Below are 57,671 nucleotides of genomic sequence, written 5' to 3' on the forward strand. Positions count from 1 at the left end.
CGACGTACCCGGAACGCGGGCCCGTGGCCAAAACCGGGCGGATGATTCCGGGCACGATGGGAGACTCCTCGCTACGGGACGTCGCCGCGGACCCGACCGGGGGCCTGCGGGCAGGCGCCCCGGCGCGGAGGCGGACCCGGCCGCCGCATCCGCCCGCCCGCTCCCCCGGAGGTTCCCCCGCCATGCACCCTGCCGCGCCGTCCAGCTGGCTCATCGCCGGGAAGCCGCGCCCCGGCGCCCCCAAGCTCTACTGCTTCGCGCACGCGGGCGGCTCGGCCACCGAGTTCCTGCGCTGGGGCCGCGACATGCCGGACGCGGAGTTCCAGGCCGTGCAACTGCCCGGCCGCGGTTCACGGTACGGACAGCCGATGTTCGCCTCGATGCGGGAGCTGGTCGCGGCGTTCCTCGACGAGGTGCCCCTGAGCCCGGAGCCGTACGCCTTCTTCGGGCACAGCCTGGGCTCCCTCGTCGCCTACGAGGTCACGCGCGCCCTGCGTGACGCGGGCAGGCCGCTGCCCGCGCGGCTGATCGTCTCCGCCCTTCCCGCGCCGCACCACCGTCACGCACGCGCCGCGGACCCGCTGCACCGGCTGTCCGACGACGACCTCATCGAGCGGGTCGCCACGATCCACGGCGGCATACCGCAGGAGGTCCTGGACAGCCCCGAGCTGCGGGAGCTGGTCGTCGACGCGCTGCGGGACGACTACCGCGTCCTGGAGACGTACACGTGGCGCGAGGCCGAGCCGCTGCCCGTGCCCATCACGGTGTTCGGCGGCCGCGCCGACCACGCGCGCGAGCTCCTGGACGACTGGGGAAGCCACACCGCCCGGGAATTGACGGTGCGTCAATTCCCGGGCGGGCACTTCTACTTGCGTGAGCATCCCGGCCCCGTGCTGGCGGCCCTCGCGGAGGCGCTGTCCGGGGTGAGCACCCCGGCGGGCGGCCTGACGCACTGAGACGCCGGGCCGCTCCGTCAGTGCCGGACGTCTCCGGGGAGCCGCTGGGTCATCCGCGGAACCGGCACCCCCTTCGGTGCCACCAGGCTCGGCGCGCCGCCCGGCGCGCCCGTGCCGGCGGTGGCGCGGGCGAACGCTCCGGCGCCGCCGACGAACGGCACCCGGGCACCCGAGCGCGTCAGGTCGAGCGCGAGCGTGGGCCTGCTCGCCGGCGGGTCGATGAGGCCGTTGTCGGTACCGGCGACGATCAGCGCGAGCCGGTGCCCGGCAGGCACCACGTGGTCGGTGGCCGCCAGGTCGAGGGTGATGGTGTACGGCTTGCCGGGGGTCAGCGGCACGCCCTTGCGGTCGGAGGCGTAATTGCCGAGATCGGCCCATCCGCGACTGAAGACGGTGGAGCCGACGTCGGTCTTGTCCGCCGACGTGGTCAGGTAGCAGGGACTGTCCCCGGTGGTGCTCGCACCCCAGCAGGTGCGGTCGGTGCCGGTGAGAATGCCCTCACCCGCCCCCGCGTAGTTGCGGATCGTGTCGGGCCCGAGGTCCACGAGGACCGCGGAGAGATGGGCGCTGCTCGTGGACGGTGTCGCGGTGACGGTGACCTTGGACGAGCCGGACACCCGCAGGTCCTTGGTGAGCGGCTTGGTGGTGAAACCCGCCTTGTCGGGCGTCGACTTGTCGATGTCGGCCGCCCAGCTGGTCTCGTCGAGGGCCGGGTTGTCGGTGAACGTGGCCGTCGACGCCGCGGGCGCCCGGCCCAGCGAGAGCGCTCCGACGCCCGGCACGGCACCGTTCACGGGATGCACGGTGGCGGCCGCGGTGCCGGACGGGGGCCACACCCGGTCGGTGGTCCACTGGTCGGGGTGGCGCTCGATGTCGGCCATGGGCCGGCGCTCGATGCCGTTGTCGTAGCCGAGCAGGTAGTGGTCGAACCACTGGTGGAGGACCGGCACCCAGTCGGCACGCCGGTAGTCGAACGGGTCCACGTGACCGGTCTGCGACAGCCAGATCTTGCGCTCGACGCCGTTCGCGGCGAGCGCGTCCCACCACTGGCCGAAGTTCTTGGTGCGGACGTTGAGGTCCTGCATGCCGTGCACGACGAAGACGCTGGCCTTGACCTTGTCGGCGCGCAGCACGTAGTCCCGGTCGTTCCACAGCTTCGTCCAGTCGCCGCTGCGGGGCGATCCGGCGACGATCTTCTGCTGCTCCGCGGCGCAGTGCGCCTGCGCGTCCGGGCTCTCCACCGCGTCGGCCAGGTCGGCGGGACCGCCGTCGTACAGCGGGGCGCCCTTGGCGAAGTAGTAGTCGTACCAGGAGGAGATGGCACTGATCGGCACGATCGTCCTGAGGCCCTCGACGCCGGTGGCGGCGACGCCGTTGGCTATGGTGCCGTCCCAGCTCTTGCCGATCATGCCGGTGCGGCCGTTGGTCCACCCGGCCGTGGCCCGCGTCCCGCCGGTCCGGGTCGTGTAGGCGCGGGCCCGGCCGTTGAGCCAGTCGACGACCGCCTTGGCGGACAGCACGTCGGAGGGACCGCCGACATCGACACAGCCGTCCGAACGGTTGGTTCCGGCCAGGTCCACGCCCACGAAGGCGTAGCCGCGCGGCACGAAGTAGTTGTCGTAGAACAGCGGCATCTGCACGACATCGCCGTTGGCGTCGTACGTCTTGAGCTGGCTCTCGTTGCCGCGTCCGCAGCACGAGTAGTACGGGCTCGCATCCATGATGACCGGTATCTTCCGGCCCTGTTGCGCGGGTTCGCGCGGGCGGACGATGTCGACCGCGACGCGGTCGCCCCTGCCGTCACCGTCGGTGTCCAGACCGGTGTCGACCCAGACGGCCTCGCGTATCGCGTTCTCGTACGAATAGACGGGCCGGCTCTCCTTCGCCCGAGCGGCCTGCGAGCCCGGCGGGATGGCCTGAGCTCCCGCCGGGGTGGCCTGGGCTCCCGCCGGGGCGAGAAGCACCGCCGCCAGGGCGGCCACGGCCGCGAGGACGAGGGCCCCGAGAGACCTGCCGGACCTGGCGGACCTGGCGAACCCGGCGGGCCCGTGGGACCTGCGCAACCGGAACGGCCTCGGCGATCTGGACCTGGGGCGGATGAACCGCTCATGTATCGGCATGGGCGGAAGGTACTCCCGTCAACTCCCGTGCAAAAGGGGGCAGTAGAGGGGGCGAAGGGGGGCCGGAGCGAACCGGGCCGCTCCGGCCGAGATGTCGGCCGAATGGCGATCGTGTGACAGCAGGGGCCATGGACATGACTAGGGCGGCAGGGGCTGAATAAGGTCCGAAGAGATCGTTCACCATCGTTCACCCCACGACGACACTGACGACTTGGAGCTTTTGTGCACCGCAAAATCATCGCCCCGAGCGTGCTCGCCGCCTCCCTGCTGCTGGTGATCCCGGCGTCGGCCGCGGACTTCACTCCGGGCGCCCCGGGCATCGGCGACCCCTACTACCCGGCCAGCGGCAACGGCGGCTACGACGTCTCGCACTACGACCTGAAACTCAAGTACCAGCCTGCCACGGACCTGTTGGAGGGCACGGCCACCCTGCTCGCCACCACCAAGCAGGACCTCTCCCGCTTCAACCTCGACTTCGGCCTCGCCGTCAGCGAGGTACGGGTGAACGGCACCAAGGCGACGTTCGCCACGTCCGGCAGCCACGAGCTGGAGATCACCCCGGCCACACCGCTGCCCAAGGGCAAGGCCGTCACCGTCGTGGTGAAGTACGCCGGCAAGCCGTCCGAGCTGAAGGTCGACGGCTGGACGGCGTGGCAGCGCACTCCGGACGGCGGTGTCGCGGCCCAGGAGCCCGACTCGGCCGTGTGGTGGTTCCCGTCCAACGACCACCCGCTGGACAAGGCCACGTACGACATCTCCGTGAAGGTGCCCGACGGCACCCAGGCCATCAGCAACGGCGTTCTGCAGAGCCAGAGTTCGAAGATCGGCTGGACGACGTACAACTGGCGCTCCAACAAGCCGCAGGCGTCCTATCTGACCACGCTCGCGGTGGGCAAGTTCGACATCACCACCGACAAGACCGCGAGCGGCCTGCCCGTCCTCAACGCCTACAGCAAGGACCTCGGCGACAACGACGGCGCCGTACGCGCCAGTGTCGAGCGCACCAAGGACGTGACCGAGTGGCTTGAGAGCGTTTTCGGCCCGTATCCCTTCAACGCGGTCGGCGGGTACGTCCCGAACGTGCCGAGCCACTTCGCGCTCGAAACGCAGACCCGCCCGTTCTACAGCCCCGCCCAGTTCGCCAACGGCGCCAACGTCTCCGTGGTCGTGCACGAACTCGCGCACCAGTGGTACGGCGACAGCGTCGCCGTCAACGGCTGGAAGGACATCTGGGACAACGAGGGCTTCGCGTCCTACGCCCAGTGGCTCTGGTCGGAGAAGGAGGGCGACGGCACCGCTCAGGAACTCGCGGACTGGGTCTACTCGCAACACCCGGCCGACGACCCGTTCTGGCAGGTCAAGCCGGGTGACCCGGGCCCGGACAACCAATTCGACGGCGCCGTCTACGACCGGGGCGCCGTCGCCATCCAGGCGCTGCGCAACACGGTCGGCGACACATCCTTCTTCAAGATCCTCAAGGGCTGGCCGGCCCAGCACGCCTACGGCAATGCGGCCGTCGGCGACTTCGTCAAGTACGCCGAGAAGATCTCGGGCAAGCCGCTCGCGGAGCTCTTCGACACCTGGCTCTTCCAGCCGGCCAAGCCCTCCGCCGCGGCTGCCGCCAAGGCCGGGTTCGGTCCTCGGGCGGGCGTCACGAAGGCGCCGTCCGCCAGGTCGGCGCAGCCGGTCACCCCCCGCGGGCCCGTGACACCGGTCGAACCGAAGTCGTGGAAGAAGATCGTGGAGTCGCATTCGGCGCACACCCAGCGCTGAGGCGGGGGCAGCGAGGCGACGGCGGGTCGAGAGAGCGCTCTCGGCGCGGATCCGCACCCGATACGCTGCCGGGCACAGCGGTTCCGCTCTGCGGGTCCGCGGGCATCGGCGGCGCGGTCACGAGCCGCGCCGCCGGGGCCACGCCGGGCGTCGCCGCGGCCTCGCTCACGTCTCGCCGATGAGGAGAACTCGCCTTGACCGAGCAGTACTTCGGTACGCGCCCCACGCTCGAAGCCGTCGCGGCGCTCGCGGGCGTCTCCCGTGCCACCGCATCGCGGGTCGTCAACGGTGGTTCGGGGGTGCGCCCACCCCTGGTCGACAAGGTGCGCCAAGCCGTTGAGGAGCTGGGCTACATCCCGAATCCGGCGGCCCGCTCCCTGGTCACCCGGCGTACCGGCGCGGTGGCCGTGATCGTCGCCGAGCCGGAGACGCGGTTCTTCTCCGATCCCTTCTTCTCCCAGCAGATCCGCGGCATCGGCAAGGAACTCACCGCGCACGACACCCAGTTGGTGCTGCTGCTCGTCGAGGGCGCGGACGACTACGGAAGGGTGTCGCGCTATCTCGCGGGCGGCCATGTCGACGGGGCGCTCGCCTTCTCCCTGCACGAGGACGACCCGCTGCCCGGGATCACCCGCGGGGCCGGCGTCCTGACCGTCTTCGGCGGCCGTCCGGGCTTCCCCACCCGCGTGCCCTATGTGGACGCCGACAACCGGGGCGGTGCGCGGGAGGCCGTGCGCCACCTGCTCTCGATCGGCCGCAAGCACATCGCGCACATCGCGGGCCCGCTGGATCAGACCGCCTCGACGGACCGCCTCGCCGGATACCGCGACATGCTTCCGGAAGCGGATCCGGCCCTGGTGGCGGAAGGCGCGTTCACCTCCGGGAGCGGGGCGGCCGCGATGTCCCAACTCCTGGTGCGGCGGCCGCAGTTGGACGCCGTGTTCGCGGCCAACGACCTGATGGCCTCGGGCGCTCTGCGGGTTCTGCGCGAGAGCGGCAGACGCGTGCCGGACGATGTCGCGCTGGTCGGCTTCGACGACATGGCCTCGGTGGCCGAGGCGACCGATCCGCCGCTGACGACCGTACGTCAGGAGATCGAGGAGATGGGGCGGCTGATGGCACGGCTGCTGCTGCGCGGTCTCGACCAGGGCGGCGCCGAAGTGGCGCCACCCGCCTCGGTGATCACCCCGACGACGCTGGTCCGACGCGCCTCGGCCTGAGCCCGCCTCGCGCTCGCCCCCGCCGCGGACGGGCACCACGCCGGTACGACGCCGGTACGACGCCGGTACGTCACCGACGACGCGCCGACACGGGACCGGCGGCGACCCGGTGAGGCCTACCGAGAGCGCTCTCGGCCTCCCGACGAGCGCCTGAACTCCGCCCGCGCCCGGCGCGCGAGCGGCAGATAGCGCAGCCGCTCCGGCAGTACGGGCCCGACCACGCGGACCACCCGGCCCAGGCGGCGCAGCTTCCGTTCCTGCTCGTCCGTCCATTCAAGGCCGATCGTCTCCCGCGCGTCCGGCGGCATGAAGCCGATCGTGACGAACCGGCGGAAGCGCGCGAAGGGCGGCAGCAACACGGGCCAGAGCGCTCTCAGCACGAGCCGGAGCGGCAGCGGCCCCCGGTCGGGGGCCGGAACGGAGAGGTCCGTGGCCAGGAGTTCCTCCACCACGACGTTGGAACGGATCTCGTCGGCCAGGACCTTGCGGTAGTAGGGCCGGAACTCTTCGATGGTCCCCGGCATGTCCTGGTCGCCGATGCCGAGGATCCGGCCCACTTGGAGCCACTCCGCATACAGCTTGCGGTGCTGGGCGTCGGTGAAGGGCCGGCCGATGTACTGCTGGGCGTGGGCGTAGACGGGGTAGCCGGTGGCATGCACCCACGCGTAGTAGGCGGGGGTCAACGCGTGGTAGCGCCGCCCGGTGGCGTCGGTGCCCCGGATCGTCTTGTGGAGTTCCCGGAGCCGGCGTCCTTCCGCGACAGCCTGGTCGCCCCCGTACACCCAGAGCTGGAGCGAGCGCAGAGAGCGCTCTCCGCGCCCCCACGGGTCGGTGCGGAACACCGAGTGGTCATCCACGCCGGCCCCGACCGCGGGGTGCGCGACCTGCATCGTGAGCGCGGCGGGCAGGGCGAGAAGCATCCTGACGTCTCCGGCGAGGCTCCACAGCACACCTCCGGGAGGCGGCGGCGCGGGCGCGGGGTCTCGGCGGCTCATTCCTGGGCTCCCTGAGGCTGGCGGATCTGTGGTGACTGCCGTGTTCGCAGGGATTCCAGTATGCAAGCGCCGCGATCACGATGGCATCCGGGGGGCATGGGGCCGGCGTCCGGCGCCGTGCCCCGGACGTTCATCGCCCCGCGAGGATCGGTGGGCCCGCCTCCGGCCGAAGGGGCGGCGACCGGGTCGGCCGGCTCACCAGCGGGCCCGGAGCTCACCACGCTCGCGGCCGCCCGATCGTTCGGAGTCTCGCGGCACGACTGGGTGCGGCGTGCGAGCTCGCGACCTGGTCCACCCTGACGCCGGCCTCGTGCGGAGCGGTTCCGGAGCCGCGGCCTCCTCATGGGACTCGCCCGCGAGAGACCGCCGGAGCCGCCGGAGCCGCCGGAGCCGCCGTACGCCTGATCGTACGACGGGGGCAAGTCTGTGGACGCAGAGAGGTTACCTCTAGGTAACCGCAGCTGCTTTGATGTGCGCGCCGGTCCAATCCCCACGCAAGCCACAGGAGTTCACGTGCCGCACTTCTCGCTCCGCCGGGTTCCCGGGGCGGCCCTTGCCGCCGCGCTCGCCGTCGTCACCGCGGCCACCGCCGCGCCCGCCACGGCCACCGCGGCCACGCCTCCCCACCTCAAGGTGCTGACGTACAACACGTTCCTGATGAGCCAGAGCCTGTACCCGAACTGGGGCCAGGACCACCGGGCCCAGGCGATCCCCGCGGCCCCCTTCTTCCAGGGCAATGACGTCGTGGTGCTGCAGGAGGCGTTCGACAACACCGCGTCGGACGCGCTGAAGCGCAACGCCGCGGCCCAGTACCCCTACCAGACACCCGTCGTCGGCCGGAGCAAGGACGGATGGGACGCGACCGGCGGCTCGTACTCCTCGACCACGCCGGAGGACGGTGGCGTCACCCTCCTCAGCAAGTGGCCGATCCTGCACAAGGAGCAGTTCATCTACAAGGACGCGTGCGGCTCCGACTGGTGGTCCAACAAGGGCTTCGTGTATGCGGTGTTGGACGTGAACGGCACCAAGGTGCACGTCGTCGGCACCCACACCCAGTCGACGGACTCGGGGTGCGGTGCGGGAGAGGCGGTCAAGGACCGCGCCCTGCAGTTCAAGGCGATCAAGTCGTTCCTCGACGCCAAGAACGTCCCCGCGAGCGAAGAGGTCATGGTCGCCGGCGACTTCAACGTCGACTCGCACGGCTCCGAGTACGTGTCGATGCTCGCGAACGGCGGCCTGGTCGGCGCGGACTCGCGGACGGGTCACGCGTACTCCTTCGACACCGCCGAGAACTCGATCGCCCGTTTCCGCTATCCCACGGACCCGAGCGAGGACCTGGACTACGTCCTCCACGTCGCGGGTCACGCGCGCCCGTCCGACTGGAACAACAACGTGGTGCAGGAGTCCACCACGCCCTGGACGGTGAGCAGTTGGGGCACCGACTACACGTACTCGAACCTCAGCGACCACTATCCGCTCCAGGCGGGACGGACCGCCTGAGCACGGCGTCGTCACCGATGGCCGGATGAGACCCTCCGCCGGGAAAGCGCGTTCCGGATCTGGTTAGGGTGCGCGGCAGGCCGCCCCGCGTCTCATGTCGCGCGTGGCCGGCCGCTACCCAGCCGTCGTTGTGTACAGGGGGAGGCGTCCAGTGAAGCTCCGCGCCCATCGGATACGGACCGGCGAGGTCCACCACTCGGCTCCCGGAACGCTCGCACGCCCCGGCCGTGACCGCGTCGCGGGGCGCGGGACGCGGGAGCCCGTGCCGGGGTACGGGGTGGGGGCCGGCCGGGCCGGCGGCGGCCCGCGGCGGGGGCTGCCGCGGATCAGGGCCGGGCTCGCCGCCGTCGGCGCCGCCCTTCTCCTGCTCGCCGCACCCGCCGCTCCCTCCGCCCACGCCGACGCTCCCGCGCCCCCGGTCCTGGCCGACGGGTTCGGCCTGACCCAGGTCGGCGCCGCCACCGGGAGCGCGACCAACTTCGTCATCACGGTCAGGACGGCCGAGGTCGCGCGGGAACACCACATCCGGATCCTGCTGCCCGCCGGCTACGCCGACGCGCCCGCCAAGCGCTATCCCGTCTTCTACTTCCTGCACGGTGCCTCCGACGACCCGGCCAATCCCTCGGTGGCCTATCCCGCCCTCACCCGATCCACCTCGATGATCACGGTCATCCCGGACGGCGGCCCCAGGGGCTGGTACACCAACTGGCTCGACCAGAACACCGCCGCCGGGGCGCAGAACTGGGAGAACTTCCACATCGGCCAGGTGATCCCGTTCATCGACGCCAACCTGCGCACCCTGGCGACCAAGCGGGCGCGGGCCGTGGGCGGGCTCTCCATGGGCGGCTTCGGCGCCCTGCACTACGCCCAGCGGCATCCGGACCTGTTCGGCCAGGTCGCCACGTTCTCCGGGGCCGACGACCTGTCGGTGGACCACATGGTGATGCGTGGCGCCGTGGTCGCCACCCTGACCAACGCCGGCGCCCCGCTGTGCGGCAACACCGCGGACGCCACCTGTTCCCTCGACTTCGGCCCCACGGTGTCGAGCGACGCCGTCTTCGGCACGCCGTACCCGGTGCTGGGCGCCGACTGGCGCTGGAACGAGGCGGATCCCTGCGCGCACATGGCGGCGCTGGCCGGGACGGGCATCGCGATCTACACCGGCGACGGCGGGGGCGACCCCTCCGGCATGGAGTTCTGGGTCGAGTCGGCGGCCCGGCACGCCAAGGACCGCCTGGACGCCCTCGCCCTGCCGTACCACTACGTGGACTACGGCAACGGATCCACCTGGGGCGCCGACTGCCACGGCGGACACGAGAGCGGTTGCTGGGCCCAGGACCTCGTGGACTACGTGCCCCGTCTCGAAGCGGCGTTCGCCGGTGCCGCCCACTGACGGGAGGCGCGGCCCGCGGGCGTATTGAGCAGTGATGGTGAGACAGCAATACTGTTGCACCGGAACGGCCGCGCACATGTGGGCCGGAAACATGTGGGCCGGGAACACCGGGGAAACGAGGCACTTCCATGGCGACGGAGACCGAGGAGCCGACACTCACGGTCGACGAGCTGGCCGCGCGGGCCGGTGTCACCGTGCGCACCATCCGCTTCTACGGCACCCGCGGGCTGCTGCCGCCGCCCGTGATCGGGCCGCGCCGGGTCGGGCACTACGGGCCCGCCCATCTGTCCCGGCTCGCGCTGATCGAGGAGTTGCAGCACCACGGGATGACGCTGGCCGCGATCGAGCGCTACCTGCAGCAGTTGCCGGCCGACCTGAGCGCCCACGACCTGGCGATCCACCGGGCGGTGGTCGCCTCCTGGGCTCCCGACACGGCGGACGACGCGAGCCTGGCCGACCTGGAGCGGCGAGCCGGGCGACCGCTGTCCGCCACCGACATCGACCGGCTCACCGCGATGAACGTCCTGGAACGGATCGCGGGGTGCACCGACACCTTCCGCGTCGACCCGGGACTGCTCGCGCTGGGTGTACAGCTCCTGGACGTGCCCATCGCGCACGAGACGATCCTGGCGGCCCGCACGGTGCTGATGGAGCACACCCGCTCGGCCGCCCACGAGCTGACCCGGCTCTTCCGTGACGAGGTGTGGAACCCCTACCGGGAACGGGAGTCGGACCCCGACCACGTCGAGGCCATGAAATCGCTCTCCGCCCACATGCAGCCGATGGTGCTCCAGGCGCTCGTCACCGCCTTCCAGCGCTCCCTGAAGGAGGAGTTGCGGGCGGCGTTCGGCTCGGCCCAGAGCCACCCGGAGGCCTGATCCCCGGGCCCCGGTCGGGGCGCGGGGAACGGCGCGACCGGCTCGGCACCCCACGCCCCGGGTCCGAGGACGAAGCACCCCGGACCCGGCGGAGCGCCTACGCGTCCTTGAACGTCTCGCCCTTCTCCGCCTTCTCCACCAGCAGGGCCGGCGGCTGGAAGCGCTCTCCGTAGCGCTCGGCCAGCTCGCGGGCGCGGGCCACGAAGCCGGGCAGACCGCCTTCGTACCCGTTGATGTACTGCACCACCCCGCCGGTCCAGGCAGGGAAGCCGATCCCCATGATCGAGCCGATGTTGGCGTCGGCCACCGAAGTGAGGACGCCCTCCTCGAAGAGACGCACGGTGTCGAGGGACTCCGAGAAGAGCATCCTCTCCTTCATGTCCTCGAACGGGATCTCGTGACCCGGCTTGGTGAAGTGCTCGCGCAGGCCGGGCCAGAGCTTGGCCCGCTTGCCGTCCTCGCCGTACTCGTAGAACCCCGCGCCGCCGCTGCGGCCGGTGCGGCCGAACTCGTCGACCATGCGGTCGATGACCGCGTCCGAGGGATGTCCGGGCCAGACTCCGCCCGCCTCCTCGACGGCGCGCTTCGTCTCGTTGCGGATCTTGCGGGGCAGCGTCAGGGTCAGCTCGTCCATCAGGGAGAGGACCTTGGCCGGGTAACCGGCCTGCCCCGCGGCCTGCTCGACGGATGCGGGCTCGATGCCCTCGCCGACCATCGCGACGCCCTCGTTGATGAACTGGCCGATCACGCGGGAGGTGAAGAAGCCGCGCGAGTCGTTCACCACGATCGGGGTCTTCCTGATCTGGCGTACGAGATCGAAGGCACGGGCCAGGGCCTCATCGCCGGTGCGCTCGCCCTTGATGATCTCCACCAGCGGCATCATGTCGACGGGCGAGAAGAAGTGCAGACCGATGAAGTCGGCCTGGCGCGCGACGCCTTCGGCAAGACCGGTGATGGGCAGCGTGGAGGTGTTGGAGCAGAGCAGGGCGTCCGGCTCGACGATGTCCTGGATCTCCTGGAACACCTTGTGCTTGAGAGCGGTGTCCTCGAAGACCGCCTCGATCACGGCGTCACAGCCCGCGAGGGCCTGGGGGTCGGCGGCCGGGGTGATCAGGGCGAGCAGCGCGTCCCGCTGGGCCTCGGTCGTACGCCCGCGGGAGAGCGCTTTCGCCAGCAGTTTCTCGGAATACGCCTTGCCCCTGAGAGCGGCTTCGAGCGACACGTCCTTGAGGACGACCTCGATGCCAGCCCGTGCGCAGGAGTACGCGATGCCCGCGCCCATCATGCCGGCGCCGAGGACCGCGACCTTGCGGACGGGGCGCGGCTCGATGCCCCGGGGGCGGCTGACGCCGGAGTTGACCGCCTGGAGGTCGAAGAAGAATGCCTGGATCATGTTCTTCGCGGTCTGCCCGGTGACCAGCTCGGTGAAGTACCGGGCCTCGATGGTGAGAGCGCTCTCGAAGTCGACCTGGGAGCCTTCGACGGCGGCGGCCAGGATGTTGCGCGGCGCCGGGTAGGGCGCGCCCTGGAGCTGCTTCTTGAGGTTGGCAGGGAACGCCGGCAGGTTGGCGGCGAAGCGGGGATTGGACGGCGTGCCGCCCGGGATCTTGTACCCCTTGACGTCCCACGGCTGCTGGGATTCGGGGTGGGTGTCGATGAACGCGTGTGCCTGGGCGAGCATTTCCTCGGGCGTGGCGGCGATCTCGTGCACGAGAGCGTTCTCCAGGGCGCGCCGCGGGGAGTACTGCGTGCCCTGGAGCAGCACCTTGAGCAGGGCGTCGGCGATGCCCAGGAGGCGGACGGTGCGGGTCACACCGCCGCCCGCGGGGAGCAGCCCGAGCGTGACCTCGGGCAGGCCGATCTTGGAGCCGGGGGCATCCAGCGCGATGCGGTGGTGGGCGGCGAGTGCGATCTCGTAACCGCCGCCCAGGGCGGCGCCGTTGATCGCGGCGACGACCGGCTTGCCGAGCGTCTCGATGCGGCGCAGCGAGTTCTTGATGGCGGTGCCGGTGTCGAAGGCCTGCTGGGCGTGTTCGGGGCCGACCTGGATCATGTCCTTGAGGTCGCCGCCCGCGAAGAACGTCTTTTTCGCGGAGGTGTAGATGATGCCGCGGATGGAGTCCTTCTCGGCCTCCAGGCGGTCCGCGACGGCCGCGATGGAGTCCTTGAAGGCCTGGTTCATCGTGTTGGCGGACTGGTTGGGGTCGTCGAGTACGAGGGTGACGACGCCGGTCTCGTCTTGTTCCCAGCGGATGGTCGTGCTCTTCGTCATTGCTCAAATCTCCGTATGAGGGGATGCCGGGACGGGACGGTCAGACACGCTCGACGATGGTGGCGACGCCCATGCCGCCGCCGACGCACAGGGTGGCGAGCCCGTAGCGCAGGTCGCGGCGCTCCAGTTCGTCGACGAGGGTGCCGAGGATCATCGCGCCGGTCGCGCCGAGCGGGTGGCCCATGGCGATGGCGCCGCCGTTGACGTTGACCTTGTCGAGGCTGAGGCCCATGTCGGCGACGAAACGGAGCACGACGGCGGCGAAGGCCTCGTTGATCTCGACGAGGTCGATGTCGTCGATGGTCAGTCCGGCCTTGGCGAGCGCCTTGCGGGTGGCGGGCGCGGGCCCGGTCAGCATGATGGTGGGCTCGGAGCCGGAGACCGCGGCGGAGACGATGCGCGCCCGCGGGGTCATCGCGTAGCGCTCTCCGACCTCGCGGGAGCCGACGGCCACGAGGGCGGAACCGTCCACGATTCCGGAGGAGTTGCCTGCGTGGTGGACGTGGTCGATCTCCTCGACCCAGTGGTACTTCTGGAGGGCGACGGCGTCGAAGCCGCCCAGGTCGCCGATGCCGGCGAACGAGGGCTTGAGGCCGGCGAGGGAGTCCGCGGTGGTGCCGGGGCGCATGTGCTCGTCGTGGTCGAGCACGACGAGGCCGTTGCGGTCCTTGACCGGGACGACGGAGCGGGCGAACCGGCCGTCCTTCCAGGCCTCGGCGGCGCGCTCCTGGGAGAGCGCGGCGTACTCGTCGACGTCGCGGCGCGTGAAGCCCCCGAGGGTGGCGATGAGGTCGGCGCCGATGCCCTGGGGGACGAAGTTGGTGGAGAAGTTGGTCATGGGGTCGGCGAACCAGGCGCCACCGTCGGAGGCCATCGGGACGCGCGACATCGACTCGACGCCGCCGGCGAGCACCAGGTCCTCCCACCCCGAACGGACCTTGACCGCGGCCAGGTTGACGGCTTCGAGGCCGGAGGCACAGAAGCGGTTCTCCTGGACGCCGGCCACGGTGTCGGGCAGTCCGGCGGCGATCGCCGCGATGCGGGCGATGTCGGATCCCTGGTCGCCGACGGGGCCGACGACACCGAGCACGATGTCGTCGATGGCGGCCGGGTCCAGGCCCGGGAAGCGCGTCCGCAGTTCGTGGATCAGGCCGACGACGAGGTCGATCGGCTTGGTGCCGTGCAGGGCGCCATTGGCCTTGCCGCGGCCGCGCGGGGTGCGGATCGCGTCGTATACGTACGCTTCGGTGCTCAACGTCGGGCCTTTCGGATGAGGGTGGTTCGGGATGCGGGGCCGGCCGCCCGGGGGAATGCGGCCGGCCGGGCGGGGGACGGCGGGTCAGCCGAGCAGGGAACGGCCGATGATTTCCTTCATGATCTCGGTCGTGCCGCCGTAGATCGTCTGGATGCGGCCGTCCGTGAAGGCCTTGGCGACCCGGTACTCGGTCATGTAGCCGTATCCGCCGTGGAGTTGGAGGCAGCGGTCGGCGACGCGCTTTTGCAGTTCGGTCGCCCACCACTTGGCCATGGAGGCGTGCACCGCGTCGAGTTCGCCGTTGGAGTGGTCGACGATGCAGCGGTCGAGGAAGGTGCGGGTGACGGCGCACTCGGTGGCCATCTCGGCGATCTCGAACCGGATGTGCTGGAGCTTGGAGAGCGGGCGGCCGAAGGCCTCGCGCTCCTTGACGTAACTCGTGGTGATCTCCAGGAGGTGTTCGGCGGCGGCGATTCCGGCGACCGCGATGCCCATGCGCTCCTGTGCGAGGTTGGTCATGAGGTGGATGAAGGCGCCGTCGAGTTCGCCGAGGAGATTGTCCTTCGGGACGCGTACGTCGTGAAAGAACAGTTCGGCCGTGTCCTGCGACTTCTGGCCGATCTTGTCGAGGTTGCGGCCGCGTTCGAATCCTTCGGCGCCGCGCTCCACGACGATGAGGGACAGGCCCTTGGCGCCGCCCTCGGGGGTGGTCTTGGCCACGACGACGACCAGGTCGGCGAGGATGCCGTTGGAGATGAACGTCTTGGACCCGTTGAGCAGCCAGTGGTCGCCCTTGTCCTCGGCCGTGGTGCGGATGCCCTGGAGGTCGGAACCGGCGCCGGGCTCGGTCATCGCGATGGCGGTGATCAGGGAGCCGTCGCAGAATCCGGGCAGCCAGCGCCGCTTCTGCTCCTCGGTCGCGAGCCCGGTCAGATACGGGCCGATGATGTCGTTGTGCAGGCCGAGCGCGAGCCCCGCCGCCCCGGCGCGGGTGAACTCCTCGGCGAGGACGGCGCTGTAGCGGAAGTCGCCCTGGCCGCCGCCGCCGTACTCCTCGGGCACGGCGAGCCCGAGCAGCCCCTGCTTTCCGGCCGCGAGCCACGCCTGGCGCGAGACGATGCCGTCCTTCTCCCACTGCTCGTAGTGCGGCAGGACCTCCTTGGCGAGGAAGGTGCGGACGGTCTCGCGGAACGCCTCGTGCTCGGCACTGAAGATCTGCCGTTTCAACTCAAACCTCCTGTACGGGGGTGGGCGCCGGGTCCGGCGCCAGTGCCGGCAGGTTCCAGTCGCGGGCCACGTCCGCGGTGTGGGCGCCGGGCAGGGCGGGGGGCCGCCGGATGGATCCGGGGGTGGCGGAGAAGCGGGGTGCGGGCGCGGGCTGGGTGGTCCCGCCGTACCCGGTGAAGGTGGCGCGGGCCGCGAGGTGCGGATGGTGCGGCGCCTCCGTGAGGGACAGGACGGGAGCGACACAGGCGTCCGATTCCTCGAAGACGGCCGTCCACTCCTCGCGGGTCCTGGTGCGGAACCGCTCGGCGATGGTGGTGCGCAGCTCCGGCCAGCGGGCGAGGTCCTTGCGGGCGGGGGCCACGTCCTGGATGCCGAGGAGGCGGACGAACTCGTCGTAGAACCGCTGCTCCAGGGAGCCGACCGCCATGTACTGGCCGTCGGAGGTCTCGTACGTGCCGTAGAAGGGACAGCCGCCGTCGAGGAGGTTGGATCCGCGCCGGTCCTGCCAGCCGCCGGCCGCCATCATGGCGTGGATCATCGTGGCGAGGTGGGCGCTCCCGTCGACGATCGCCGCGTCCACGACCTGGCCCGCTCCCCCGCCCCGCGCGTGCTGGAGGGCGGCGAGCACGCCGATGACGAGGTAGAGCGATCCGCCCGCGTAGTCGCCGACGAGGTTGGCCGGCACGACCGGGCCGCCGTCGGCGGGACCGATCATGCCGAGGGTGCCGGTGATCGCGATGTACGCGATGTCGTGCCCGGCACGCTGGGCCAGCGGGCCGTCCTGGCCCCAGCCCGTCATCCGGCCGTAGACGAGAGCGGGGTTGCGGGCCAGGCACTCCTCGGGGCCGACGCCGAGCCGCTCGGCCACGCCGGGCCGGTAGCCCTCGATGAGGATGTCGGCGCGCTCGACGAGGCCGAGGACCAGGGCGGCCCCTTGCGGCGCCTTGAGGTCGACGATCACGGAGCGCTTGTTGCGGTTGGTGAGGTCGTGCGCCGGGTCGACGCCGAGACCCGCGCCGCCCGGACGGTCCACGCGCACCACGTCGGCGCCGAGATCGGCGAGGAGCATGGCGGCGAACGGGCCGGGCCCGATGCCCGCCAGTTCGACCACGCGCACCCCGGCGAGCGGGCCGGTTCCTGTCGCTGCCATCAAGCCCCCAGCCATGTGACACAACTGATGTAACATCAATGATGCTAAGAACACGTTCCACTCCGCACAAGCCCCCATGAGCAACCGCTCAGCATGTCGGGCCGGCCGTGTCGCGCCGGTTGCCCCGATACGCCGGTCTTGCCCGCGGCCCGTCGCCCGCCCGGGTCGCTTTGCGGTCGTCCCGCGGTCCTCGGGGAGACGGGCCCGGATGCCCCGACCGGGGCCCGCACGCTAGCCTCACAACCCGGCATCGGCCGACGGCGTCACCAGGCAGCAGAAGTGCGGAGGCACAGGTGGAACCCTCGAAGCGGCATTACGACATCGTGTTGTTCGGCGCGACGGGTTTCGTGGGGGCGCTGACCGCCCAGTACCTCGCGGTCCACGCGCCCGAAGACTGCCGGTGGGCGATCGCCGGCCGCAACCGCACGAAGCTGGAGCGGCTGCGCGAACGGCTCACCGAGCTCAATCCCGCGTGCGCCACACTGCCGCTGCTCACCGCCGACTCCACCGACACCGGCTCGCTGCGCGCGCTCGCCGGGTCGACGCGGGTCCTCGCCACCACCGTCGGCCCCTACGTCTGGTACGGCGAGGGCCTGGTCGAGGCGTGCGCCGAGGCGGGCACCGATTACCTGGATCTGACCGGGGAGCCGGAGTTCGTCGACACGATGTACGTCCGCCACGACGCGCGGGCCCGTGAGCGGGGCGCCCGCCTGGTGCACGCCTGCGGCTTCGACTCGGTGCCGCACGACCTCGGTGTCCTGTTCACCGTGCAGCAGCTCCCCACCGGTGTTCCGCTGCGGATCGACGGCTTCGTCCGCACCAACGCGACCTTCTCCGGCGGCACGCTGGCCTCCGCGCTGACCGCGCTCGGCCGGGGCGCGCAGACCGCGCGGGCCGCACGGGAGCGACGTCTGCACGAACCGCGGCTCGTGGGGCGGCGGGCCCACGCCCCGCTCGGCGCGCCCCACTTCAGCAAGGAGACCGGCCTCTGGGCGCTGCCCATGCCGACCATCGACCCTCAGGTCATCGCCCGTTCGGCGGCGGCCGACGACCGGTACGGTCCCGACTTCCGTTACCGGCACTTCGCCGGCGTCAAACACCTTCCGGTCGCCATCGGCGGCGTCGCCGCGGTGGGGGCCGTGGCCGTGGCCACCCAACTCCCGCCCGCACGCACCTGGCTGATGAACCGTTACGAGGCGGGTCAGGGCCCGGACGAGCCGCGGCGGCGGCGCAGCTGGTTCACGGTCCGCTTCGTCGGCGAGGGCGGCGGGCGGCGGGTGTTCACGGAGGTGTCCGGCGGCGACCCGGGCTACGACGAGACGGCGAAGATCCTCGCCGAAGGCGCGCTCTGTCTCGCCTTCGACGAACTCCCCGAGCGTGCGGGACAGTTGACGCCGGCGACCGCGATGGGGCCGGCCCTCACCGAGCGGCTGCGGGCCGCCGGGATGCGGTTCCGGGTCGCGGACACGCGCTGACGGAGCCGGACCTCAGGACTCCGACCGGGCCCGGGGCAGGGCCTGTTGGGCTCCCTTGAGGGCTAGGCGGCACAGCGAGTCGGCGTGCCGCGTGGTCTCGGGGAGCCGGTAGCGCCGGGCGAGCCGGAGGGTGTGGGCGACCGCGCCGTCCAGGCTCACCCGGTGGCCGACCGAGACGAAGACGGGCTTGGTGGCGTCCTGGGTGCGCACGGCGCGGCCCACCTCGGCGCCGTCGTCGGCGAGCAGCGGGGAACTGTCGCCCCGGCGGGGCCCTGGCGGCTCGTAGGTGAAGGTGAACGGGTTCTTGGCGACGCCCATGACGGGGAGCCCGGTGAGGACGCCGAGGTGGCTCGCGAGGCCGAACCGGCGCGGGTGGGCGAGCCCGTACCCGTCGCAGACGACCAACCCGGGCTGCGCGTCGAGCCGTTCGAGCGCGGCGAGCACGGTGGGGATCTCGCGGAAGGCGAGGAGACCGGGAACGTAGGGGAACGCCACCCTGCCGACCGCGGTGGCCTCCTCGACCACCTCCAGGGTCGCGGCGTCGAGCACCACGGCGGCCGCGACGACGAGGTCGCGCTCGTCGTCGTAGGCCACGTCCACGCCGGTGACGAGGCCGCTGCCCGGGGGCGGCCCCGGCTCGTCCCGCACGACCCGGCCGCGCAACTCGTCCTGCACGGCGAGCGCGGCCGCCTCGTCGCCCGGCCAGCCCTGCGGAATCCCCGTGATGATCTCCATGCCACCAGCCTAGGTGTCCGAGCGGCCAGGCCCCCGAGGGGCCGCGGCGCGGGCCCGCAGTATCGTGACGATCATGTTCATACTCGAGCTGACCTACATCGCGCCCCTGGACCGTATCGACGCCCTGCTCGACTCCCACGTCGCCTGGCTCGACGAGCACTACGCGGCGGGCGTGTTCATCGCGTCGGGCCGCAAGGAGCCCCGCGACGGCGGGGTGATCCTGGCCGTCGGCGACGACCGCGCGGCGATCGAGGAGGTCGTGGCGAGCGACCCGTTCCTCGTCGACGGACTGTGCACCTACCGGGTCACGGAATTCCTCGCGACCAAGGTGGCGCCCGAACTCGCCCCGTACCGCGAGACGTTGGCCGGCTAGTCCGCAAGCCGCGCCACCCGCCCCTGTTCGCCCGCGGCCCAGCACCCGCCGTCGGCGGTGCAGTCGACCGTGTCGTACGAGCCGGTGTCCACGGTCCGCCAGGTGCGGCCGCCGTCGCGGGTGACGTCGGTGCCCGTCGGTCCGACGGCGAGCGCGGCCGAGCGCGAGTGCGCCAGCCACGCGACGCCCGAGCGGTATCCGGCGACCGGCACCGTCGCCCCGCGCCAGCGGCGGCCGCCGTCCCCGGTGAGCGCCGCGGCGTTCGGTGACGGCTGCCCCGTACGGTAGTCACCGCCCACCGCGATGCCGTGCGTACGGTCACGGAAGGCCAGCGCGAACACCCCGCGGGCCGGGTCGCCGGCCGGGATGCCCGACTCGGCCGCCGTCCAGGTGAGCCCGCGGTCGGCGGAACGCAGCACCCGACCGGTCGCGCCGCCGCCCGTGGCGAGCCACACGTCCCTGGGCCCCGACGCCACCAGGCACTGACCGCTCGCGGCGAAGCCGGCCTCTCCCGGCTGCGCGGCCGGCATCCCCGCGCTGGGCAGGACCGTCCAGGAGCGGCCGCCGTCGGCGGTGGACAGGATGCGGTACTTGCCGTCGACGGGGTCGCTCATCGCCAGGCCGTGCCGCGGATCGAAGAAGGTCAGGCAGTCGTAGAACGCCTTGGGGTCGGTGTTGCGGAACGACTCGCTCCACGTGGTTCCGCCGTCCTCGGTGCGGTAGACGCGCGATGCCTCGCCCTCACCGATCGCCAGCACCACGGCGCGCCGCCCGTCGAATGCCTCCACGTCCCGGAACTCCAGACCGGCGGCGCCGGGCGGCGAGACGTTCTTCCAGGTGCGGCCGCCGTCCGCGGTGCGCAGGACCGTGCCCCGGGTGCCCGCGACCCACGCGGTCGACCTGCTGATGGCGGCGAGCCCGCGGAAGCGGGCCTCGCTCCCGGTGTCCCTCATCTGCCAGGCGGGCGTGGAGCGCCCGTGCGCCTGGGCCGGCGCCGTCAGCGCCGCCACCAGGGCCACCCCGCCCAGTCCCGCCGCCAGCATGCGTCGCGTCTTCCCCATGGACCTCATGGCGTCGGAAGCTAGCCGAGGCCGCCCCACCCGTCCAGAGTGCCGGGCGCGGGGCAAGAATTGAGCCATACGAGACACGGGTGGTGCGGTGTGGCCGAGGAGATAGCGGGAACGAGCCCCTTGACGACTGATCCGACCGCGCCCACGGGCCGGTGGCCGTCAGTGATGCAGGTCACGTGAACCTCCGGTGCACGGAACGCTGAATTTCGACGTCTCTCCGGGCGGCAGGAGAGAACCCCCGAGGCTGAGGGAGCAGGGCTTTGTCCACCGTCATCGAGCAGCCGGTCCAGGTACGTCTGATCGCGTCCGCACCCCGCATGGAGACCGTGCCCGCGACCCTGCGCTACGACCCCGACGATCCCTTCGCCGTGCACATGGTGTTCCCGGCACCGGCCACCCTCGAAAACACGGACGTCTCCTGGGAGTTCGCCCGCGACCTGCTCGAATCCGGCATCGACGCACCCGCCGGGGTCGGCGACGTGCGCGTGCGGCCCTACGGTTACGACCGCACCGTCCTGGAATTCCACGCCCCCGAAGGCGTCGCCATGGTCCACATCCGCACCTCCGAGGTGCGCCGCTTCCTCCAGCGCGCCCAGCACCTGGTGCCGGTGGGCCGCGAGCACCACTACCTCGACCTGGACGGGGACCTCGCCGTGCTGCTGCGCGACGCCTGCTGACCCGCTCCACCGACCCGCACCGCCGACCCGCACCGCCGCCAAGACGGCGTCCCTCGTGCACCTCCACCGTTCCTGCCCGGCCGCGGTGGTGCCCTTTCTTGCTCTGGAAACCCGCACCCTCGGGACCCGCGTCCACGGAACCCGCGCCCACGCGCCCTCGGGGCGGTGTCCGTGCGCTCGGACCCTGCATCCGCGTGCCCGCCGCCCTCGCCTCCCGCCGCTCCTCGTTAATTGGTTTGCGGGCTCGCGGGCGGCGGGCGTACGTTCGTGACTGGCCCTGTTGTCGTCGAATGGAGCAGGACGTTGCTCGTCTGAGGCCCTGAGACACCGCCACGCGCACCTCCTTGACGTGCCGCGCGCCCGGTGTGACCTCTGCCTCCGAGCCATGTCCTCCACGACCAGGGCCTTCTTCGTGCCCTGAGCGGTGTCTCAGAACCCCCGTTGCCCTCATCCCTTCCCCGCAACCGGGAGACCCGTATGTCATCTTCCCCCCGTCAGATCAGCTCGGCCGCACTGTCCTTCGCGTGGCCCGACGGCACTCCCGTCTTCGAGGACTTCCAACTCGCCGTCGGCCCTGGGCGCACCGGCCTCATCGGCCTCAACGGGTCTGGAAAGTCAACCCTGTTGAAACTGATCGCCGGTGTCCTCACCCCGACCGACGGCCACATCAGGGCCGCGGGCGAGGTCGGGTATCTGCCGCAGAACCTGGTCCTGGACACCACCCTGCGGGTGGACGAGGCCCTCGGCATCGACGCGATCCGCGCGGCGCTGCACGCCATCGAGAGCGGCGACGCCGACGAGCGGCACTTCGAGACGGTGGGCGACGACTGGGACGTCGAGGAGCGCGCCCGCGCCACTCTCGACCAGCTCGGCCTCGGCGCCATCGGCCTCGACCGCACGATCGGCGAGGTCTCGGGCGGCGAGTCGGTGCTGCTCCGGCTGGCCGCACTGCTCCTGAGGCGCCCCGACGTCCTGCTGCTCGACGAACCCACCAACAATCTGGACCTGCCCGCCCGGCGGCGCCTCTACAGCGCCGTCGATGCCTGGACCGGGGTGCTCCTCGTGGTCAGCCACGACCGGGAACTCCTGGACCGGGTGGACCGCATCGCCGATCTTCGCGAGGGCCAACTCGCCTGGTACGGCGGCAACTTCACGGCGTACGAGGAGGCGCTGCGGGCCGAACAGGAGGCGGCCGAGCGGATGGTGCGGGTGGCCGAGGCCGATGTGCAGCGGCAAAAGCGCGAACTGACCGAGTCCCAGGTGAAACTGGCGCGGCGTCAGCGGTACGGACAGAAGAGCTACGACAACAAGGTGGTGCCGAGGATCGTCGCCAACAACCGCAGGCGCGAGGCGCAGGTCTCGGCCGGCAAGCACCGCATTCTGCAGGCCGAGCGGCTCGACCAGGCGCGCGAGCGGCTCGACCAGGCGGCGGAGGCCGTACGTGACGACGAGGGCATCCGGATCGAGCTGCCGCACACCACGGTGCACCCGGGCCGCCAGGTCCTCACCCTGCGTGAGCTCCAACTCCCCTACGGCGCACGGATGGAGGGCGAGCTCGACGTCCGCGGGCCGGAGCGGATCGCCCTGGTGGGCCGCAACGGCTCCGGCAAGACCACCCTGCTCAGGACCATCGCCGGGCAGCTGGAGCCGGTGGCCGGCGAGGCGGTCGTCCATGTGCCGCTGCGGTTCCTGCCCCAGCGTCTCGACGTGCTCGACGACGCGCTGAGCGTGGTGGAGAACGTGGCGCGCCATGCGCCGACGGCGACGGACAACGCGATCAGGGCGCGGCTCGCGCGGTTCCTGTTCAAGGGGGCCCGCGCCGAGCGGGCGGCCGGCACGCTCTCGGGCGGAGAGCGCTTCCGTGCGTCGCTGGCGGCGCTGCTGCTCGCGGAGCCCGCGCCGAAGCTGCTGATGCTGGACGAGCCCACGAACAACCTGGACATGGCCAGCGTGAGCGCTCTCACGGCGGCCCTGGACGCGTACGAGGGCGCGCTGATCGTGGCCAGTCACGATGTGCCGTTCCTGGAGTCGATCGGTGTCACGCGCTGGCTGCTGCTCGACGGCGCGCTCACCGCCACCTCGGCGGAAGCGGTCACCGAGGGGCTCACGGCGCACTGAGGGCCGGCCGCCCGGGGACCGGGCCGGGCCGGGCCCGGCGCGGCGCGGCGCGGCGCGGCGCGGACGGCCGGGCCGGGCCGGGCCCCGCTGTTTCCCCGCTCACAGGGAGGGCAGGCGCCAAGAGGTGACCTGCCTCTCGTTGAGCGCCGCCGACCTGGTCATTTAACAGAACGTAACCGGACGAAGGGGAAGGTGGACTTGGCTGAGGCTTACGGCCGCTTTAACCTACGGTTTCGTAACCTACGTTTGCGTAGGTATACCTGCCGTCCCCCCTTTTCCGTCCCCCTGGAGCACCCCCGTGACGATCACTTCTCCCCACCTCGGCAGCTCGGACGCGTGGACCGACGCCCGGCTGCTGTTCGCGCTGGAAGAGGTAGTCGAAAAGGAGCTCAACCGGCACCTCAAGGTCGCCAAGGACTGGATGCCGCACGACTACGTGCCGTGGTCCGACGCCCGCAACTTCCCCGGACTCTTCGAGGACGGCGAGGCCTGGGACCCCCAGCAGTCCAAGGTCACCGACATCGGGAAGATCGCTCTGGTGGTCAACCTGCTCACCGAGGACAACCTGCCCAGCTACCACCACGAGATCGCCTCGCTGTTCGGCCGCGACGGTGCCTGGGGCACCTGGGTGCACCGCTGGACCGCCGAGGAGGGCCGGCACGGCATCGTGATGCGCGACTACCTGCTCGCCTCGCGCGCGGTCGACCCGGACAAGCTGGAGCAGTTCCGGATGATGCACATGAGCGAGGGCTTCGAGTCGGACAACCGGCACTCGATGCTGCACTCGGTGGCATACGTCGCCTTCCAGGAGCTGGCGACGCGCGTCTCGCACCGCAACACCGGCCACCAGTCGGGCGACCCGGTCTGCGACCGGATGCTGGCGCGGATCGCCACCGACGAGAACCTGCACATGGTCTTCTACCGCAACCTGCTCGGCGCGGCCTTCGAGATCGCCCCCGACCTGACGATGCAGTCGGTGCGCGATGTCGTCGTGAACTTCCGGATGCCCGGTCACGGCATGCCCGGCTTCGAGCGGGCCGCGGCACAGATGGCGATCGGCGAGATCTACAACATGCGGATCCACCACGACGACGTGCTCCAGCCGGTGCTTCGCTACCTGAAGGTCCTGGAGATCGACGGGCTCGGCCCGGAGGGCCTCAAGGCCCAGGAGGAGCTCGGCCTGTACATGGGCGGGCTCGACTCCGAGGCGTCCAAGTTCGACGAGAAGCTCGCCGCGCGCAAGGCGCGGATGGCCGCACGCGGCTGACGCCGGGCCCCGGGCCGGTGCCGGAGGGAACGGAGAGCCGTTGCCACCGGCACCGGTATGCCGGGCGTGCCGCCCCGCTTATCGCCGCCGGGCGCGCTGGAGGACCAGGCGTTCCCTCTCCGAGAGGCCGCCCCACACACCGAATCGCTCGTCGTTGGCCAGGGCGTACTCCAGACAGGCCTTTCGCTGCTCGCAGGCGCCGCAGAGCTGCTTGGCCTCGCGCGTCGAACTTCCCGGCGCCGGGAAGAAGAACTCCGGGCCGGCCTGCGCACACAACGCGCCCTGCTGCCAGGTGAGTTCAGCTTCGCTGCTGATGGTCTTGTTCATCATGGTGTCAACGCTGCCGGGCACTGATCAACGTCCCATCAACGAATCGTGAACGCCGACGTCGATCGGCCCCTGCGGGGGCGGTGCTACGCCGCCGGCATCGAACTCGTGATGATCGCGATGCGCGCACCGAACGGGTCGGCGATCCGGCCCAGCCGGCCCACGCCCTCCACGTCCGTGGGTGCCATGCGGACCGTGCCGCCCAGCTCCGTCGCCCTGGCGGCGGTCGCGTCGGCGTCGGCCACCTCGATGTACGGCATCCAGTAGGCGCCGGCCTCGGCTTCCAGCGCGTCGTGATCGAGCGGGACGACGCCGCCGAACATCCCGTCGGGCCCGGCGGTCGCGGGGTTGACGGTCGTGTAGGTGCCACCGGGGAAGGGCACCTCGGTGCTCTCCCATCCGAACACGGCGTGGTAGAAGCCGGTGGCCGCCTTGACGTCCGGGGTGTAGAGCTCGACCCAGGCCAGCGTGTCACGCTCACCGGCGGCTTCCATGCCGCTCATACGCTGGGGCTGCCAGCCCGAGAAGCCGACGCCCGCCGCGTCCTGGAAGACGGCGCTGCGGCCCAGCTCCATGACGTCCACGGGCGGGACGACGACCTTGCCGCCGGCCTGCTCGACGGACTTGGCCGTGGCCTCGATGTCCGGTGTCTGGAAGTACAGGTTCCACGTGGGCCCGCCCTGCTCGGGGCTGGTCGTCATGCCGCCTGCGATGGCCTTGCCCGAGGCCTGGAACATGCCGTATCCGCCGACCTCCGGGCCGCCGGGCCGATACGTCCAGCCGAAGACGCCGGTGTAGAAGGCGGCCGCCGCGTCGATATCGGGCGTGCCGAGGTCGAACCAGCTGGGAGAGCCCGTCACGTAACGGGTGCTGAGCATGGTGTGCTCCTTCGTTCGTGTTCCGAGTCGTGCCGCGAGTCGCGCCCCGTCGTCCTGCTCTTCCGAGTCTTCCACCCGCCACTGACAATGCCGACTTGAGTGCCCGACCGGGGGACGAACGGCCCCCGCATTCCTGTCCAACGCCCGCGGCCCGGGGCGGCGACACCTGTCAGCGTGGCTGGAGTGTGGTGCGCAGGCGGTAGCGGTCCCCGCTGTATTCGACGGTCGACAGGAGCACGGGCCGCTGGTCCCGTGCGTAGATCGTCTGGTCCAGGGCGAGCACGGGCGCGCCGGGCTCGATGCCGAGATGGCCGGCGAGGGTCTCGTCGGCGCCGCGTGCCTCGATGGTGGTTTCGGAACGGTCCAGCTCGACGCCGCGTGCGTGCAGTTCCTCGAAGAGCGAGGCGTCGGTGAAGTCCACCTCGTCGAGGCCCGGCGCGAGGGAGGCCACGAGCAGGGTGCGGTCGACGGCGATGCGTACGTCGTTGAGCAGCCGCACCCGCTCCAGGCGGAGCAGGGGCGCACCGGCCGGTACGTCGAGGCGGTCGGCGTCGTCGAGGGTGGCGGGACGCACCTCCTGGTGCAGCACCAGGGAACTCGGCCGCATGTGCTTGCGGTGCGCCGTCGTCGTGAACGATTCCAGGTCGTTGGGCCATTCGCGGGGAGCGACGGGCGTCGCGACGAACCAGCCCCGGCCGTGCGAGGCCGTCACGAGGCCCTGGTCCACCAGGTGCGCCAGGGCTTTGCGCAGGGTCACCCGGGAGATGTCGAGCTGCTCGCCGAGTTCCCGCTCGGGAGGCAGCCGGGAGCCCGCGACGAGACCGCGGCGCTGGATCTCGTCCTGGATGAGGTCGGCGGTCTGCGCCCACAGCGGGGCGGGTCCTCCGCCGCGCTCGGTGAAGCGCAGGGGGCGGGCGGGGGTGGCGTCGGCGGCGCTCATCGGAAACCTCCAGCGGGATGCCCGGAGCGTACCACTGCATACCACTGTTCCCCCGCAGAGCAGGGCCGATCGCCCGGGACCTTGGTCGCGCATCCAGGAAGATGAGCAGACCACTATTGACCACTCCCATACCACTGCATACCTTTGGAGCGCGGCTCCCGGCAGGTCCGGCGGCCGACCGGTCCGATGTCCACCCCTGGATGGCCGAGGGACCACTCGCGTGATGGAGGAAGACGGATGAGTACGGGCCCATCGAAGGCCGCCGGCAAGAAGCGCGGCGGCAGTGGCGTCATGGCGGTCCTGCAACGCATCGGGCGCAGCCTGATGCTCCCGGTCGCCACGCTGCCCGCGGCGGCGCTCCTGGTCCGCCTCGGCGGCACGGATCTGCTCGGCCGCGAGAACTTCCCCGAGGTGATCCGCAAGCTCGGCATGGTCCTGTCGGCCGGCGGCCAGACCGTCTTCGACTATCTGCCGCTCCTGTTCGCCATCGGCGTGGCCATCGGCTTCGCCAAGAAGGCGGACGGCTCGACGGCGCTCGCGGCCACGGTCGGCTACCTGGTCTTCAAGGCCGTACTGGCCAGCGACGCCTTCCCCAAGGGCGTGGACGGCAAGCCGCTGGACGCCAAGGTCTTCGGCGGCATCATCATGGGTCTCATCGCGGCGCTGCTCTATCAGCGTTTCAGCCGGACCAAACTCCCCGAATGGCTGGGCTTCTTCGGCGGCCGCAGGCTGGTGCCGATCCTCTGCGCCTTCGCGGGCGTCGGCATGGGCATCGTGTTCGGTGTGATCTGGCCGACCGTGGGCGGCTGGTTCTACCACTTCGGTGAGTGGCTGGTGGGCACCGGCGCCTGGGGCGCGGGGATCTTCGGCCTGGTGGTCCGGGCACTGATCCCGATCGGAATGCACCACTTCTTCAGCGTCTTCCCCTGGTTCGACGCGGGCACCTACGTCAACCCCCGGACCGGCGCCGAGGTCCACGGCGACATCGCGCGCTTCCTGGCGGGCGACCCGAGCGCCGGCCAGTTCATGACCGGCGGCTTCCCGATCTACATGTTCGCGCTGCCGGCCGCGGCCATGGCCATCGCGCACACCGCGCGCCCCGAGAACCGCAAGATGGTCAAGGGCATGATGATCTCGGTCGCGCTCACCGCGTTCGTCACGGGTGTCACCGAGCCCATCGAGTTCAGCTTCATGTTCGTGGCGCCGCTGCTGTACGCCGTCCACGCGGTGCTGTTCGGCGTCTCCATGGCGGTCTGCTACGCCCTGGGCATCCGCGATGGCTTCGGGTTCTCCTCGGGCGCCATCGACTACGTCGTGAACTACGGCATCGCCACCAAGCCCTGGCTCCTGATCCCCATCGGCCTGGCCTTCGCGGCGCTCTACTACGTGATCTTCCGCTTCGCGATCGTGCGCTTCGACCTTCCGACGCCGGGCCGGGAACGCGTGGAGGACGACCCCGCCGACGGCGCCCCCGTCGTCGGAGAACCCGTCGTCGGAGAACCCATCGACGGAGAACCCATCAGCGGAGAACCCATCAGCGGCCAACACGGCGGTGAACCCGCCGACGCACCGGCGGACACACCCGTGCGCTCCCCCGCCGCCATTCCCCCGGGCGCCGCCGTGGAGGACGATCCGGCCTCCAGGGCCTGACGCTCCCTCGCTCCACACCCGCTCGACACCGTCCGCCTCCACACCCCGTTCGACACCGTCCACCTCCGGCTTCGCGCTCCCGCCGTCCGCATGCGGCGGAGCCCACGAAAGGAACTCTTCATGCCCGGATCGCGTATCACCTTCCTCGACGGCCAGGCCGGCCAGCCGCAGGCGCTTGAGCGCGTGATCACCCATGTGCGGCAGCAGCTCGACGGCCCGGACCTCGCCCGGCTGCGCGAGGTCCGGCGCCCGCTCCTCGCCGGAATCGGCGCCTCGTACGCGGCGCTCGCCCTCCCCGTCGAGGTGCTCCGCAGCCACGGCGTACCGGCTCAGCGGGTGCTCTCCAGCGAGATCGAGGACGGCCTGCACGGCTTCGACACGGATCTCCTGATCGGGGTGTCCCAGGGCGGACGCAGCTCGGAGACGATCGCGGCGTTCAAGGCGGCGGGCGGCCCCTCGACGCTCGCCGTCCTGAACGTCAGCCCCTCCCCGCTCGGCGAACTCGCCGAACTCACCGTCGACATGGGCAACGAACCCGACTCCTACGCCTCGACCGTCGGGTTCACCGCCACCCTCGTCGCCCTCGACCTGATCGCCGGGGCCATCGCGGGGCGCGCGGACGACCCGTGGGCGGGCATCGCCGAGCAGGCCGCGGCGGTCCGTGCCCGCGCGGCCGAGGTGGTCTCCTGTCTGCGGTCGCGCGCGGCGCTGTGCGTGGCGGCCGACTGCGTCGCCTCCGGCGCCTCCCGGGTCAGCGCGGAGGAGGCGGCCCTGCTGCTGCGCGAGGTGCCCCGCATGCCGGCCGCGGCGTCGGTCACCCGCAACTACCTGCACGGCGAGATGGAGTCGGCGGGCAACACCCTGCACCTCGTCTTCGGCGACGGCCGCGAGGTCGAGCTCGCCCGGTCCCTGTCCGGGGCCGGCCACCTCACGCTCCTGATCACCACGCAGGACGTCGACCCGGCCGGCAGCCTCGGTGTCGTACGCCTGCCCGAGAGCGCTCCCAGCGCCAGGGTCGTCCTGGAGACGGTCGTGGTGCAGGAGCTGGTGGCCGCGCTCAGCGACGAACGTGGGGTACCCATCGAGTCGTTCGTGTTCGCCAACGACGACACCAAGGAAGGCGGCGTCGACGCGGCGGACTTCGAACTGGCCTCACCGGTCGCCGCCGCCTGACCCGCCCGGTCTTGGCCGCGCCTTGCCCGTGTCTCCTCGACGGTGCGGGCTACTCCTCCTTGGCCGCGCGGCTCGGCTGGACCCGCTTGGGCTCCCCCGGCATCTTGGGGTAGTCCGGCGGGTACGGCATGTCGCCGAGGCGGTGATCGCGTTCGTCCCGGTCGGCGAGTTCGAGCAGCGGCTCGATGCCGAAGGCGTGATCGTCCATGTCCGCGTGCAGATCGCCGAGTTGGGCATAGCGGGCGGGCATGGTGCGCAGATCGAAGTCCTTGGGGTGTACGTCGTCGAGCTCGTCCCAGCGCAGCGGCGCCGAGACCGGGGCGTGCGGCTTGGGGCGCACCGAGTAGGCGGAGGCGATGGTGCGGTCCCGGGCCGTCTGGTTGTAGTCGACGAAGATGCGCTCGCCGCGCTCCTCCTTCCACCAGGCGGTGGTGACCTTGCCCGCCATGCGGCGTTCGAGCTCACGTCCGATGGCGATGGCACAGCGGCGCACCTCGGTGAACGTCCATCGGGGCTCGATCGGAACGAACACGTGGATGCCCCGGCCGCCGGACGTCTTGGGCCAGCCGGTGATACCCAACTCACCGAGCAGCGCGCGCAGTTCGTGCGCGACGGGCACGGCGTCATCGAAGTCGGTGCCGGGCTGCGGGTCCAGGTCGATGCGGAGTTCGTCCGGATGGTCGGTGGCGTCGCGCCGCACCGGCCACGGGTGGAAGGTCAGACAGCCCAGCTGGGCGGCCCACAGGACGGCGGCCGGCTCGGTGGGGCAGATCTCGTCCGCGTGACGCCCGCTCGGAAACTCGATCCTGGCGGTGGGAATCCACTCCGGGAGGTTCTTCGGGGCCCTCTTCTGGAAGAACGACTCGCCGTCCACGCCGTCGGGATAGCGCTCCAGCGTGGTGGGGCGGTCCCGCAGGGCGCGGGTGATGCCGTCGGCGACGGCCAGGTAGTACTGCGCCACGTCCAGCTTGGTGTAGCCGGCCTCGGGGAAGTACACCTTGCCCGGATTCGACAGCCGCACGGTCCGCCCGCCGGCCTCCAGCTCGATCGCCTCGCCCTTGCCCATGCAGGCCACGGTAGGCGGAGGGCGCCAATGCCGCATATCGGTGAGAATCGATTCCATGGATCTCCCGGTGATGCCGCCAGTGAAGCCGATGCTCGCCAAGTCCGTGGCGAAGATTCCGCCCGGGATGCAGTACGAGGCGAAGTGGGACGGGTTCCGGGCGATCGTCTACCGGGACGGAGCCGACGTGGTCATCGGCAGCCGCAACGGCAAGCCCCTGACCCGGTACTTCCCCGAGCTGGCGGCCGCACTCGCCCAGCGGCTGCCCGAGCGCTGCGTGGTGGACGGCGAGATCGTGATCGCGCACGAGGGGCGTCTCGACTTCGACCGGCTGACCGAGCGCATCCACCCCGCCGCGTCCCGGGTAAAGCTGCTCGCCGAACGGACCCCGGCCAGTTTCATCGCCTTCGACCTGCTGGCGCTCGGTGACGCGGCGCTCCTCGACACCCCGCTGGCCGAACGGCGCTCCCTGCTGAGAGAGGCTCTGAGAGCGGTTTCAGCCCCGGTCCACCTGGCACCCGCGACCACCGACATCGACGTGGCCCGGCGCTGGTTCGAGCAGTACGAGGGCGCCGGACTCGACGGCGTCGTCGCCAAGCCGCTCGATCTTCCCTACCGGCCCGACGCCCGCCTCATGTACAAGATCAAGCACGAGCGCACGGCGGACGTGGTGGTGGCCGGGTACCGCCACCACAAGAGCGGCCCCGTGGTCGGCTCCCTGCTGCTCGGCCTGTACGACGCGCAGGGCGCCCTGCAGCACGTCGGCGTGTGCGCGGCGTTCTCGATGAAGCGCCGCGCCGAACTGATCGAGGAGCTCGCGCCCCTGCTCATGAACGACCCAGCGGCCGAAGGTCACCCGTGGGCCGCCTGGGCCGAGGAGGCCGCGCACGAGGGTGCCAGGCTGCCGGGTGGGACCAGCCGGTGGACCGGCAAGAAGGACCTGTCGTGGGTGGCGGTCCGGCCCGAGCGGGTGGTGGAAGTGGCGTACGACCACATGGAGGGCGACCGGTTCCGGCACACCGCGCAGTTCCGGCGCTGGCGCCCCGACCGCGCTCCCGCCGGCTGCACTTACGCCCAGCTGGAGGAGCCCGTCGGGTACGACCTCGCGGAGGTGCTGTCAGGGGGTGGGTGAAGGGCAGCCCGGTCCGGACGGTGTGGCGCCGGGACCCGAAGCCGACGCGGGGGCGGGCGGTCCGCCGGGGCAGTCCGGCGCGCCGGGGCTGCCCGAGGGCGAGGGGCCGGTGGTCGCGCTCCCGGACGGCGAGGGCGTGGGGCCCGGCCCGCCGGGCGGCGAGGGGGACGACGACGGAGAGGCCGAAGGCGAGGGGGACGAGGACGGGGTCGGGGACGGGGAGTGGGTGGGTCCCGGGATCGAGGGGCCGCCACCGCCCGGCCGCGTCGGGACCGGAAGCGAGGGCCGCGCACTCGGCTGGGGCCCGATCACGATGCCGCCGCCCTGCTTGCGGCCGTGGTCGGCGTCGATCTGCCCCGCACTGCCCGCTCCGGGCGTGGTCGGGAGCGCTCCGTGCCCGTCCGGCACCGCATGGGTACCCCGCCGGTAGAACTCCAGCCACGACCGCACCGTCCGCAGATAGGCGTCGGAGTGGTTGTAGCTCAGCACGGCACGGTCCAGGTCGGCGGGCACGGCGAGGTCCCGGGCGCCGGCGCACAGATAGCCTCCGGCGGCGAGCGCCGCGTCGAAGACGTTGTTGGGGTCCTTTCGCCCGTCGTCGTTGCCGTCCTGCGCCCAGGCCGACCATGTGGACGGGATGAACTGCATGGGGCCCACCGCCCGGTCGTACCGGGCGTCGCCGTCCAGGGTTCCGTGATCGGTGTCGGCCACCCGCGCGAAGCCCGCGCCGTCGAGCACCGGCCCGAGGATCGGTGTGAGGGTCGTCCCGTGCGCGTCGACCCGCCCACCGCCCGCGTGCCCCGACTCCACTTTGCCCAGGGCGGCGAGGAGTTGCCAGGGAAGGTGGCAGCGCGGTTCGGTGCGGCGCAGCCGGCTCTGTGCCTGCTGGTAGGCGGCGAGGACGGTCGCCGGGATCCCCTCCTGCGTCCACACCGGGTCGATCAGCGCGACACCGGGCGCGGGAGCGACGGCTCCGACCGCCTTCGGCGGGGCCTGTGGCGGGAGTTCGGCGTGAAACGACCCGTCGGAAGGGGACTCTTGACGGACCGTCACCGACGGTGGGGCGGCGGGTTCCGCCCGGCTCTGTGGCGCGGCGCGCACCAGACCGGGGGCTTGTGAGGCCGTGAGCGCCGCCATCGCTGCGGCCGCGATGGCCGTGCCGGTGAGGCCGCGCCGCAACCGTGTCCCGCCGAGCGGCCCGAGGCCGCGGGACCCGGCGACGTCACGCCACCGCGGGGCCCTCATGCCCCCTGCCCGAACGTGTCGATCGCGGAGATCTTCCACGTGGCTCCGCTCCCCCGCACCACGTCGACGGCGAACATGGCCGCGGCGTAGGTCGTTTCGGGCTTCTTGCCCGCCGTCCGGGTGCTGCTCTGGTCGGCGTAGACCAGAACCCGGGCCCGGCTGCCGTCGATCATCTCCACACCGCTCTCGGTCACGCTGGTCGTCAGTACCAGCTTCTGGTCCTTGCCCTGCGCCCGGACGGCGGCCAGCATGTCGCGATGTTGCTGAACCGCCTTGCCCGTCAGCAGAGTTGCGGCTGCCTTGTCGGCGGCCGCGGTGTCCGCGTAGTTGTACGAGAAGAGCGCGGCGACGGCCTTGGCGGTCTGGCCCTTGACGTCACTGGTGCGGGCGGGGTCGGTCAGGGCGGCGTTCCGGGCGGCCGGGTCGGAGCGCAACGTGTCGGCCCGGGTCGCGGCGAGCCCCGCGAACGCGCCGAGCAGGACGATGAGCACGCACAGCACGACCGGGGCCGGCACGGACGCGAGGCGGCGCAGTGCGGCGGTGGCCCCGGCGGGTATCCGCGGCGCGGGCAGGCGACCACGAGCGGGCGACTTCGGGGCATCTTCCTCCGAGGGCTTCGAACTCGCCTGCTCGCCGCGGGACTTGCCTGTCGGTTTCTCGTCGGATCCGTCGGGCAGCGACTCCTTGCGGGAACCGGCCGTCCGCCCGACGCGATCCGGCGCGGGCTCGACGGCGGCGCGGGCGGCCCCGGCATGGGCCAGCCGGCGCTGACGGTTGACCAAGTGGCGGGTCGTCGACATGTGCGGCTCCTGTCCGAAGGGTGAAGGGGGTCAGTTGGCCGCGCTGTCGCCGACCGGCGCCTGGCCGAGGGCGCTCAGCTTCCAGCCGCCCGCGGTGCGGGTGAGCTCGCCGAGCATCCGGCTGTCCTTGGCCGCGGGTTGCTGTTTGAGTGCCTGGACGGTGATCCGCAGGGCCACCATCACCCTGGCCCGGCCCGCCCGGTCGTCGAGCTCGGTGACCGCGCCGTCGAGCACCTTGGCGGTGGTGACGGTCTGCGCCTGCTGGACTTGCTTCTCGAACTCACCGCGCCCGTCCGCCAGTTGCTGACGGAGGTCGCCGGTGGTGGAGTCCTGCCACATGTCGAGGCCGTGGGCCACATCCTTGTGGTCGAGGGTGGAGAGATTCTGTACGGCCTGCTCGCCCGCCGCGAGCACCTTGTCGCGCGCGCGTGCGTAGGCGGCGGAGTCGTCGTGCGCGGCGCCGTACCAGGACCAGCCCGCCCACACCGCGAATCCGCCCGCGATCAGGGTGAGTGCCAGCGCGGCGGCGAGCAGGGGCTGGATCGTCATGCGTGCCATGGTCTTCGTGCTCCCTCGGTGCGGTGCCGGCGGTGATGGCGGCGTGCGCGGTCTAGCGGGCCTGGATGTCGGTGATGCGCCAGTGGCCGTCGTCCAGTTGGGCCGTGACGGTGAGCTGGGCGGCGGCCACGGTGGCGGGCTTGCCATCCCTCTGGGCCCGTTGGTCGAGGAAGACGAGCAGCTCCGCGTGGTCGCGGGTCAGCCGGACGACGCCGCCCCGCACCACATGCGTGGTCAGAGTGAGCTTCTGCTCGGCGACCCGCTGTCTCAACTCCCCGAAGAGCGCGGCGTATTGAGTGGCTGCCCGGCCTCCGAGCAGATCCTTCGCCGCGTCCTCGGTCACGCGGGTGTCCTCGGGCACGTAGGAGAAGACCTTCCCGAGTGTGTTGCTGACGTCACCGATGACCTGCGTGGTGGCCCCGGCGTCGGTGAGCGCCCGATTGCCCGCGGCGGGAGCGTGCGTCAACTGCCGTGCCTGGATCAGCAGTCCGGACCCGAGGAGCAGAAGTGCCAGGGCGAGGACGCAGGCCAGTGCGAGCGTGCGGCGGCCGGGGCGGCGGGCGGACGCGGGAGCGCCGGAAGGGCCGTCCCGGCCGGCCTCGGCACCCAGGTCCGGGATGGAGGCCGTCGCGGACCGGTCGCCGCCCACCGGGTCGTCGGCGGAGGCCGTCGCGGACCGGTCGCCGCCCACCGGGTCGTCGGCGGAGGCCGTCGCGGACGGGTCGCCGCCCGTGGGGTCGCGGTCCGGGCCCTGGACGGCCTTCGCCTCTGCTGTGCTCACGCTGTTTCTCCCTACCGGTCCGGGGTCAGGGTGCGGCGACCGGAACCGCGTTGAGTGCCTTCAACTTCCAGCCCGAATCGGTGCGTTCGAGCGCTGCCTCGATCCGTTTGCGGTCGGTGGTGGCCGCGCCGCCCTTCGGGGTCAGCCGCACCCGCACCGTCGCGATCAGCTTCGCGCTGCCCGATCGGTCGTCGAGTTCGGTGATGGCCGCTTCAGTGACCTCCCCGCGCGCCGAGGTCGTCGGCCTTCCGGCGCCCGTCCGGCGGAGTTCGTCGCGGAGCGGGCCCGTGGACGCGTCGAGCCAGGCGCTCAGCGTCGTGTCGGGGTGGGCGGCGTCCAGCGTCGAGAGCGCGGCCACCTGGGTGCGGCCCGCCTTCAGGGCGGCATCGCGGGAGGCGCCGTACGCGAGGGAGGAGTCGCTCCGCGCCTCCAGGTACGTCCACCCGCCGAAGACGGCGAAGGCGGCTGCGAGCGCTGTCAACGCCACGACGAGTACGCGGCGGAGTTGAGGGCTGTCCGGGAGTCGCTTCACGGCCGGCCGTCCCTTCCCGCGGCGCCCTGGGTCAGCCCGAGCAGGCCGGCCAGATCACTCGGGCCACTGGCCAGACCGGGCAGACCCAGGGCCCCCGGGAGTGCGGAGGGCCGGGCCTGCGGCGCCGCGGGCCCGGTCGCGGCCGAGGACCCGTGCGTCGCGGGGGCGGCCGGCAGGGACCCCGGCTGGGCCGGGGCCGGGACCCCGCCGCCGGAGGGCGCGTGCGCCGAACCCCGTACGTCGGTGCCGCTGCTCGCCGGCGCGGCGCACCGCGCCTTGGTGTTGAGCTTGGGCGTGTCGAGGGTTTCGAGGCCGTTGCGGTAGGTCGTGCCGCCGTATCCGTCGGTGCAGGGAAGCGGCGCGAAGAACGTGACAGCCATGCCCAGGTTCGCCCCGTTCTTGTCGATGGCCGTGGCGCCCGCAGCGGCCAACGGCGGGATTTTCACCAGGAGTTCCTCGATCCCACGCTGTCTCGTCACGGCTACGTCCGCCGTGGTGAGGAGGTTGGCGAGCACCACGCCGAGCTGCGGATCGAGGTCCCTGAGCAGTCCGCTGACCTGCCCGGCCGCGTCGGGCGCGGCGGCGATCAGACGGCGCAGGTCACCGTCGGACTGCTTCAGCGTGGCCGCCAGGCTCTGCGCGCCCGTGGCGAACGTCTTGATGGCCTGGCCCTCGTCGGCCTGGGTGCGCAGCACGGTCTCACCGTCCGCGAGCAGCACGGTCGTGCTCGGCAGCGCCTTGTCCGCCGCCTTGACGAAGTCGCTGCCGTTGTCGAGGAGCGCCTGGAGGTCGTCGCCGCGCCCCTCGAAGGCCTTGCCGAACTCGTCGACGACCGTACGGAGCGACTCCAGCGGTACCGAGGCGGCCAGGTCGTTGACGCTGGTCAGTACGGTGGTGACGGGCGCCGGTGTGCGGGTGTCGGACTGCGCGATCTCGGCGCCGTCGCCCAGGTAGGGCGCCCCGGTGGAGGTGGGCCGCAGGTCGATGTACTGCTCGCCGACGGCGGACAGGTTGGCCACCACCGCCTGCAGTGCGCTCGGGATGGGGGGAGCGGAGTCGTCGATGCGCAGCTCTGCCACGACTCCGTCGTCGGTGAGCCCGATCGGCCCGACGCGTCCCACCGAGACGCCCCGGTAGGTGACGTTGGAGTGCGTGAACAGGCCCCCGGTCTGGGCGAGATGGACCTTCACCGTGTAGTAGTCGCGGATGCCGACGTAGTGGCCCACGTCGGCGTAACGGAACCCGGTGTAGCCGAGCACCAGCACGGCGATGGCGAGGAACGCCACGTTCTTGAGTCTGGTCGCACGCGTCAGCATCAGCGCGTACCTTTCTGGCCGCCGACCGGCGGCAGAGCGAACGGCGTCTGCTGCCCGCCCCGGCCGCCCTGCCCGCCCTGCCCGGTGGATGCGCTCGACGCTTCGTTCGCCGCCTTGGCCGCCCTCGCCCCCTCAGCCCCTTGCGTCTCCGGCGTCGCGGGTGATGCCGGTGTCGCGGGCGCCGACGGTGGCGACGACGCCGTGAGCGGCGGGATGATCTGGGTGCCGGCCGCGGCCGTCACATCGAGGTAGACGTTGAGGTAGTCGCCCTTCACCCCGCGCAGCACCTCGTCGGTGAACGGATACGTGAGCAGCACTTGGAGCGAGTCGGGCAGGTCCTTGCCGGAGTCCGCCAGCTGCCCGAGGATCGGCGCGAGGGACTTGAGGTCGGCCACCATGTCGTCCTTGCTCTTGTTGACCGTGGAGACGGCGACCGTGGAGAGGGTGTCCAGCGACTTGAGCATCGTCAGGAGTGAACCCCGTTGGTCCTCAAGGACTTTGAGGCCAGGTGACAGCCCGGTGAGGACGGTGCCGACCTGCTGTTTGCGGGTGGCGAGGGTCGCCGAGAGCCGGTTCACGCCGTCCAGGGCGTCGGTGATGTCGCCGCGGTGGCCGTCCAGGTCGGTGACGAGGGTGTTGACGCGCTGAAGCATGGAACGCACCTCCGGCTCGCGGCCCGCGATCGCCTTGTTGAGCTCGGTCGTGATCGTCTTGAGCTGGTTGACGCCGCCTCCGTTGAGCAGCATGGAGAGCGCTCCCAGGACTTCCTCGACCTCCGGATTGCGGTTGGTGCGGGCGATCGGGATGGCCGCGCCCGGTCCGAGGCGTCCGCGTGCCGTCTCCTTGGTGTCCTTCGCCGGCGCGGAGAGCTGGACGAACTTCTCGCCGAGGAGGCTCGACTGCTCCAGCTGGGCGTAGGAGTTGGCGGGCAGGTCCACATCGCCCCGGATCCGCATGGTCACCTCGGCCGACCATCCGTCGGGGGCGAGCGACACCTTGGTGACCCGGCCCACCGCCACGTCGTTGACCTTCACCGCGGCCTGCGGCACCAGGCTCAGCACATCGGCGAAGTCGGCGGTGATCTCGTACGGATGGCTGCCCAGGTCGGCGCCGCCGGGCAGCGGCAGCTGGTCGATCCCGGAGAACGACGGCGCCGAGCAGCTGCCGAGCGTCAGAGCGAGGGCGACGACGACCGCGACGCCCGCTCCCGCCGCGACACCGCCCCGCCGCGTGATGCGTGGCTTCATCCCCGGCCTCCGCTCGTGGCCGCCGGACCGGAGGAGGGCGACGGCGCGGAGGTGGAGCCCTTCGCGGTGTCGTCGGCGCTCCCGTACACGGTGCCGATGGGAGGCAGGGGCAGTACGGGGAGCGCTTTCAGGCGTTCCTCGGGTACGGGCACGAGCGCCGCACTGCCGGCCACCGCGGGATTGGGGGCGTGGACGAGGTCGCCGCCCATGCTGATCTCGTTGATGTCGCCACGGCCGTCCAGGGTGCGGTGCACCGGGTCGTAGGCGTTGAGAGCGTTTCCGGCGGCGAGTGGCGCCGTGTCGAGGGCTTCGGCGAGGGAGGCGCGCTGGTCGACGAGGATCTGGGTGAGCGGGGCGAGCTTGTCGACCTCGGACTTGAGGCTGCCGCGGTTGTCCTGGATGAAGGTCTTGACGTTGCCGAGCGCCGTGCCGAGCTCCTTGAGGGCACCGGCGAGGTTGTCCTTGTTGTCGGCGAAGAAGGAGGTCACGTCGGCGAGCTGGTTCTGCGCGTCACGCACCGCCCCGTCCTTGTCCTTCAGCATGCTGGTGAAGGTCTGCAGGTAGGACAGGGTGGCGAAGAGATGGTCGCTGCTGCCGTCGAGGGTCTTGGCCGCCTTGCCGAACTGCTCGATCGAGTCGCCGATGGCCGCGCCGTTGCCGCCCAGGTTCTTGGCGCCGGTGTCGAGCAGCCCTGAGAGCGCTCCCGACGCGTTGGCGCCGTTCGGGCCGAGCGATGCGCCGAGTTCGGTCAGGGAGGCGTACAGCTGGTCGACCTCGACGGGGGTGGCGTTGCGTGAGGCGGGGAGTTCCGCGCGGTCGGCGAGCTCGGGACCGCCGGTGTAGGCGGGGGCGAGCTGGACGTACCGGTCGGCGACGACGCTGGGCGAGACCACGGCGGCCCGGACGTCCTTGGGGACCCGTACGCCCCGGTCCAGACTCACCACCACCTTGACCTGCTGCCCCTGCGGGGTCACCGAGTCGACCTCGCCGACCTTGACCCCGAGGATCCGCAGGTCCGAGCCGGGGTAGATGCCGACGGCGTGATCGAAATAGGCGGTGATGCGTTTGCCGCCGGGGCCCGCGAACACGCGCAGCCCGCCGATCACGGTGACGGCGATGACCGCGAGGGCCAGGACGATCGTGAGAGCGCGTCGCCGGCTCACGGGTAGCCTCCGTTCTTCGGCGGCATGCAGCCGGTGCCGGGGAGCGACTTCGCCGGCAGATAGTTCCTGGGGACGAGCCCGCAGATGTAGGTGTCGAACCAGCGGCCGTTGCCGACGGTGTTGCCGACGAGCCGGAAGTAGGGACCGGCCAGGGCGAGGGTGCTGTCGAGGCCCTGCTGATTCTTGACCAGGACGTCCGTGACACGCCCCAACGCGTCCAGGGTGGGCTTCAGTTGGGCGGAGTTGTCCTTGACGAGACCGGTGAGCTGGGTGCCGAGCCCGCGGGTCCCGGTGAGGAGCGCCTGGATGGCGTCGCGGCGCTGCTTGAGTTCCCCGAGGAGCAGCCCCCCGTCGTCGATGAGGGTCTCGAAACTGCTCTTCCTTCCGGCCAGCGTCTTCGTCAACTGCTGGCTGCCCTTCAGGAGTTGAGCGAGCTGACTGTCACGGTCCGAGACGGTCTTCGACAGGGCCGAGAGCCCCGACACCGCGGTACGCACCTCGGGCGGCGAGTCCTTGAAGGTGTCGGAGATCGTCTCGAAGCTCTTGGCGAGCTGGGCGGTGTCGATGGCGCCGATCGTGTTGCTGAGCCCTTCGAAGGCCTGCGTGACGTCGTACGGTGAGGTTGTGCGGGCCAGCGGGATGCGGCGCCCCGGGTCCTGCCGTGCGCTGCCGAGCGGGTCGATGGCCAGGTACTTCTCACCCAGCAGGGTCTTGATGGCGATGGCCGCCGTGGAGGCGTCTCCGATCCAGGCGTCGTTCACCTTGAAGGTGACCTTCACTTTGGCGCCGTCCAGGGAGACCCCGCTGACCTCACCGACCTTGACCCCGGCGATCCGTACCTCGTCGCCGTCGCGCAGACCGGCGGACTCGGAGAAGTCGGCGCTGTAGGTCGTGCCGCCGCCGATGAGCGGCAGCGAGTCGGCGTTGTAGGCGGCCACGCCGATGAGGACCAGGACCAGCAGGCCCACCAGGCTGACGGCGACGGGGTTGCGTTCCTTCATGGGCCTGAGCCGAGGGCGCTTGAGCGGGGGGAACTTGAGGCGGGGGCGCTTCGGGCGGGAGCCGCCCGGCCGGGCGGTCCGGGCCCCGCGCCGCGGTACGGGGAGTCTCATCCCTGGCACCTCGATTCGCTGACCGGGATCCCGGTGGGCGGCGCGCTGCCGTCCGCGGTCTTCACGCCGGACACCTTCGCCTCGCAGAGGTAGAGGTTGAGCCAGGACCCGTACGACGCGATGCGGGTGATGGCGCGCATCTTGTCGGGGGTCTTGCGCAGGAAGTCGTCGACCTGGGGAGCGCTCTCGGCGAGGTTCGAGGAGAGCCGGCCGAGCTGTTTGATGTCTTCCTTCAGCGGGGCCCTGCCGTCCTGGAACAGTCCCGCGGTGACGGTGGTGAGGTCACCCATCGCGGCGATGGCCTCGCCCAGTGGCTTGCGGTCCCCGGCGAATCCGGACACCAGGCGCTGGAGCGTCACCACCAGGTCGTCGAAGCCCGCTTCGCGGTCGTTGACGGTGGTCAGGACGGTGTTGAGATGGGTGATGACCTCGCCGATCACCTTGTCCTTGGCGGCGACGGTCGTCGTCAGTGAGCCGATGTGCTGCAGGAGGCTCTCCACCGTGCCCCCCTCGCCCTGGAGGACCTGCACGATGGAGCCGGCCAGCTGGTTGACGTCCTTGGGCGAGAGGCCTTCGAACAGGGGCTGGAAGCCGTTGAAGAGCTGGGTGAGGTCCAGGGCCGGGGTCGTGCGTGCCAGCGGGATGGTGGCGCCGGGAGCCAGGGTCGCCCCGACCGCCCCGGTGCCACGGCCCAGTTCGACGTACCGCTGCCCGACCATGTTGAGGTACTTGATCGAGGCGGTGGTCGTGCCGGGCAGCGTCCGGTCCCGCCGCACGGAGAACGTGACCTGGGCGAGCCGCCGGTCGACGACCTCCACCCGGTCGACCTGGCCGACCTTCACCCCGGCGATGCGGACGCTGTCGCCCTCGATCAGGCCGGTGGTGTCGGTGAAGCGCGCCCGGTAGGTCTCGGTGTCGCCCACCCCGGTGTTGGCTATGGACAGGGCGAGCACGGTGGTGGCCAGGGCCGTCACCAGGACGAAGACCAAGGACTTGATCAGGGGTCCCGCGATGCTGCGGCGCTTCACTTGATCGTCACCTCCGTCCCTCGCAGGGCGGGGCCGACGAGCAGGCTGCTCCAGTCGGGAAGGGACTGCGGGGCCTCCTTGAGGCCCGGCGCGAGCAGCTCGTTCACCAGTTGGTTCTCCTGCGGCGAGTTCGGCAGGCCGAGACCGGCGCCGGAGGCCGTGGCCGAGGCCGTGGCCGTGCTGGTGGGAGCGTTCTCTGCGGGGAGCGGTGCGCCGAGATAGGGCACCGGATAGCAGTGGGGTCCGTCGCCGGCGGTGTACGCGGGAGCGTCGCGTCCCGGCACGTACTTGCCCAGGGAAGGCACCACCTTGACGGTGACGTGGAGTCCGGGCTTGTCGGTGCCTTTGCCGAGGGCCTTGTCCATCGCGGGGACGAAGCCGGTCAGCGTGCGCAGGGTGCACGGGAAGGACGGCGCGTACCGGGCGAGGAGCTCCAGCGTCGGGCGGCTCACGTCGCTGAGCCGGATGATGTTGTCCTTGTTCTGCTGGAGGAAGGCCGTGAGGTCCTGGGCGGTCGTGGTCGTCCGGCCGTAGACGCCGAGGAGTTGGGTCTGCTGGTCGACGAGAGTGCCGGTGGTGGTCGTCGCGTCCGTGAGCGCTCTCAGGATGTCGGGGGCGGCGTCACTGTAGGTCTGGGTGACCTTCACGAGCTGCACCAGGTCGGCGTTGAGCGTGGGCAGGTTCGGGTTGAACTTCTTCAGGTGCGCGTCCAGCGTGACGACGGTGTCGCCGAGCTGGGAGCCGCGTCCGCGCAGCGCCTGGGCGACCGCGGAGAGCGTGGCGGAGAGCTTGTCCGGTTTGACCGCGGTGAGCATCGGCAGGACGTGGTCGAGGACCTCTTCGAGTTCGATGGCGTCGCGGGACCGGTCCTGGGGGATGGTCGCATCGGCTGAGAGCGCTCTCGTCGACGGGTTCGGCGGCGGCACGAGCGCCACGAAGCGTTCGCCGAACAGGGTGGTCGGCAGCATCTGCGCCCGCACGTCGGACGGGATGTGGCTGAGCCTGCCGGGCTGGAGGGCGAGGGTCAGCCGGGCCCCTTGGCCATCGGCGCTGATGCCACGGACCTCACCGACGACGACGCCGCGCAGTTTGACCTCCGCGCCCCGGTGCATCTCGTTGCCGACGCTGCTCGTCAGGACGGTCACCGTGTCGGAGCGGGTGAAGTCCTTGTCGTACACGGCGATCGAGAACCACACCAGGAGCGCCGGCACGAGGAGGAAGACGACTCCGGCGAGCCGGCGGCGTACGGTCGGCGCGTTCATCCGGCCACCTTCACGGTGGTGGTGGCGCCCCAGATGGCGAGGGAGAGGAAGAAGTCGGTGACGGAGATCAGCACGATCGCGTTGCGGACCGAGCGGCCGACCGCGACGCCCACTCCGGCCGGGCCGCCGGTGGCGCGGAAGCCGTAGTAGCAGTGGGCGAGGATCACCATCACGCTGAAGATGAGCACCTTGAGGACGGAGAGCAGCACATCGGTGGGTGAGAGGAAGAGGTTGAAGTAGTGGTCGAAGGTGCCGCGTGACTGGCCCTTGAAGACGACCGTGGTCAGCCGGGACGCGAAGTAGGAGCTGAGCAGCCCGATCGCGTACAGCGGGACGATGGCGACGACCCCGGCGATGATCCTGGTGGTGACGAGGTAGGGCAGGCTGCGGATGCCCATGCCTTCGAGGGCGTCGATCTCCTCGTTGATGCGCATCGCCCCGAGCTGGGCGGTGAAGCCCGCGCCGACGGTGGCGGAGAGCGCGAGCCCGGCGACCAGCGGGGCGATCTCGCGGGTGTTGAAGTAGGCGGAGACGAAGCCGGTGAAGGCGGCGGTGCCGATCTGGTTGAGGGCGGCGTACCCCTGCAGGCCGACCACGGTGCCGGTGAACAGGGTCATGGCGATCATCACGCCGATGGTTCCGCCGATGACACCGAGACCGCCGCTGCCGAAGGCGACCTCGGCCAGCAGCCGCTGCACCTCCGTGAGGTAGCGCCGCAGGGTGCGCGGGATCCACAGCAACGCCTTCGCATAGAAGGCGAGTTGGTCGCCGGAGCGGTCGAGGAGACTGAGAAGGGCCATGGTCAGCCGCCCTTCGGGGGGACGATCTGGAGATAGATCCCGGTGAGGACCATGTTCACGAAGAACAGGAGCAGGAAGGTGATGACGACCGACTGGTTGACGGCGTCGCCGACGCCCTTGGGCCCGCCGCGCGGGTTGAGCCCCCGGTAGGCGGCGACGATCCCGGCGATGAAGCCGAAGATCAGCGCCTTGATCTCGCTGACGTACAGGTCGGGGAGCTGGGCCAGGGCCGAGAAGCTGGAGAGGTAGGCGCCGGGGGTGCCGCCCTGCATGATGACGTTGAAGAAGTAGCCGCCGAGGGTGCCGACGACGGAGACCATGCCGTTGAGCAGCAGGGCCACGAACATCGTCGCCAAAACTCTTGGTACGACAAGGCGTTGGACGGGCGAGACGCCCATGACCTCCATGGCGTCGAGCTCTTCGCGGATCGTGCGGGATCCCAGGTCGGCGCAGATCGCGGATCCTCCGGCCCCGGCGATGAGCAGGGCGACGATGAGCGGACTCGCCTGCTGGATGACGGCCAGGACGCTGGCGCCGCCGGTGAAGGACTGGGCGCCGAGCTGCTGGGTGAGCGAGCCGACCTGGAGCGCGATGACGGCGCCGAACGGGATGGAGACGAGGGCCGCGGGCAGGATGGTCACGCTCGCGATGAACCAGAACTGCTCGATGAACTCGCGCAGTTGGAAGGGGCGCCGGAAGACGGCCCGGCTGACGGCGGCGGCGAGCGAGAAGAGCTGCCCGGTCTGGCGGAACGCGCCGAGCCCCGGAAGCGGCGCGCGGCGCGTCCGGCGCGGCGGGGGCTCCGGCGCCGGCGGCGGGCTCTTCTCGGCCTCCATGGTCATGGTGTGGCCTCCCGGGTCGGCGCCATGCCGTTCTCGACGGCGCGCCGCGCCGCGGGCGGCAGCTCGTCGAGCATGGCCATCACGCGCAGTTTGCGGCGCAGCACCGCCTGGCGGGCGGGCAGACCCGGCGAGGGCTCCAGCTGCGGCACGACGCGTCGCGGCGGAGAACTCACGGCTGCCACAGGCGAGTTCAGCTGTTCCATGGCGAGCGTCGCCGCGTCCTTCTCCTCCGACATGCCGATGGGGCCTTCGCGGCGCCCACTGAGGAACTGGGCGACGACGGGCTCCTCGCTCGTGAGGAGAACCTCGCGCGGCCCGAAGGTGACGAGGTTGCGACAGAAGAGCATGCCCATGTTGTCGGGCACGGTCGCCGCGATGTCGAGATTGTGGGTGACGATCAGCATCGTCGCGTCGATCTGGGCGTTGAGGTCGATCAGGAGCTGCGAGATGAAGGCGGTGCGGACGGGGTCGAGGCCGGAGTCCGGCTCGTCACAGAGGATGATCTGGGGGTCGAGCACCAGAGCGCGGGCCAGACCGGCGCGTTTGCGCATGCCGCCGGAGATCTCGCCGGGCAACTTCTCCTCGGCTCCGAGGAGACCGACCATGTCGACCCGCTCCATGACGATGCGGCGGATCTCGGACTCCTTCTTGCGGGTGTGCTCGCGCAGCGGAAAGGCGATGTTGTCGAAGAGCGACATCGACCCGAAGAGCGCACCGTCCTGAAACATCAGGCCGAAGAGTTTCCGGGTCTCGTAGATCTCCCGCTCGGGGCTGCTCACCATGTCGACGCCATTGATGAGGACCCGGCCGCGCTCGGGTTTGAGGAGTCCGATGAGCGACTTGAGGAAGACGGTCTTCCCGGTGCCGGAGGGCCCCAGCATGACGCTGACTTCCCCGGCGGGCAGGGTGAGGGTGACGTCCTGCCAGATGTTCTGCTTGCCGAAGGACTTGGTCAGACCTTCGACCACGACTTCAATTCCCATCCCACCTCCAGCAGGCATGCACATGGTGACGCGAGGGCACCGAGGGGCGCACGGTAAGTGGCGCGGCGCTGCCGAAACAAGATCCCGGACAGCGGCATCGGTGAATTCCCTTTCCTTTGTCACTCGTTGACAAGTTCCGAAGCCGGCCCGGGGGACGGCTGCGCAGAATTGGAGCAGTAAGGCGGTGGCGTGCAGGGAACGGAGGCGTCGCGGCCGAGGGAACGGAGCCGCGGCGCCCCGCCCCGGGAACAACAGCCCGGACCCGGCGCCGCGAGCGGTCCGGGACCTTCGCCCGTGCGACTCCCGGTCGCCGGGAGCACGGCCGGGAACGTGGACGCGAAACGCTCCGGACAGTGTCTGAGCTGCCCGGACCGACCGCACACCGGACGCTACGACCCAGTAACCTTGCTCTGCAATACCAGTTCCAGAAGTTTCCGCCGACCCGCGCCCGGCCGTCCCCAACTTGTCATCGAAGCACTATTCAATGCCCGGAACTTGTCATCTGTTGAGGGGTTTCACCTGCAACCTGCCGACCGGGCGGCGCTTCCGGGAAGAGACCGGTAACTTCGGCACGAATGCCCCGGCGACAGCGTGCCTCTTGCGCACCAATCGACAAGAAAAACCAGCCGGTTGCTCATCGCGGGCACAAGGTAGGGCCTTGCTCGGCACAATCTTGCACGGCAGGATTGTGCGCCGATGTTTCTCGCAAGTAACGTCCGCGTCGTCACGGATCGTACGTGGCCGAATCCGTCCCCGTAGCTGGTGAAACCGGAGGCATTACTGTGCGAAACACCCTCGGAAAGCTCGCGCTGGTTTGTGGCGCCGCCACGGCAGCGTTCGCCCTGGCGACCGCCCCCGCGATGGCGGCGCCCACGAACTGGGTCGTCGGCCCCACCTCGCCGGAGAACTTCACCGCCAAGTCCACCAATGTGGTGCTCTCCATCAACGGCATCGACATGACGTGCACGTACTCCGACGCCGCGGGCTCCCTCCACAGCGCGACCGGGAACCCGGCCGCCGTCGGCACCATCAACCCGGTGCACTTCGGCAAGACCGGTGAGCCGTGCACCAGCTTCCTCGGCACGGTGAACACCGTCGCGAACACCCCGTGGACGCTCAACGTGACCAACTACACCGCGGGCACGGGCGTCTCGCAGGGCTACATATCCGGCGTCAACGCACGTGTCAGCGTGGCTACTTGTGCCTTCACGGTGACCGGTACCGCACACGGCACGTACACCAACTCCACCGGCGACCTGAAGGTGGCCGCCACTCCCACCGAGCTGACGGTCTCGGCGCCGACCGCGGGCTGCGCCGGCGTCGTCTCGACGGGCGACCACCCGTCGTTCAACGGTGACTTCTACGCGGTGGTCACCGGCACCACCACGCACCCCACCATCGTCGGCTCGTAGCAGCGGCATGACACCTCGCTACGTCCCCGGTCCGTCCGGCCCGACGTACGGCGGGCCGGACGGACCCCCAACGGCGGCGCACCTGCCGCCGGTCCCCTCCAGGAGCTGAGCCAGTGGAGCTGAACGCGACGTGAGCAGAACCCCGGGAACGGCCGGCCGGTGGCGAAGCGTGCGCAGCCGGGGTGCGGTGGCGGCGGCCACCGTGGTCCTGGCCGCGATCGTGCCCGGCGCCGACGTGGCCCTCGGAGACCAGCGCACCAGCGCCGAACTCTCCTACACCTGCGCGTTCCCGTCCGGTGCGCACCCGGTGACGGTGCAGGTGGCGGCCAGGTTTCCGACACGAGCGGCGACGGGCGCCGCGATCCGGCCCGCCGAGGTGACCACATCGGTGACGCTTCCCGACGCCGCCGTCGCCGAACTCACCAAGCTCCGCGCCGCCACGACCGGCGCCACCACCAGCCTCACCACCGAGATCACCCAGAACGGCGCGGCGGCACAGGCCCTCTGGCTGGGCACCGCGCCCTCCGTGCCGCTCACCTCACCCGGCGGCGCCGTGTTCCGGGCGACGGGCGAGGTGCCCACCGTCACCGCCAACAGCCCCGGCGACCTCACCGTCACGGCGGCCGGCCTCACCCTCGCGTTCCGCCCGGTCACCACCGAGGGCGGCGCCACCGACCCGGCCACGCTCTCCGTGCCCTGTACGCCTGCCCCCGGTGCGAAGGGCCTGCTCGCCACGGTGCCCGTCGGCGCCGCGCCCTCCTCGTCCGCCCCGAGCCCGAGCGCCTCCGCCACCGGCGCGGCGACCGGTGGCGCGACCGGTGGCGGAACGCCCCGCACCCCTGAGAGCGCTCCCAGGATCGCCCCGCCCAAGGCGCAGGCCGCCCCGGCCGCCTCCGCTCCCCCGTGTCAGGGCGACCCCGCCGACCCGTTGGCCCTCGCGGCCTACACCACCGGCTACTCCAACGTCACCAAGATGGGCGAGGCCTCGCTCATCCCCGTCTTCTGCGCCAAGATCGTCCAGGGGCCCAACCAGCTCAAGCGCATCGAGGTCCGCCCGGGGGTCTTCGAACTGCACCTGCTCCAGAACTCGGTGGGGCGGCTCGACTACCGGGGCCGCGCCCAGACCCCGCCGGGGCCGGCCACGTTCCTCACCTTCGGCTTCATGCCGACCACGGCCACGATGACGCTGGAGGCGACCGGGCCCCTGTCCATCGAGTCGGACCTCAACAACACCGCGGGGCACGGCGAGACGTACATCAGGGCCTCCCTGGTGCTGCACATCTCCGACGTCAAGGTCAACGGGACGCCCCTCGATGTCGGCCCCGACTGCCGCACCACCGGGCCGGTCTACTCCACCGACCCCGACCCGGCGCGCAACACCAAGGACCACATGGTCGTGCTGGGGGAACTCAAGAAGGGCACGGACACCGTCTGGCGCGGCTACTCGCTCTCCCGCGGCGGACCCCTCGACGGTTCGGTGACCATTCCGCCGTTCACCGGCTGCGGGGTGGGCGAGGACCTCAGCCCGCTGTTCACCGCCTCGGTGTCCGGCCCGTCCAACACGGTCAAGCAGAACCAGGGGGCACCGTGCGCCTCCGGCATCGAGGACGACCCGGCGCAGCTCTGCACCGCCGACAAGCAGCCGACGACGATCCCGACGCCCCTGCGCTGAACGCGTCACCTCCGGCGCCGTCACACCCGGCGCCGTCACACCCGGCGCCGTCACACCCGGCTCCCCGAGTCGTCCGCGGGCCACCCGCGCCCCGTCCGGATTCAGCCAACTCGCCCACCGCGTCAAGCCGTTACCGCACCCGCCCGGCTCCGTACACCTACGTACAGGACGTCAGAAGCCGAGACGTCCAAGAGGGGACGACCCGATGAGACCCGTATCCACCCGACTGCGAGCAGGACTGCTGGCCTCCTGCACGGCCCTCGCCGCTCTCGCGACGGCCGGACCGGCCTCCGCCGACGCCGCTCCGGCCACTCAACTCGCCGGCCACTGGGCTCCGTTCAGCCGCTGCCCGGTGGACGACCCGGCCATGCTGGCGGCCGACGGACGCACCGACATCGTGCAGTGCATCGCCTCCCACTCGGCGAGCGGTTCCATCAAGCTCGGCAGCACGGAGGTCATCACCGGCGCCAGTGACCTCCAGGTCGGCGTGGTGCAGCACACGGGCGGCACGAACAGCCTGGTCGCACCGGCCGGCGGTGCGCTGATCGCCGACCCCGCCGACATCCCCGGCGGCCTCCTCGGCCTGATGTGCCCGAGCGACATCCCCATCGTCAGCGGCATCTGCCGGCAGATCACCAACGGCACCCTCAACCGGGTCACCGCGACCGTCGAATCGGCCGGCACCCCCACGGACTTCAACCTCACCGCGGGCGCCACATCCGGGCAGCCGATCATCGCGATCCCGATCCGCATCCACCTCCAGAACCCGTTCCTCGGCGGCTCCTGCTACATCGGCTCCGCCGCCCACCCGATCGTGCTGCGCCCGCAGAACGTCACCTCCCCCGCCCTCGGCATCCAGCGCTTCGACGGCAACGGAACGCCCGACACCGCCGGGGACATGAACCGGCTCAGCCTCCTCAACGCGAACCAGACCGACACCACGTTCGCGGTGCCGGGAGCAAGCGGTTGCGGCCCGGCCGGGCTGCTCGACTGGGCGGTGAACCTGAAGACCGGACTGCCCGCGGGGACGGGCAAGAACAGCGTCGTGCTCAACAGCGCGTCGACCTACCTCGCCGGCCTGCACGCCCCCGGCACGGTCGTCCCGGACAACGGCAAAATCCTTTCCCAGTACTGGCATTCGGCGGCTCAGTAACCTTCGCCGTCCCGCCGGCCCACGGCCCGCCCGCACCGGGGCGGGCCGTACTGGATTCGGCCGACAACCGATGCCCCCTGAATCGAACGCTGCCCCAAGTGTTGTCCATCACAAGGGAGTTGTTCTAGGTTCAGCAGTCCGCGAAGGTACGCACCTGTCGGTCGGTGGGAGCGCTTTCTCCATCGGCCCTCCCCCACCGGAGTGCCGTAGTGCAAGGGGAGTGAGATGCCCACAGCCGCGCAGTCATCGGACACCCAGGAGCCCCTGGGTCCGCTCCCACAGGAGTTCGCCGCGATCATGCGTCCCGAGTTACCGGGCCTGCTCAAGGAGATCGGCGCGGAGGTCACGCGCGCCTATCCCGAGTACGCCCGGCTCCTCGACGGCCCCTACGGCGAGGCGATCCGGGTCGGTGTCGAGCAGAACCTCACCGTCTTCGTCGACCAGGTGGCGTCCCCCAGCGCCCCCTCCGCGCTCCGCGACGAGATGTGCCGCCGCTTCGGCCGGTTCGAGGCGTACGAGGGCCGGAGCCTGGAGACCCTCCAGGGGGCCTACCGGCTCGGCGCCCGGGTCGCGCTGCGCCGCGCCAAGAAGATCGGCCGGCGCTACAACCTCTCCCCCGCGCTGATGCTCAGCTTCGCCGATGCGCTGTTCACCTACGTCGAGGAGCTGGAAGCGCTCTCACGCGACGGCTACCTGGAGGTCACCTCGTTCTCCGGAGAGCGTTCCGACGCGCTGCGAAGACGGCTGCTGCATCTGATCCTGGCCGGCTCCCCGGTGCCGCGCGCGGCGATCGCCGACCTCGCCGACCGGGCCCGCTGGGCGCTGCCCGAGCGGGTCACGCTGATCGCGCTCCGCTCGGGGGCGGGTCTCACCCGTGCGGCATTGGACAACGATGTCCTCGTGGACGCGGGCGAACCCCTCCCTCACCTCCTGGTGCCGGGACCGGTCGACGAGGCGCGAAGACGGATGCTCGACGCCGCCCTGCTCGGCTCCTGGGCCGCGGTCGGCCTCGAAGTGCCCATCGGCGATGCGTCCGATTCGCTGCGCTGGGCCCGCCAGGTTCTGGAACTGGCCGCCTCGGGGGTCATCGACGGCGACTCGGGCCGGCTGTACTGCGAGGACCACCTCGTCACCCTGTGGCTGCGCTCCGATCCGGCGCTGCTCGAACACCTCGGGCGGCGTGAACTCGCGCCGCTCGACGCGCTCACTCCCGGCCGGCGCGACCGGCTCATCGAGACCCTGCGGACCTGGCTCGCGACCCGCGGTACCGCCGCCCACATGGGCGAACTCCTTGCCGTGCACCCGCAGACGGTGCGCTACCGGATGCGCACCCTGGAGTCCATCTTCGGCGCCCGGCTCACCGACCCCGAACACCGGTTCGCCACCGAACTAGTGCTACGCGCCAGGGATCTCGGCCGCAGGGATCGCCCCTGAACGTGCCCCGATCGGCGCCATAATCATCCGAATCGCTTCGAAAACAACGGATAAATATCGTCAAGTACCAAGGCCGGAACGAACCCGCCGCTCGATATGCCCGTCTGGACGGGCGGATGTCCGAAGGATGTCCGTACCACCCGCACTACGCCAGAGGCATACCGTATGTCTTCGCATCCGCCGGCCGTCTTCCGCGGCGCAGCCGCCCCGCACCCCCGCACCCTGCTCGACGTACTGGACGCGACGGCGGCCGCCCATCCGGGCGCACCCGCACTCGACGCGGGCGGCGAGAGGCTCACCTACCAGGACCTGTGCGACCGGATCACCGAGCGCGCCGTGCGCCTCACCCGCCACGGCATCGGTCCCGGCGACCGGGTCGGCGTCCGCATCCCGTCCGGCACCTGCGACCTGTATCTCGCCATCCTGTCGGTCCTGTTGTGCGGCGCGGCGTACGTGCCGGTCGACGCCGACGACCCCGAGGAGCGCGCGGTGACCGTCTTCCGCGAGGCCGGGGTGTGCGCGGTCATCGAGGCCGACGAGCGGATACTGCCGGGATTCACGGCACCGCGGGGCGTCCGGTGGCGGGCCGCGCGGCCGGAGGACGACGCCTGGATCATCTTCACGTCCGGCTCGACGGGGCTGCCCAAGGGCGTCGCGGTCAGCCACCGTTCGGCCGCTGCTTTCGTGGACGCCGAGGCCCAACTCTTCTTGAGAGAACGGCCTTTGGGGCCGGGCGACCGGGTTCTCGCCGGCCTTTCGGTGGCGTTCGACGCCTCGTGCGAGGAAATGTGGCTGGCATGGCGGCACGGCGGCTGTCTGGTTCCCGCGCCCCGGTCGCTGGTGCGGGCGGGGCACGAACTCGGGCCCTGGCTCGTGGAGCGCGGCATCACGGTGGTCTCCACGGTGCCGACGCTCGCGGCGCTCTGGCCCGACGAGGCGCTGGAGGAGGTGCGGCTCCTGATCGTCGGCGGCGAGGCCTGTCCGGGCGCCCTGGCCGACCGGTTCGCGGTGAAGGGCCGCGAGATGTGGAACACCTACGGTCCGACCGAGACGACGGTGGTGGCAACGGCTGCCCGCATGCTGCCGGGCGAGCCGGTCCGCATCGGACTGCCGCTCGCGGGCTGGGAGTTGGCGGTTCTGGACGCGGCCGGAGACCCCGTTCCGTACGGAGCGGAGGGCGAGCTGGTCATCGCGGGGGCCGGCACCGCCCGCTACCTCGACGGCGCCAAGGACGCCGAACGCTTCACGCCGCTGCCCCTCCTCGACACGCTGCGCGCCTATCGCACCGGGGACCTGGTGCGGGCCGACGCGGCCGGGCTCGTCCACATCGGCCGGGCCGACGACCAGGTCAAGGTGGGTGGGCGGCGCATCGAACTCGGCGAGATCGACGCCATGCTGAGAGCGCTCCCAGGGGTGCGGGCGGCGGCCTGCGCGGTCCGCGGCACCCCGGCCGGAGGCCAGATCCTGGTCGGCTACGTCGTCCCCGAGCAGGCCGGCTTCCGCGCCGACCAGGCCCGCGGCTTCCTCGCCGAACGACTTCCGGCCGCTCTGGTGCCGATGCTCGTCGAGGTGCCGGGCCTGCCGACCCGCACATCGGGCAAGGTCGACCGGGACGCCCTGCCCTGGCCGCTTCCCTCCCAGCGCGGCCCGGCGGCCGGGGCCCCGGCCGGGCAGGAAGGTCCGACCGTGGCCCGTCTCGCCGGGGCGTGGGAGCGGATGCTGGGGGTGCGCCCGCAGCCGGACAGCGACTTCTTCGCGCTCGGCGGTTCCAGCCTGAGCGCCGCGCGGCTCGCCTCCGAGCTGCGCGAGCACTATCCGGGCGTGTCCGTCGCCGACCTCTACCGCCGTCCCCTTTTGCGGGACATGGCCCAGCACCTCGAATCGCTCGAAGGCCCCACGGCAAAGACGCAGGCCGTCCAGCCCGTGCCCCGCGGCGCCGCCGTGGTCCAACTCCTCGTGACCACGGCCCTGTTCGGGGTGGCCGGTCTTCGCGGCCTGGTCGCCCTGGCCGCGCTCGACAACATCGTGGGCTGGCTCGCTCCCCAGGCCTGGGCCCCGCACACCTCGTGGTGGTTCGTGCTGGTCGCCACGGTGGTCCTGATGAGCGCGCCCGCCCGCTTCGCGATCGGCGCGGGGGCGGCGCGCCTGCTGACCCGGGGGGTGGGGGCAGGTGCCCATCCGCGGGGCGGCCGCGTCCATCTGCGGCTGTGGACGGCCGAGCGCGTCGTGGCGGCGTTCGGCGTTCCGTCCCTGCTGGGCACGCCCTGGGCGCGTCTGTACGCGCGGGCGCTCGGCTGCCGTCTGGGCCGGGACGTCGCCCTGCACGCCATGCCCCCGGTGACCGGCCTCGCGACGATCGGCCGCGGCGCCAGCGTGGAGCCGGAGGCCGACATCAGTGGCTGGTGGCTGGACGGGGCGACGCTGCACATCGGCCCGGTCCACATCGGCGACGGCGCACGGGTAGGACACCGCAGCACCCTGCTGCCCGGCGCGGTCCTCGGCGCCGACTCCGAACTGGAGCCCGGCGCCTGCCTCGGCGGTCGCATCCCGCCCGGCCGGCGCTGGCTCGGCTCACCGGCCCGGCAGGGGGAGGCGTACGAGCGTGTCGCCGGCACCGGCTGGCCCGCGCCGCGCCCGGGGCGCTCGCGCCGCTGGGCCGCAGCGTACGCGCTCTCGCTCGTCGCACTGCCGCTCCTGACGCTGCTGTCCACCGCTCCGGCGCTGGTCGGCGTCTACTTCCTGGTGCGTTCCTGCGACACGCTCTCGCAGGTCGCCGTACGCCTGCTCCTGTCGGCGCCGCCCATCGCGATGGCGACCACCCTGTCCTCCATGCTGGTGCTCGCCGCCCTCGTACGGATCCTCGGGCGGGGCATCAAGCCCGGCTTCCACCCGGTGTGCGGCGGCGTCGCCTGGCGCGCCTGGCTGGTGACACGGCTCGTCGGCGGCGCCCGCGGCAGCCTCTTCCCGCTGTACGCGAGCCTGGCGACGCCGGTGTGGCTGCGGCTGCTCGGGGCGCGGGTGGGGCGGCGCGCCGAGATCTCGACCGTGCTGCCGCTGCCCTCGCTCCTGACTGTCGAGGACGGGGCGTTCCTCGCCGACGACACACTGGTGGCGCCGTACGAAATCCGGGGCGGCTGGCTCAAGTTGGGCACCGCGAACGTCGGGCGCAGGGCCTTCGTCGGCAATTCGGGCATCGTCGGACCGGACCGCCGGGTGCCTGACAACGCGCTGATCGGCGTGTTGTGCGACGCGCCCGCGCAGAGCGAGCCGGGCAGCTCCTGGCTCGGGCGGCCTGCGCTTCCGCTGCCCAGAGTGGCGGCCACGGCCGATCCCGGCCGGACCTTCGACCCGCCGCGCCGGCTCGTGCTGGCCCGCGCCGGCGTCGAGCTGTGCAGGGTGGTGCCGCTGATGTGCTCGGTGCTGCTCGCCGAGGCCGTACTCATCGGTGAGCAGAGCGCTCTCAACCGGGGCGGCCTTGTGTTCGCCGCGCAGGCGGGCACGGTGCTCCTGCTGGCCGCCGCCGTCGTGGCGGGGCTGACGGCGACCGCGGCGAAGTGGATCCTGGTCGGCCGGTTCGAGGCGGGCGAACATCCGCTGTGGTCGTCCTTCGTGTGGCGCAACGAGCTGTACGACACCTTCGTGGAATCCCTCGCGGTGCCGTGGATGGCGGGCTCCTTCACCGGGACCCCGGTCCTCAACTGGTGGCTGCGCAGCCTGGGGGCGCGGATCGGGCGCGGGGTGTGGCTGGAGACGTACTGGCTGCCGGAGACCGATCTCGTCACCCTCGGGGACGGAGTGAGCGTGAACCGCGGGTGTGTGCTCCAGACCCACCTCTTCCACGACCGGATCATGCGGCTGGACACGGTGCGGCTCGCCGAGGGCGCGTCGCTCGGCCCGCACAGCATCGCGCTGCCCGGCACCGACATCGGCGCCCGCGCTTCGGTGGGCGCCGCGTCGCTGGTGATGCGCGGCGAGAGCGTGCCGCCCGACACCCGCTGGGCGGGCAACCCCATCGCGGGCGAGCGGCCCGTCCCGGCTGCCGACGAACTAGTGCGACTGGAACCGATGGTGACGGCTCGTCAGGAGACTTCGCCCCGGGAAGGGAGCACCGCGTGACCCGGTACAGCCGGCGGTCCCTGGTCCGGGTCGCCGCCCTGTCCACGCTCGGCGCCCTCGCCGTGGCGGACGAGGAGACCACCGGCCGCCGCGACCGCTACTTCCCGCAGCACGGCTCGTACGGGCACGACACGCTCGCCTACGACCTGCGGATCGCCTACGACTCCGCCAGCGGCCGCCTCGCCGGCACGGCGCTCATCCAGGCCGTGGCGTTGCGACCGCTGGAACGGGTCGAACTCGATCTGTTCCGGCTCAGCGCCCACGCGGCGCACGTAGACGGCAGGGCGGCCCGGGTCCGCCAACGACAGGGCAAGCTGTATCTGACACCTCGTCAACCTGTCGCGACCGGCGCCGTGTTCACCACGACGGTGCGGTACGGAGGGCGGCCCGGCCCGATGCGTTCGCCGTTCGGGAGCATCGGCTGGGACCGTACCGGGGACAGCCACGACGGCACCCTGGTCGCCTCCCAGCCGCTCGGGGCGCCGTCCTGGTTCCCCTGCAACGACCGGCCCGACGACAAGGCCGCGTACACCTTCCGCGTCACGGTGCCGCGCGACCGGCAGGCGCTCGCCAACGGCACACTCACCGAGTGCCGCAGCGAGGGTGCCACCGATGTGTGGACCTACCACCACCCCGGGCCCATGGCCACGTATCTGGCCGCGCTCTACACCGGCCGCTTCCAGCACGACAGCGTGCTGGCCCCCGGGCCGCCGGGCGGCAAGCCGATCCCGGTCCACAATTCCTATCCCTCACGGCTCGCCGAGCCGGCCCGGCACGACCTGGGCCGCCAGCCCGACATGCTGAGGCACTTCTCGCAGCTGTTCGGGCCCTACCCGTTCGAGGCCTACGGAGCGGTGGTGGTCGACGCGGACCTCGGGGCGCCCGTCGAGAACCAGACCCGTTCGGTGTTCGGCCGCAACCACATCGACGGCCGGCGCGGCTGGGAGACGCTCGTGGCCCACGAGCTGGCACACCAGTGGTTCGGCAACAGTGTGGGCATCCGCGAGTGGCGGCACATCTGGCTCAACGAAGGGTTCGCGACGTACGCCGAGTGGCTGTGGTCCGAGCACATCGGCGAGGACAGCGCGGACGAGATCGCGCGCCGCGAATGGCGCGGTCTCGCGCGGCGCGGCCAGAACCTGCGGCTCGCCGAGCCGGGCCCGCGCCGCATCTTCGACGACCGCCTCTACAACCGGGGCGCCTGCACCCTGCACGCGTTGCGCCTGACGCTGGGCGACGACGGGTTCTTCGCGGTACTGCGCGGGTGGCACGAGGCTCGGCGGGGCCGGACCGGCGACACGTCCGCCTTCATCGCGCACGCCGAGGCCATGGCGGGTGACACGGTCCGCCCGCTCCTCCAGGCCTGGCTCTACGAGAAGAAGCTCCCGGAACTGCCGATGCCGGTGGCCAACTGACACAGGGCGCTCGCGCTCCTGCTCCTGCTCCTGGTCGCCCTCGTGCTCGCGCTCGCGCTCGTGCTCGTGCTCGTGCTCGTGCTCGTGCTCGTGCTCGTGCCATCGTCTGGAAGCGCTCGCACCGGGCTGTCGTCGTATACAAACCTTGTCGACGGCGAGGACTCCGGACGCATGTGTGCCGGTTTGTACGTACATATGGCCCTTGCTAGGCCCCATATGCCGCCCCTTACAGTGCGCTTGGCTGTTTCCGGTCGATTTCATGGTGCTTAGGGGGAGAGTCACGTGCGAATGCCGCGTACTGGGCAACGGGGGCTGTTCGCGGTGCACGTGCTGCGGGGCCAGGCGCAGGTGCACTTCATGCCGAGCGCGGTGACCGGGGCCATCTTCACGGTCGCGCTGTTCGCCGCGGGGTGGCAGTACGGCCTCTACGGGTTGCTCGGCACCGCGCTCGGCACCGGCACCGCGCACCTTCTCGGCGTGGACCGGACCCGGGTGTCGGCCGGCCTCGAGGGGTTCAACGCCTGCCTCGTCGCGGTCGCCTTCGCCGTGTTCCTGGGCCCGCAGCACCCCTCCACGATGGTCCTCGCGGCGGGCGGCTGCGCGGTCGTCACCGTGATCACGGCGGCGGCCACCACCTTGTTGCGCGGCTGGGGGCTGCCCACCCTGACCCTGCCGTTCTGCCTGATGGCGAGCGCGATGACGATCGCGGCGCCCGGTTTCGAGCGGGTGTGGCACCACGGCCCGGGGACGGCAGGGCTGAGCCGCGCGGCCGAGGGGTCGGTCGCCCTGGCCGTCGACGACGTCGGCCGTGCCTTCTTCGCCAACATCGCGCAGATCTTCCTCATGCCGCAGTGGTACGTCGGTCTGATCCTCCTCGTCGGCATCTTCGCTGCCAGCCGGACGGCCGGGGCGATGGCCTGCGTCGGCAGCGCCGTCGGCCTGATGACCGCCTGGGCGCTCGGGGCCCCCACCGCCCGGATCGTGGACGGCACCATGGGGTACAACGCGGTGCTCGTGGCGATGGCGCTGTGCGGGGTGCTCCTCGCGGCGGACCGCTGGAGCCTCGGTTTCGCGGTGGCCGGAGCGGCGGCCGCCACCGTGCTCGGGCCCGCGGTGAACGCGCTCTTCGCCCCGGCCGGCGGGCACGCCTTCACCTGGCCGTTCGTCCTCACCACCCTGGTAT

47 protein-coding genes (1 of these 47 cut by a window edge) are annotated in these 57,671 nt (G+C 71.4%); 21 read left to right on the top strand and 26 right to left on the bottom strand.

Annotated features, from left to right (window positions below; all coding sequences use genetic code 11):
- Positions 1 to 182 precede the first annotated feature (182 nt).
- Positions 183 to 956 carry a thioesterase II family protein gene (locus OG432_RS03670; RefSeq protein ID WP_328307640.1) on the top strand — a complete coding sequence of 258 codons (774 nt, stop codon included), beginning with the start codon at positions 183 to 185 and terminating at the stop codon, positions 954 to 956.
- A 17-nt stretch (positions 957 to 973) separates the two neighbouring features.
- On the opposite strand, the gene OG432_RS03675 is transcribed toward OG432_RS03670, so the two are convergent.
- Positions 974 to 3,076 carry a Xaa-Pro dipeptidyl-peptidase gene (locus tag OG432_RS03675; RefSeq protein WP_328307642.1) on the bottom strand — a complete coding sequence of 701 codons (2,103 nt, stop codon included), beginning with the start codon at positions 3,074 to 3,076 and terminating at the stop codon, positions 974 to 976.
- Positions 3,077 to 3,298: 222 nt separating this feature from the next.
- Between OG432_RS03675 and OG432_RS03680 the strand changes: the two genes are divergently transcribed.
- On the top strand, positions 3,299 to 4,849 hold the full coding sequence (locus OG432_RS03680) for a M1 family metallopeptidase (RefSeq protein WP_328307644.1): 1,551 nt from the start codon (positions 3,299 to 3,301) through the stop codon (positions 4,847 to 4,849).
- A 194-nt stretch (positions 4,850 to 5,043) separates the two neighbouring features.
- Positions 5,044 to 6,069 (top strand): LacI family DNA-binding transcriptional regulator, encoded by a 1,026-nt coding sequence (locus OG432_RS03685; RefSeq protein ID WP_328307646.1) that lies wholly within the window; start codon positions 5,044 to 5,046, stop codon positions 6,067 to 6,069.
- Between the two features lie 116 nt (positions 6,070 to 6,185).
- On the opposite strand, the gene OG432_RS03690 is transcribed toward OG432_RS03685, so the two are convergent.
- Positions 6,186 to 7,064 carry an oxygenase MpaB family protein gene (locus tag OG432_RS03690; RefSeq protein WP_328307648.1) on the bottom strand — a complete coding sequence of 293 codons (879 nt, stop codon included), beginning with the start codon at positions 7,062 to 7,064 and terminating at the stop codon, positions 6,186 to 6,188.
- 513 nt (positions 7,065 to 7,577) lie between these two features.
- On the opposite strand from OG432_RS03690, the gene sph reads away from it, so the two are divergent.
- The 3 genes from sph to OG432_RS03705 all read left to right on the top strand — a co-directional run bounded on the left by sph (position 7,578) and on the right by OG432_RS03705 (position 10,835).
- Entirely contained in the window at positions 7,578 to 8,564 is a 987-nt protein-coding gene (sph, locus tag OG432_RS03695) for a sphingomyelin phosphodiesterase (protein WP_328307650.1), read from the top strand.
- 316 nt (positions 8,565 to 8,880) lie between these two features.
- Entirely contained in the window at positions 8,881 to 9,957 is a 1,077-nt protein-coding gene (locus OG432_RS03700; protein ID WP_328314986.1) for an alpha/beta hydrolase, read from the top strand.
- Between the two features lie 128 nt (positions 9,958 to 10,085).
- The gene (locus OG432_RS03705; RefSeq protein ID WP_328307652.1) at positions 10,086 to 10,835 is read left to right on the top strand and encodes a MerR family transcriptional regulator; all 750 of its coding nucleotides are present in this window, start codon (positions 10,086 to 10,088) and stop codon (positions 10,833 to 10,835) included.
- 97 nt (positions 10,836 to 10,932) lie between these two features.
- Here OG432_RS03705 and OG432_RS03710 read toward each other — a convergent pair whose 3' ends face one another.
- From OG432_RS03710 to OG432_RS03725, 4 genes are all read right to left on the bottom strand, one after another.
- Positions 10,933 to 13,107 (bottom strand): 3-hydroxyacyl-CoA dehydrogenase NAD-binding domain-containing protein, encoded by a 2,175-nt coding sequence (locus tag OG432_RS03710; RefSeq protein ID WP_328307654.1) that lies wholly within the window; start codon positions 13,105 to 13,107, stop codon positions 10,933 to 10,935.
- A 40-nt stretch (positions 13,108 to 13,147) separates the two neighbouring features.
- Positions 13,148 to 14,362 (bottom strand): acetyl-CoA C-acetyltransferase, encoded by a 1,215-nt coding sequence (locus OG432_RS03715; RefSeq protein WP_328307656.1) that lies wholly within the window; start codon positions 14,360 to 14,362, stop codon positions 13,148 to 13,150.
- 84 nt (positions 14,363 to 14,446) lie between these two features.
- Positions 14,447 to 15,589 carry an acyl-CoA dehydrogenase family protein gene (locus OG432_RS03720; protein WP_328307657.1) on the bottom strand — a complete coding sequence of 381 codons (1,143 nt, stop codon included), beginning with the start codon at positions 15,587 to 15,589 and terminating at the stop codon, positions 14,447 to 14,449.
- Between the two features lies 1 nt (position 15,590).
- The gene (locus OG432_RS03725; RefSeq protein ID WP_443058332.1) at positions 15,591 to 16,739 is read right to left on the bottom strand and encodes a CaiB/BaiF CoA transferase family protein; all 1,149 of its coding nucleotides are present in this window, start codon (positions 16,737 to 16,739) and stop codon (positions 15,591 to 15,593) included.
- 293 nt (positions 16,740 to 17,032) lie between these two features.
- Between OG432_RS03725 and OG432_RS03730 the strand changes: the two genes are divergently transcribed.
- A complete protein-coding gene (locus OG432_RS03730; protein WP_328307661.1) occupies positions 17,033 to 18,214 on the top strand; it encodes a saccharopine dehydrogenase family protein in 1,182 nt (393 codons plus the stop codon).
- Between the two features lie 12 nt (positions 18,215 to 18,226).
- Here OG432_RS03730 and OG432_RS03735 read toward each other — a convergent pair whose 3' ends face one another.
- On the bottom strand, positions 18,227 to 18,949 hold the full coding sequence (locus OG432_RS03735) for an endonuclease V (protein ID WP_328307663.1): 723 nt from the start codon (positions 18,947 to 18,949) through the stop codon (positions 18,227 to 18,229).
- A gap of 73 nt (positions 18,950 to 19,022) precedes the next feature.
- On the opposite strand from OG432_RS03735, the gene OG432_RS03740 reads away from it, so the two are divergent.
- Entirely contained in the window at positions 19,023 to 19,322 is a 300-nt protein-coding gene (locus OG432_RS03740; protein ID WP_328307664.1) for a YciI family protein, read from the top strand.
- Here the strand turns inward: OG432_RS03740 and OG432_RS03745 are convergent.
- The gene (locus OG432_RS03745; RefSeq protein ID WP_328307666.1) at positions 19,319 to 20,392 is read right to left on the bottom strand and encodes a WD40/YVTN/BNR-like repeat-containing protein; all 1,074 of its coding nucleotides are present in this window, start codon (positions 20,390 to 20,392) and stop codon (positions 19,319 to 19,321) included. The two genes, OG432_RS03740 and OG432_RS03745, sit on opposite strands and share 4 nt — an antisense overlap.
- Before the next feature lie 260 nt (positions 20,393 to 20,652).
- Here OG432_RS03745 and OG432_RS03750 point away from each other — a divergent pair, with 260 nt between their 5' ends.
- The 3 genes from OG432_RS03750 to OG432_RS03760 all read left to right on the top strand — a co-directional run bounded on the left by OG432_RS03750 (position 20,653) and on the right by OG432_RS03760 (position 24,454).
- A complete protein-coding gene (locus OG432_RS03750; protein WP_328307668.1) occupies positions 20,653 to 21,069 on the top strand; it encodes an SsgA family sporulation/cell division regulator in 417 nt (138 codons plus the stop codon).
- 477 nt (positions 21,070 to 21,546) lie between these two features.
- Complete coding sequence (locus OG432_RS03755; RefSeq protein WP_328307670.1) at positions 21,547 to 23,187, top strand: ABC-F family ATP-binding cassette domain-containing protein; 1,641 nt, start codon at positions 21,547 to 21,549, stop codon at positions 23,185 to 23,187.
- 298 nt (positions 23,188 to 23,485) lie between these two features.
- Positions 23,486 to 24,454: an acyl-ACP desaturase gene (locus OG432_RS03760; RefSeq protein WP_328307672.1), complete on the top strand. Its 969-nt coding sequence runs from the start codon at positions 23,486 to 23,488 to the stop codon at positions 24,452 to 24,454.
- Positions 24,455 to 24,532: 78 nt separating this feature from the next.
- On the opposite strand, the gene OG432_RS03765 is transcribed toward OG432_RS03760, so the two are convergent.
- The 3 genes from OG432_RS03765 to OG432_RS03775 all read right to left on the bottom strand — a co-directional run bounded on the left by OG432_RS03765 (position 24,533) and on the right by OG432_RS03775 (position 26,599).
- Positions 24,533 to 24,781, bottom strand: a complete 249-nt coding sequence (locus tag OG432_RS03765; protein ID WP_443058548.1) for a WhiB family transcriptional regulator — start codon at positions 24,779 to 24,781, stop codon at positions 24,533 to 24,535.
- Between the two features lie 86 nt (positions 24,782 to 24,867).
- Positions 24,868 to 25,659 (bottom strand): VOC family protein, encoded by a 792-nt coding sequence (locus OG432_RS03770; protein ID WP_328307676.1) that lies wholly within the window; start codon positions 25,657 to 25,659, stop codon positions 24,868 to 24,870.
- Positions 25,660 to 25,828: 169 nt separating this feature from the next.
- The gene (locus OG432_RS03775; RefSeq protein ID WP_328307678.1) at positions 25,829 to 26,599 is read right to left on the bottom strand and encodes a GntR family transcriptional regulator; all 771 of its coding nucleotides are present in this window, start codon (positions 26,597 to 26,599) and stop codon (positions 25,829 to 25,831) included.
- Positions 26,600 to 26,836: 237 nt separating this feature from the next.
- Here OG432_RS03775 and OG432_RS03780 point away from each other — a divergent pair, with 237 nt between their 5' ends.
- Both OG432_RS03780 and OG432_RS03785 read left to right on the top strand, forming a co-directional pair.
- Positions 26,837 to 28,249, top strand: a complete 1,413-nt coding sequence (locus OG432_RS03780; protein ID WP_328307679.1) for a PTS transporter subunit EIIC — start codon at positions 26,837 to 26,839, stop codon at positions 28,247 to 28,249.
- 120 nt (positions 28,250 to 28,369) lie between these two features.
- Positions 28,370 to 29,422 (top strand): SIS domain-containing protein, encoded by a 1,053-nt coding sequence (locus tag OG432_RS03785; RefSeq protein ID WP_328307681.1) that lies wholly within the window; start codon positions 28,370 to 28,372, stop codon positions 29,420 to 29,422.
- Between the two features lie 49 nt (positions 29,423 to 29,471).
- On the opposite strand, the gene ligD is transcribed toward OG432_RS03785, so the two are convergent.
- Entirely contained in the window at positions 29,472 to 30,488 is a 1,017-nt protein-coding gene (gene ligD, locus OG432_RS03790; RefSeq protein WP_328307683.1) for a non-homologous end-joining DNA ligase, read from the bottom strand.
- 55 nt (positions 30,489 to 30,543) lie between these two features.
- Here ligD and OG432_RS03795 point away from each other — a divergent pair, with 55 nt between their 5' ends.
- Complete coding sequence (locus tag OG432_RS03795) at positions 30,544 to 31,617, top strand: ATP-dependent DNA ligase (protein WP_328307685.1); 1,074 nt, start codon at positions 30,544 to 30,546, stop codon at positions 31,615 to 31,617.
- On the opposite strand, the gene OG432_RS03800 is transcribed toward OG432_RS03795, so the two are convergent.
- The 14 genes from OG432_RS03800 to OG432_RS03865 all read right to left on the bottom strand — a co-directional run bounded on the left by OG432_RS03800 (position 31,603) and on the right by OG432_RS03865 (position 45,286).
- Positions 31,603 to 32,754, bottom strand: a complete 1,152-nt coding sequence (locus OG432_RS03800) for a lytic murein transglycosylase (protein WP_443058549.1) — start codon at positions 32,752 to 32,754, stop codon at positions 31,603 to 31,605. The genes OG432_RS03795 and OG432_RS03800 overlap by 15 nt on opposite strands.
- Positions 32,755 to 32,858: 104 nt before the next feature.
- Positions 32,859 to 33,662 carry a hypothetical protein gene (locus tag OG432_RS03805; protein WP_328307689.1) on the bottom strand — a complete coding sequence of 268 codons (804 nt, stop codon included), beginning with the start codon at positions 33,660 to 33,662 and terminating at the stop codon, positions 32,859 to 32,861.
- Positions 33,663 to 33,692: 30 nt separating this feature from the next.
- Positions 33,693 to 34,220 carry a hypothetical protein gene (locus tag OG432_RS03810; RefSeq protein ID WP_328307691.1) on the bottom strand — a complete coding sequence of 176 codons (528 nt, stop codon included), beginning with the start codon at positions 34,218 to 34,220 and terminating at the stop codon, positions 33,693 to 33,695.
- A 52-nt stretch (positions 34,221 to 34,272) separates the two neighbouring features.
- Positions 34,273 to 35,001, bottom strand: coding sequence for a hypothetical protein (locus tag OG432_RS03815; protein WP_328307693.1), 729 nt, complete (start codon positions 34,999 to 35,001; stop codon positions 34,273 to 34,275).
- 25 nt (positions 35,002 to 35,026) lie between these two features.
- On the bottom strand, positions 35,027 to 35,533 hold the full coding sequence (locus OG432_RS03820; protein WP_328307695.1) for a hypothetical protein: 507 nt from the start codon (positions 35,531 to 35,533) through the stop codon (positions 35,027 to 35,029).
- Entirely contained in the window at positions 35,530 to 36,849 is a 1,320-nt protein-coding gene (locus OG432_RS03825; RefSeq protein WP_328307697.1) for an MCE family protein, read from the bottom strand. The genes OG432_RS03820 and OG432_RS03825 overlap by 4 nt, the downstream gene beginning before the upstream one ends.
- Positions 36,849 to 38,096, bottom strand: a complete 1,248-nt coding sequence (locus OG432_RS03830) for an MCE family protein (RefSeq protein WP_328307699.1) — start codon at positions 38,094 to 38,096, stop codon at positions 36,849 to 36,851. Before OG432_RS03830 ends, OG432_RS03825 begins: the two co-directional genes overlap by 1 nt.
- The gene (locus OG432_RS03835) at positions 38,093 to 39,259 is read right to left on the bottom strand and encodes an MCE family protein (RefSeq protein WP_328307701.1); all 1,167 of its coding nucleotides are present in this window, start codon (positions 39,257 to 39,259) and stop codon (positions 38,093 to 38,095) included. Before OG432_RS03835 ends, OG432_RS03830 begins: the two co-directional genes overlap by 4 nt.
- A complete protein-coding gene (locus OG432_RS03840; RefSeq protein WP_328307703.1) occupies positions 39,256 to 40,260 on the bottom strand; it encodes an MCE family protein in 1,005 nt (334 codons plus the stop codon). The genes OG432_RS03835 and OG432_RS03840 overlap by 4 nt, the downstream gene beginning before the upstream one ends.
- 107 nt (positions 40,261 to 40,367) lie before the next feature.
- Entirely contained in the window at positions 40,368 to 41,399 is a 1,032-nt protein-coding gene (locus tag OG432_RS03845) for an MCE family protein (RefSeq protein ID WP_328307705.1), read from the bottom strand.
- A complete protein-coding gene (locus OG432_RS03850; RefSeq protein WP_328307707.1) occupies positions 41,396 to 42,661 on the bottom strand; it encodes an MCE family protein in 1,266 nt (421 codons plus the stop codon). Before OG432_RS03850 ends, OG432_RS03845 begins: the two co-directional genes overlap by 4 nt.
- Positions 42,658 to 43,461 (bottom strand): MlaE family ABC transporter permease, encoded by an 804-nt coding sequence (locus OG432_RS03855; protein ID WP_328307709.1) that lies wholly within the window; start codon positions 43,459 to 43,461, stop codon positions 42,658 to 42,660. Before OG432_RS03855 ends, OG432_RS03850 begins: the two co-directional genes overlap by 4 nt.
- Before the next feature lie 2 nt (positions 43,462 to 43,463).
- Positions 43,464 to 44,303, bottom strand: coding sequence for an MlaE family ABC transporter permease (locus tag OG432_RS03860; RefSeq protein ID WP_328307711.1), 840 nt, complete (start codon positions 44,301 to 44,303; stop codon positions 43,464 to 43,466).
- Positions 44,300 to 45,286, bottom strand: a complete 987-nt coding sequence (locus OG432_RS03865) for an ABC transporter ATP-binding protein (RefSeq protein ID WP_328307713.1) — start codon at positions 45,284 to 45,286, stop codon at positions 44,300 to 44,302. The genes OG432_RS03860 and OG432_RS03865 overlap by 4 nt, the downstream gene beginning before the upstream one ends.
- Before the next feature lie 782 nt (positions 45,287 to 46,068).
- Here OG432_RS03865 and OG432_RS03870 point away from each other — a divergent pair.
- The 7 genes from OG432_RS03870 to OG432_RS03900 all read left to right on the top strand — a co-directional run.
- Positions 46,069 to 46,698, top strand: a complete 630-nt coding sequence (locus tag OG432_RS03870) for a hypothetical protein (RefSeq protein ID WP_328307716.1) — start codon at positions 46,069 to 46,071, stop codon at positions 46,696 to 46,698.
- Positions 46,699 to 46,828: 130 nt separating this feature from the next.
- A complete protein-coding gene (locus OG432_RS03875; RefSeq protein ID WP_328307718.1) occupies positions 46,829 to 48,370 on the top strand; it encodes a DUF6801 domain-containing protein in 1,542 nt (513 codons plus the stop codon).
- A 205-nt stretch (positions 48,371 to 48,575) separates the two neighbouring features.
- Complete coding sequence (locus OG432_RS03880) at positions 48,576 to 49,523, top strand: hypothetical protein (RefSeq protein WP_328307719.1); 948 nt, start codon at positions 48,576 to 48,578, stop codon at positions 49,521 to 49,523.
- Positions 49,524 to 49,748: 225 nt separating this feature from the next.
- On the top strand, positions 49,749 to 50,957 hold the full coding sequence (locus tag OG432_RS03885; protein WP_328307721.1) for a helix-turn-helix domain-containing protein: 1,209 nt from the start codon (positions 49,749 to 49,751) through the stop codon (positions 50,955 to 50,957).
- Between the two features lie 165 nt (positions 50,958 to 51,122).
- On the top strand, positions 51,123 to 55,073 hold the full coding sequence (locus OG432_RS03890; RefSeq protein WP_328307724.1) for a Pls/PosA family non-ribosomal peptide synthetase: 3,951 nt from the start codon (positions 51,123 to 51,125) through the stop codon (positions 55,071 to 55,073).
- Positions 55,070 to 56,488, top strand: a complete 1,419-nt coding sequence (locus tag OG432_RS03895) for a M1 family metallopeptidase (RefSeq protein WP_328307726.1) — start codon at positions 55,070 to 55,072, stop codon at positions 56,486 to 56,488. Before OG432_RS03890 ends, OG432_RS03895 begins: the two co-directional genes overlap by 4 nt.
- 288 nt (positions 56,489 to 56,776) lie before the next feature.
- A protein-coding gene (locus OG432_RS03900) for an urea transporter (protein ID WP_328307728.1) crosses the window boundary here: on the top strand, positions 56,777 to 57,671 show its 5' portion. It continues 104 nt past the right edge of the window; the window shows 895 of its 999 coding nt (coding positions 1-895); its start codon is at positions 56,777 to 56,779; its stop codon lies beyond the right edge, outside the window.

This window comes from Streptomyces sp. NBC_00442, assembly GCF_036014195.1.
Classification (GTDB): Bacteria; Actinomycetota; Actinomycetes; order Streptomycetales; family Streptomycetaceae; genus Streptomyces.

Excerpts from the sequence above, each read along its gene's own strand:
- OG432_RS03855 (WP_328307709.1), bottom strand. The coding sequence starts at position 43,461 with ATGGCCCTTCTCAGTCTCCTCGACCGCTCCGGCGACCAACTCGCCTTC.
- OG432_RS03865 (WP_328307713.1), bottom strand. The coding sequence starts at position 45,286 with ATGGGAATTGAAGTCGTGGTCGAAGGTCTGACCAAGTCCTTCGGCAAG.
- OG432_RS03890 (WP_328307724.1), top strand. The coding sequence starts at position 51,123 with ATGTCTTCGCATCCGCCGGCCGTCTTCCGCGGCGCAGCCGCCCCGCAC.
- OG432_RS03785 (WP_328307681.1), top strand. The coding sequence starts at position 28,370 with ATGCCCGGATCGCGTATCACCTTCCTCGACGGCCAGGCCGGCCAGCCG.
- OG432_RS03795 (WP_328307685.1), top strand. The coding sequence starts at position 30,544 with ATGGATCTCCCGGTGATGCCGCCAGTGAAGCCGATGCTCGCCAAGTCC.
- OG432_RS03850 (WP_328307707.1), bottom strand. The coding sequence starts at position 42,661 with ATGAACGCGCCGACCGTACGCCGCCGGCTCGCCGGAGTCGTCTTCCTC.
- OG432_RS03780 (WP_328307679.1), top strand. The coding sequence starts at position 26,837 with ATGAGTACGGGCCCATCGAAGGCCGCCGGCAAGAAGCGCGGCGGCAGT.
- OG432_RS03670 (WP_328307640.1), top strand. The coding sequence starts at position 183 with ATGCACCCTGCCGCGCCGTCCAGCTGGCTCATCGCCGGGAAGCCGCGC.
- OG432_RS03830 (WP_328307699.1), bottom strand. The coding sequence starts at position 38,096 with ATGAAGCCACGCATCACGCGGCGGGGCGGTGTCGCGGCGGGAGCGGGC.
- OG432_RS03810 (WP_328307691.1), bottom strand. The coding sequence starts at position 34,220 with ATGGCACGCATGACGATCCAGCCCCTGCTCGCCGCCGCGCTGGCACTC.
- OG432_RS03775 (WP_328307678.1), bottom strand. The coding sequence starts at position 26,599 with ATGAGCGCCGCCGACGCCACCCCCGCCCGCCCCCTGCGCTTCACCGAG.
- OG432_RS03840 (WP_328307703.1), bottom strand. The coding sequence starts at position 40,260 with ATGAAGGAACGCAACCCCGTCGCCGTCAGCCTGGTGGGCCTGCTGGTC.
- OG432_RS03805 (WP_328307689.1), bottom strand. The coding sequence starts at position 33,662 with ATGTCGACGACCCGCCACTTGGTCAACCGTCAGCGCCGGCTGGCCCAT.
- OG432_RS03860 (WP_328307711.1), bottom strand. The coding sequence starts at position 44,303 with ATGACCATGGAGGCCGAGAAGAGCCCGCCGCCGGCGCCGGAGCCCCCG.
- OG432_RS03690 (WP_328307648.1), bottom strand. The coding sequence starts at position 7,064 with ATGAGCCGCCGAGACCCCGCGCCCGCGCCGCCGCCTCCCGGAGGTGTG.
- OG432_RS03755 (WP_328307670.1), top strand. The coding sequence starts at position 21,547 with ATGTCATCTTCCCCCCGTCAGATCAGCTCGGCCGCACTGTCCTTCGCG.
- OG432_RS03740 (WP_328307664.1), top strand. The coding sequence starts at position 19,023 with ATGTTCATACTCGAGCTGACCTACATCGCGCCCCTGGACCGTATCGAC.
- OG432_RS03765 (WP_443058548.1), bottom strand. The coding sequence starts at position 24,781 with ATGAACAAGACCATCAGCAGCGAAGCTGAACTCACCTGGCAGCAGGGC.
- OG432_RS03825 (WP_328307697.1), bottom strand. The coding sequence starts at position 36,849 with ATGCTGACGCGTGCGACCAGACTCAAGAACGTGGCGTTCCTCGCCATC.
- OG432_RS03675 (WP_328307642.1), bottom strand. The coding sequence starts at position 3,076 with ATGCCGATACATGAGCGGTTCATCCGCCCCAGGTCCAGATCGCCGAGG.
- OG432_RS03770 (WP_328307676.1), bottom strand. The coding sequence starts at position 25,659 with ATGCTCAGCACCCGTTACGTGACGGGCTCTCCCAGCTGGTTCGACCTC.
- OG432_RS03705 (WP_328307652.1), top strand. The coding sequence starts at position 10,086 with ATGGCGACGGAGACCGAGGAGCCGACACTCACGGTCGACGAGCTGGCC.
- OG432_RS03710 (WP_328307654.1), bottom strand. The coding sequence starts at position 13,107 with ATGACGAAGAGCACGACCATCCGCTGGGAACAAGACGAGACCGGCGTC.
- OG432_RS03745 (WP_328307666.1), bottom strand. The coding sequence starts at position 20,392 with ATGAGGTCCATGGGGAAGACGCGACGCATGCTGGCGGCGGGACTGGGC.
- ligD (WP_328307683.1), bottom strand. The coding sequence starts at position 30,488 with ATGGGCAAGGGCGAGGCGATCGAGCTGGAGGCCGGCGGGCGGACCGTG.
- OG432_RS03800 (WP_443058549.1), bottom strand. The coding sequence starts at position 32,754 with ATGGCGGCGCTCACGGCCTCACAAGCCCCCGGTCTGGTGCGCGCCGCG.
- OG432_RS03725 (WP_443058332.1), bottom strand. The coding sequence starts at position 16,739 with ATGGCAGCGACAGGAACCGGCCCGCTCGCCGGGGTGCGCGTGGTCGAA.
- OG432_RS03880 (WP_328307719.1), top strand. The coding sequence starts at position 48,576 with ATGAGACCCGTATCCACCCGACTGCGAGCAGGACTGCTGGCCTCCTGC.
- OG432_RS03885 (WP_328307721.1), top strand. The coding sequence starts at position 49,749 with ATGCCCACAGCCGCGCAGTCATCGGACACCCAGGAGCCCCTGGGTCCG.
- OG432_RS03735 (WP_328307663.1), bottom strand. The coding sequence starts at position 18,949 with ATGGAGATCATCACGGGGATTCCGCAGGGCTGGCCGGGCGACGAGGCG.